This is a genomic window from Corynebacterium sp. HMSC063G05 (assembly GCF_001810555.1).
GTDB lineage: Bacteria > Actinomycetota > Actinomycetes > Mycobacteriales > Mycobacteriaceae > Corynebacterium > Corynebacterium jeikeium_D.
In genome coordinates this window covers 105,062-162,732 of record NZ_KV801861.1, presented here as the reverse complement: position 1 = coordinate 162,732, position 57,671 = coordinate 105,062, and the positions used below count along the sequence as shown (strand labels likewise).

The window sequence follows — 57,671 nt, the reverse complement described above, 5'->3', positions numbered from 1 at the left end:
AAATTCCGCAAAACGCAGTGGCTCCAGTGCCAATGGCCCCAAATCGGCCAAGCCAAACTCCGGTGGCGCCAAGAAATCTTCCAAATCACCGAAGTCGGCACGACCCTCGAAGCAGTCGAACAACCGCGGTGGCCGTAAGAACGGCCAGGATAGGAACAATCGCCGTCGTCACGCACAGACGAAGCGCACGAACAATCGCCGTGCGCACTCGTCGCGCGCGCAAAATGCAGCGCCGATGCAGACCTCGATTGAGACTTCGGCGGGCGGACTGGTCGTCTCGGGTCTGGCCGAGGCGGTCGGCGAGGGCGGCAAGGTCGACCTGTCGCGGATTTATGTCGCGCTGATTGGTCGGCACGACCGCCGCGGGCGCCTGCTGTGGTCAATGCCCAAGGGCCATGTCGAGCCCGGCGAAGCTTTCGATTCCACCGCCGAACGTGAGGTGTGGGAAGAAACGGGCATTCGCGGCGAGGTCATCGAGGAGCTCGGTGTGATTGACTACTGGTTTGTCTCCGATGGCACGCGGATTCACAAGACCGTGCACCATCACCTTCTGCGCTACGTCGATGGCGATTTGAACGACGAAGATCCCGAGGTCACTCAGGTCATGTGGGTCCCGGTAGACACCCTGGTGGAGCGGTTGGCCTACGCTGACGAACGCAAACTGGCCCGGCGCGCGCACAATCTGCTGCCCGATCTCGCCCGCGCGGAAAAGCGAGCAGGCCGGCAGACGCCGAGGTGATTGCGCATGTTCAGGTTGCAGTTGCCAAGAAATGTTGTTCGTAAAGTCACGGCCGCCACCGCAGCGCTCATACTGTGCTTGCCGACGACCGTTGCGCCCCCAGCTTTTGCGCAAGATGAGCAGTTGTGGGGCAGTGGCACCAATCGTGTCGGTGAACAGGGCCCCCTTCGGCTTTCGATAACCAGCTTCACTCCGCATGTCGCGGCTCTACATTCGACGCTGACCATCAAGGTGCAGGTGCACAACACCTCCGATGCGGATATCAGCAATGTTGCGCTGCGCCCACAGCGGGCCGGCGCACTGGCTTCCTCTGCAGATGCGCGGACGATTCTCGCTGAGCCTGAATCGGTGTTTGATGTGGCTGGGACCTTCAGTGCCCCCATCGAGCTGAAAGCGGGGGAGAAGCGTGAGGTTACGCTAAGTGTTCCTATCTCCGCACCGGCTCCAGAAGGACTCGACATCACGGAAGCCGGCACGTTTCCGCTGCTCATCAATGCTAACGGGCAACCGGCAGATGACATCGACCGCCTGCTGGCGGAAACACGCGCACTGCTTCCGGTGACGGATCCGCAAGCGGAAGGTGATGAGCCGGAACCGCCTGCCGGTGATCAGAACGACAACGATGAGACCGACAATTCCGATGCGCCCACCCGCCGCGACCCAGTGCCGTTTTCGCTGATTTGGCCCATCAGCCAGCCAGTGCCACTGGTCGGCGGTGAGACCGGTGACGCACCCTCGTCGCCGAATCTCATCCTCACCGACAATTCTTTGGCCGAGTCTCTCGAACGCGGTGGCCGCCTCGACGGTTTGCTCACCTCGTTGGAAAAGGGCTTTGCCGGCCCGGATGGGCAGAGGTTGCGGGAATCAACCTGCATCGCCATCGACCCGGAGACCCTCGACGCAATCTCCAGGATGACCCGCGACTACTGGATTGGCACCAGCCGCCCAAGTCCTGTGGAGTCCTCTCCGCGACTGCGGGATTCCTGGGGAAACGCGGATGACACCAATCTCACGCATATGCCCGCCAGTGACAATGCTGCCGCCTGGCTCAATCGGCTGCACGATCTCACACAGGACACCTGCACACTGTCACTGCCGTGGGGCGGCACCGATGCCAGCGCCGTGGCTCGCGTGGGGGATCACGAGCTTTCGATGGAGGCACTCGCCGCTGGTCGGCAGACTATCGCCAAGCATTTGGACGTTCAGGCACTGCCGGGCCTCTATTTGCCGGCCGAGGGATACGTGACGTCGGAAAGCGCCCCGCTGTACTCGGCGGCGACGGCCCTGAGCGGGACCGCCCCGGAGCGCGCATTCGAAGACCGCGTAGATACCGGCGAGGCGATGCCACCGTCGCCCACTCCACCCGAAGCCGCGCACGACACCACCGTGTTAGTCGCAGACAACACCGCCGTCACCGCCGATGGTCAGACACTGCGCCCCGGCCATAGTGGCGTGCTTGCCGACGGTAGCCGCGCCTTCGCCCTCCCTGGGGCACTGACAACCTCTCTGGCTGCAACAGGACGGTCTCCCCAGACTGTGGCGTATTCGAATCTGCTCGGACGCTACGATTTCCGAATCGACTCCGAAGCTGCACGGATGCAGACAGCGATTGGCACTCTGTTCCAATCATTGACTGATTCGGATGACCCTCGCGCGGCTGTGGTGGCAGCACCGCCGTCCGGTTGGGATCCACGCGCTAGCGACGCTGAAGATTTCATGGCTGCGGTCAGGAAAGCCGTGGACGATAACCTGGCTGAGCTGACTCCGCTGATGGACTCCATCACCGCTTCAGCTCACGACCTGGATGCGGGCTCGGTTACTCCAATTGACAAGCTTGCCGATCCCGCGCCAGTGAGTGAGACGCTCGTGGAGAAGGCTCAGACGGCCTCCCGCGAGATCACCGACCTGACCACAATCATGTCCAACGATCCCAATGTCGCGCTGACGCGGTATGAATTCACCCGTCCCCTGCGGCACGACTTGCTGCGCTCGTTTACAACTCTCGGCCGGCGAAATCAGCTGCAGTCAACTGACGTGCAGCGGCGGAGCGAAGAACTCAGCGACCAGGCACTGATTATGAATCGACGCCTGCGCAATTCGGTGACGTTGGTAGCTCCCGGCGGTGTCTACACCCGCGCAACGCAGCTGTCGCCGATTGCGGTGCTGGCTCGTAATGGCCTGCCGCTGCCGGTTCCCGCGTTCGTGCGCGTCGGCGCTGGAGATTCGGTGTTGGAGGAGAAGTATGAGGCCGCCATCCCCGCCAAGGGGTCGGTGACTGTTCAGTTCACTCCGAAGTCGGGTGATGATGCAGAATCCACTCCGGCGACCAATGCTCCAGAGGGAGACCGGCCACGGGATAGTGGAGACAACTCCCACAACCTGTTGCTGTGGCTCGAATCACCTGGCGGCACGCCGATTTCTCGATCAGTGAGTATTTCCGTGCAATCGGGCGCTTCGGTTGGGGTTTTGGCTATCGTGACCCTCGTCATCGTCACTGTTGGTGGGTTTTTTGCCGCAAAACGGTCTCAGTACTTTCGGAAATAGACCCCCTTTTAAGCAACAATAGGACATGTGACTGACTCAGACGCGCATAAATCTGGACTTCGAGGCCGCATTCGTCGCCCCGCGCCACCGGCCCCAGTTCCGGCGGCGCGGCCAACGGCTGAATCTCAGCCGGCCGAAGCGGCCCCGGACCTAACTCGCGTATCCGGCCATAAGGCAAATGCCGATACCGCCGCTGACGCGATGACGGAATCGGCATCACCATCGCCAGCAAAGGCGGCAACTGCGACAGCAACCGCTTCCAGCGATTCCTCCGCAGGCTCGACGGCGGACGCAAATCAGGGACAGTCGAACTCGGACATCGTCGCCTCCACGGGCTCGATGGCAATCGCTACCCTGATTTCGCGCATTACGGGTTTTTTGCGAAACCTGCTCATCGGCGCGACGCTGGGTCCGGCTGTGGCTTCAGCCTTCAACGTCGCCAACACACTGCCGAACCTGATTACGGAAATCGTCCTCGGCGCAGTGCTGACTTCTCTGGTGGTGCCAGTGTTGGTGCGCGCGGAGAAGGAGGATCCAGATCACGGTGCCGCCTTCATTAGACGTCTCTTGACTGTCTCTATGACGCTGTTGGCAGTGGTGACGGTGCTGGCGGTGATAGGTGCGCCACTGTTGACCAGATTGAGCCTTAACGAGGCCGGTAAGGTCAACGTTCCGCTGGCAACGTCATTTGCGTTCTTACTATTGCCGCAGATTATCTTCTACGGCATATTTGCGCTGCTCATGGCGGTGCTAAACACCAAGGGAATCTTTAAACCCGGTGCGTGGGCACCTGTCGCTAACAACGTCGTGGCCATTGCCACGCTCTTGCTATATCTGTTCCTGCCCGGCCAGTTGAGTCCGGATTCGGACGGTTCACTCTCCGATCCGCACATCCTGCTTTTGGGTCTTGGTACCACCCTGGGTGTCGTCATTCAGGCAGCCATCATGATTCCCTACCTCAAGCGCGCGGGCATTGATTTGCGTCCGCTGTGGGGTATCGACGACCGCATCAAACAGTTCACCGGCATGGGTGTCGCGATTATCACCTACGTGGCAATTTCCCAGGCTGGTTACTTCATCACCACCAATATTGCCTCGACTGCCTCCAAGGCAGCGCCGACGATTTACCAGCAGGCTTGGCTGCTGTTGCAGGTGCCCTACGGCATCATCGGCGTTACCTTGCTGACCGCCATCATGCCGCGACTGTCCCGCAATGCAGCCGACGGCAACGATGGGGCAGTGGTCCGAGATCTGTCCATCGGTACCCGCCTGACCATGATTGCGCTGGTGCCGATCGTTGCCTTCTTCACCGCATTCGGCCGCCCCATCGCCGTCGGTCTTTTCGCGTATCTGGAGTTCCCCCGCGAAACCGCAGAGATTCTCGGCTGGACGCTGTCCTTCTCGGCGTTCTCGCTTATTCCATACGCCATTGTGCTTTTGCACTTGCGTGTTTTCTACGCCCGTGAAGAGGCCTGGACCCCGACTTTCATCATCCTCGGCATTACCACCGTCAAGGTGATTCTGTCGTTCTTCGCTCCTCGTCTGGCTTCTGACGATGAGACCGTCGTCGTGTTGCTCGGTGCCGCCAACGGTTTCGGTTTCGTCGCCGGCGCAATAATTGGCTTCTTGCTCTTGCGCCGCACTCTCGGACACTTGGACAGTAAGGCGACCGTCCACACCGTGCTGTGGGCACTGGGGGCGTCGCTTGTCGGTGTCGCCGTTGCTTGGGGCGCATTCGCATTGACCGACCTTGTGCTGTTCGATTTCTTCGGTTCCTTCGGTGTGCTACTGCAGACCATCGTCACCGGCGTGGTCTTCCTCATCGGTACCGGCCTGGTGCTCGCTCAGGCTCCATTGGAAGAGGTCCGCGTTCTGGGTGGCTTCCTCGGCCGCATTCCGGGTCTACGTCGCTTTGCTCCGCAGCCTCATGCAGCCGACAATGCCGTCGCCGACCGTGAGGATATGGAGCGCGAACGTGGCTTCGCCGCTGATGCTTTCTCGATTGCCCCGTCGAACCTGATTGGCGAGGCCACGGGTCTGGCAAACGAGGGCTTCACCGCTTCGCCGCTGTTGCCGCCGATGCCGACGCAGGGTTCTCGCCCGACCCGCTATGTACCCGGCGAGATGGTCTCAGGTGGTCGTTTCCGTCTGCGTTCTGAAGTCGCGACCTACCCAGGTCTGCGCCTGTGGCGCGCCATGGATATGGGAGATCCCGACAACTCAGATGTCGCACTTGTCTTCGTCGACACGATTGCACTGCCGTACTACGACACTTCGCCATCGGTTGCCGCCCAGAAGATTGCCACGACGACCAATGAGCTGCGTGACCTGGCTGGCACCGGGATGTCCCGCATTCATAGTGTGGCGAAGACACGCACCGAGGTGCTCATCGTCGCCGACTGGACCAGCAGTATCGGTATTGAGCGGTTCGATCAGGCCGCCCACCCGGATGCCCTGGCACTCGCAATAGCATCACTTGCCGAGACAATCGCCGACGCCCACGAATCTGGGCGCTGCCTTGGCCTGACAAACAAGCCTGGACAATTGCGCATCAGCAGCGACGGCCACATCTACGACGCTTTCCCCGTCGTTTTGCCCGATAGCTCGCAACGTTCGGACTACAGCGCGTTGCTTTCTGTCATCGACGAGCTGTTCTACAGCGTGACGAACATCCCCTCCGATATTTCTGCTGCTATCGACCGCGCGAAGCAAACACGCCCGGAGGACTTCAATGGGCAGGAGTCGCCAGCTCGCACGCTCGCCGAGGACTTGCGCGCCGCAGCGCTGGGCCCCGATTCTTCGGAGTTTCTCGCAATCGACCCCGACACCGGTGCGCGCGAATCCGTCGATGCCGGCGGTGCAGCCCAATCAAACGCTCATCACACCAAGAATCGCACCCGCGCATTCAGCACCGGCGCAGTCGTTGTCGGCGTAGTCATTGTCGGTGCACTCGTCGCCGCGGGCATCTTTGGTCTGGTTAACCGTTCCTCGGACGCACCGATTAACTCCGAGTCCGTACGACGCGGTCCGGCTCCGGTCACGACGCTCTCGCTTGCCGACGCTAGCGAGTGGCAAGCCGACACCGACAACCCTGCAGCAGGTCCGGACAATCCGGACATGGCTGAGCTGACCATCGATAATGACGAGGAAAGCTTCTGGGTAACTTCTACTTACCTCAGCCAGTTCGGCAATCGCCCAGAGGACTTCAAACCTGGCGTTGGTATTCGGGTCACTCTCGATGAACCGGCAACCATTCGAGAGCTTAAGGTCGCGGCGACCCCGGGCGCACACATTGAAGTTCGCGGCCTACGAGATGCTGACTCGACGAACTTGGATGACACAACGGTTCTCGGAAGCGCTACTGCCACCTCAGGTACGACGACCATCGAAATCGATAGCCGCGACACTGAGTGGAAGAACCTTGTTGTCTGGATCTCCGGCTTGCCGACGGCTGCGGAAGCGGTAGCCGACAGCGACTCAGACACTGACGCTGATACAGATGCTGATACAGATGCTGAGTCGCAGAATTCCGATGCGGACAACCCACTTGTCGGCGACCGCAATCTGGCTGAGCAATCTCCGGATTCGTTGCTGCCAGTTGCTATTGGCGACATTCAGGTGCGTGGTACGGAATAACGCTCTGAGCTTGCCTTAGGTGGCAACAGTTCAAGTTGTCCCAAGTTATCCACAGCTACTGGGACGTTTTGAAATTCATCCACAGCCCGCGGTCTCCACGGCAGTTTTGCCAAGCGGAGAGCGCGGGTTTCGTGTTTGCATAGGAGCCATGAACTTTGGGGGAAGAAATCGAATTGGGGACAGTCACCGTAAGGCCCGCATGGGTCGGCGACTGGGGGATTGTGGCGTCGTCGGTATGCAAAAGCATGCATCTGCGGACGAGGTCGATCGTGAATTATTGAAGGCGCACCTGGCGGGGGATCGTCGCGCGTTCGCGGTGTTGGCACGGCGTTATTATCCGCAGTTGGTAGCGATGGCGCGGCGCTATCGTCGGGATGATTTCGATCCCTTGGATGGGGTACAGGAGGGGCTGGCGCGGGCAATTGCGGGGGCGGCGAATTTTCGCGGGCGTTCGACGGTGGCGACGTGGCTGACGTGCATCGTGAAGAATGCGTGTATTGACCACAACCGCGGTCGTTTCGGGGAGATCCCTCTCTGCGATAAGGAGGAGGATTTTGAGACGTTTATGAGTTCACAGCCGATTCCCTGCCCGGATGTTCCGCTACGTGTGACTATGGCCGCCGCATTGGAGCAGCTGCCAACGGATCAACGGGATGCCCTGCTGTACTTGGACATCTTTGGATATTCGCTGCAGGAGACCTCTCGCAGTATTGGGCAGCCGAGCGGGACGTTGAAGTCTCGGCGGGCGCGGGCGCGTCGTACGCTTCGGCGACAATTGGAAGAAGTGCAGGTGGCCTAACAACTGCGGAGCAGGGGAGAGGCTGGGGGAATAGAGATGGCTAACCTCACGTTGGTTGAGGTGGCTGGTTCCGGTAATTTCTTTCCCGGAGCTGAAAAATTTGCTTACTACTGAGCATCACTGTGCGCCATGTGATGTGAGAGATAAAAATTATAGGAGTCTTCATGAGCGATATCGTTCACGACCTGATCATCGTCGGTTCCGGTCCCGCCGGTTACACGGCTGCCACCTACGCAGCCCGTGCCGACCTGAAGCCTGTGGTGTTCGAGGGCATCGAGTTTGGCGGCCTGCTTATGACGACTACCGATGTGGAGAACTACCCAGGTTTCTCCGAGGGCATCATGGGCCCAGAGCTGATGGATCAGATGCGCGCACAGGCAGAGCGCTTCGGCGCTGACCTGCGCATGGAGATTGTCGATCGCATGGATCTCACCGGCGATATCAAGTCTGTCTGGGTTGGCGAAGAAGAGCACAAGGCTCACGCTGTCATCCTGGCAACCGGTGCCGCTCCGCGTTATGTCGGTGCTCCGGGTGAGCAGGCGCTGCTTGGTCATGGTGTCAGCGCCTGTGCCACCTGTGATGGTTTCTTCTTCCGCGACCACGATATCGCCGTCATCGGCGGCGGTGACTCCGCAATGGAAGAGGCAACCTTCCTTACCAAGTTCGCCCGCTCGGTGACGATTGTCCATCGCCGCGATGAGTTCCGTGCGTCGAAGATCATGGTCGAGCGCGCGCAGAACAATGACAAGATTCGCTTTGCGACGAACAAGGTTGTGTCCCAGGTTCTTGGTGAGGACAAGGGTTCGGTTACCGGTCTCGAGCTGGAAGACACCGTCACTGGTGAGAAGTCCGTCCTGGATGTGACTGCCATGTTCGTAGCAATTGGCCACGAGCCACGTTCGCAGATGGTTCGCAATCAGCTGGATTGCGATGAGAATGGCTACATTCAGGTAGCCGCTCCGAGCACCCAGACCTCTCTCAAGGGCGTCTTTGCGGCGGGCGATGTTGTTGACTCGCATTACCAGCAGGCAATTACCGCCGCTGGTTCTGGCTGCAAGGCTGCGCTGGATGCTGAGCACTACTTGGAAACTGTTACTCGGTAGATGACAGCAGGGCAGTCGCACTAGCTGGATAAACACCTAATAGTTGGGGTATCGCAATTGTTGGATAAGCCCTACGATTGCAGATATCCAACTATGGGGAATATCCGATAGTCGGTAAGCCCAATTGTTGTTAGCTGTAGCTCAATCAGGGTGCAGCGGGACGTGTTATAGCCCGGTACGCCCCGTACTCATCGAGCACTTGCAGCGTTCTCAAGAACACCATTAATTAACAATTTAGTACTTCACTCGCACCACCGGAAGCCCTAATTTTTGACGCCTTGAGCGCCAAATCCGTACGCGAGGCTGAAGAAGCTAGGTTGAAAAATTAGAATCAAGACCACAAAACAAAACCACTAAGAACTCAAACGAGCTCATTCTAAGGAGAAGAATTTCATGGCTCCGGTAACCGTCACCGCCAACACCTTTAAGTCCGATGTCCTCGAATCCGATAAGCCGGTGCTTGTTGATTTCTGGGCAGAGTGGTGTGGCCCGTGTAAGAAGATTGCTCCCGTTTTGGACGAGGTTGCGACCGAGCTCGATGGCAAGGCCGTCATCGCCAAGGTCAACGTCGATGAGGAGCGTGCACTGGCTGGCATGTTCCAGATTATGTCCATCCCAAGCCTGCTCCTATTCAAGGACGGCAAGAAGGTCGAAGAGATTCGCGGAGTCCGCCCGAAGGGCGAAATCACGTCGCTCATCGAAAAGCACCTTTAAAAGAACTTGGGGTTGCTCCTTATCCGATACGAGGTTACGACTGCCCACCCGTCACTTCGCCACTGCCACCTTCGTTGGACACACCCCATTATGATGTGACTGAAGTTGTGGTTGTGATTTAGAGTTAGTCCTGGGGTTCTGCCGTCGGGCTAGCCGACGCGCCCTCGTAACAATCAATTCGCGCCTGCGACCTGGTAATCTTGCTGGAAATGGCGGTTTACGTCTTCCTTAATACCGTGAAGGAACCAGGTTGCCGCCAACTTGAGAGGTATTGCTGACCATATCCTCTGAGAGTGCGCGGGATTTCTTAACTGAAGTTTCGTTTAGCTCACTGGCCAGTAATACTGATTAAGTGTTGTGAGGACCCACAACGGCCTAAACATAATTGTGGAGTTCGGAAGGGAGTTTTCGTGCCAGAGTTTCTGAAGGTGGGCGATAGGTCACCTCGTGTAGCCGAGGTACGTTCTACCCTGGCTCGTCTTGGGCTTCTGCCCAATTGGGAGGGCTCAGCCGCGGAGGAGAACTCGCCTCAGTGGTCTGGTGACGATGACCTCTTTGATGAGGACATGCGCAACGCTCTTCTGGCGTTCCAACAGTCCCGCGGTGTCTATGCCGACGGGATTATCCGCGACAGCACCCTGCGCCTACTGCGAGAAGCCTCGTACACTCTGGGCACCCGCGTACTGTCCTACGATCCACTGTCACAAATGACCGGTGAGGACGTAGGCGTTCTCCAAGCTACCTTGCAGGAACTCGGCTTCCACGATGCCCGAGTAGACGGCCACTTTGGCCCGAAGACCGATGCCTCTGTACGTGAATACCAGCTCAATTACGGGCTGGAGCCCGACGGTATCTGTGGTCCCGTTACTCTCCGGGCGCTCAGCTACTTGGGCAGGAGGGTTACTGGTGGCTCTGTAAACGCCTTCCACGAGAAGGAAATACTGCGCACGATGGGGCCGAAGCTCTCTGGAAAGCGCATTGTCATTGATCCAGGTCTTGGGGCAGGGGAGCCCGGCATTGTGGTCGACGGCCCTTACGGTCAGATTTCTGAAGAAGAGATTCTTTGGGATTTGGCCTCTCGCATTGAGGGTCGCCTTGTCGCGGCAGGTGCAGAGACTATTCTGTCTCGTCCTCGTACCGACAATCCGTCCATCGAGGATCGCGCTGAGATGGCCAACGCATTTGGCGCTGACGTCTTCATCTCCCTGCAGGCTGACCACTATCACAACAACCGCGCCAGCGGTATTGCGACCTTTTACTTTGGCTCGATGAAGGGCTCCAACTCCATTCTGGGCGAACAGCTCTCTGGCCTTATCCAGCGAGAGATTGTTGCCCGTACGAGCCTGGTAGACTGCCGCTCGCACGCCCGTACCTGGGATCTCCTCCGTCTGACCAGGATGCCCACGGTGGAAGTCGCCGTTGGTTACCTGACCAACGAGGATGACGTCGCAATTCTTTCTTCCCCAGATCAGCGGGACGTAATTGCCGAATCTATCGTTGTCGCTGTAAAGCGTCTGTACCTGGGCGATGAAGAGCAGCAGCCAATGACCGGCGCTTACAGCTTTGCGCAGCTGATTGAAGAGGAAAAAGCCTAAACACGGCTGACCAATGAAACCCAGCGCTAAAGACTGAACAGCTTTGAGCGCATAAAGGGTTCTTTCGCACTTAGATCCAACGCATGGCCGATTTCTTCGTCCCAGTCCAATTCCGCATCCAACTCGATACGGAGTTTCGGATGAATCGGATGTGGAGTCACCACCCGAAACCCGGAGTCAAGAAGGGTTCGCGTACGAATCAAATCACCGGCGTTATGGTTAATCGCCGCCAACGAATCTGAAATACACGGCTTTGGATTCAGCTTTTCTTCGAGTTGCGCTTCGAAATCAGCGATTAGATTCTCCGTACCGTCGTCAGGCGTTGGCGACGACGGCGTGGATGCCGACATAGAATCCGCCGTGCCACTGCAACCAAACGCTTCTACCGCTGAAATCCCGCGCAGCGCGAGCTTGTGCAGAGCGGTCACAATGAGCACGCGGAGCATGTCATCGTCAACCTCTAAAGCGTTGTAATGCAGACTCGTCAGCGCAATCGCATCCGGCGATATTGGTCCGGAAGGCATGGAAAATGTCGTCGGGCAGAAGCGTGGCGGAGCAAAGAGCAGCGTGCCGACGGTCTCAAGTTTCCCATCGATAAGTGATGCCGGTGGCTTTCGTCGTAGTGAATATCCGCACGGTCCCCAGGAAAGGTAGACGGTATTGAGCCATGCTTCCTTCTCCAAGCGCACCTGGGCGGCTAAATCAGGGCTTAAATCGCCATTTAAGAGGCTTTCACTAGCTCCGCCTGGCCGAGTAGGGGGTTGGCCGTCCGAATGCTTTAAATCACCGTTGAGCGCTTCATCCTCTTCTGGCGTGCTGGGGTCCAAATTAGGTTCGCGCGGCTCAGTCGAGAACTGGGGTAGGGCAGTTGCTGTACGGATATGCTCCATGCCCTGTTCCCAAAACAGGCTTAACATCGTCTCTGGATAGATTCCTTCGATGTCGGCCAGCGAAATTTTCTCGATGAATACTTCAGTCACAGTAACCGGGTTTACTCTTCGTCGAGATGCATCAGTGACATGATGCGATCAAAGTCCTCGAGGTTGCCGAATTCGATAACGATTTTGCCCTTACGCTTGCCCATCTGGGCAGTCACCTTCGTATCAAAAGAATTGGACAGGCGGTCAGCCCAATTGTGAAGGACCTCCGGCTGCGGAGTGGGCTCGCGGTGCTGCTTTTTCGGTCGCTCGCCGGCATTGAGTAATGTCACTGCTTCTTCGGTCGCACGGACGGATAGTCCTTCAGCAACAATTCGCTCGGCGAGGCGCTGCTGTTCTTCCTTACCTGCCTTAACTCCAAGCAAGGCACGTGCGTGACCAGCCGACAGAACACCGACCGCTACTCGTCGCTGTACCTCCACCGGCAACTGCAAGAGTCGAATCATGTTGGTAATAACGGGCCGCGAGCGACCGATTCGATCCGCCAGCTCTGCCTGAGTTACACCAAACTCTTCGAGTAGCTGCTGGTACGCAGCGGCCTCTTCGAGTGGGTTCAGCTGAACGCGATGGATGTTCTCTAGTAGGGCATCGCGAAGCATGTCCTGGTTTGGAGTATCGCGAACGATGGCGGGAATCGTGTCGACCCCAGCTCGCTGAGAAGCACGCCAGCGCCGTTCACCCATGATGATTTCAAACTCGGGTTGCGGCGCGTTCGGATCTTCCTTGCGCGCTGCCTCGAGTGCGGCCGCACGACTATCCTCAGAGATTGGTCGTACGATAATCGGCTGCAATAGACCGAACTCACGAATAGAGTGAGCGAGCTCATTTAGGGGCTCCTCATCGAAGACCTCTCGTGGCTGCTTCGGGTTCGGCGTGATCAGCTTCAAGTTGATTTCGCGATAGGTCGCGCCAAACTCGTTTGCGGCCGAAGTGTCAACATCGGTCGGCTTGGCGCCGCTATGGTCCGCTACTCCCGATGTCGTCGAGGGCGATGTTTCACGTGAAACATCGCTACACTTACCAATAGTCTTATTGTCACTGTGACGTTTCTGCGCCTCATTGGTATGAGGTTTGCTCTGGCCGGATTTTGCAGATTTTCCGGCGTTTTTCCCTTCAGTCAACGAGGTGCCGGATCCCGTCGCGGCTGCCCCCAGTACGTCGGCAACTCCGCTACTTCCAGGCTGCTTCGTCCCCTGGGTACGGCGGGGACCGAAGATAATATCCGCGGCACTCTCACCTACCGAGGGGTTAGCCGCCGGAGCAGTTGGGATCAGCGCGGCGATACCGCGACCGAGCCCTCCCTTGCGGTTCTCCTTTTTTTGATTCGACATCGGTAACTACTCCTAGTGGCTTTAATTTGTCTCAGTGGAATTGGACGGGGTAGGGGAGGAAGCTGGTTTTTGCCCAATCGCACTTCCACCCGAAACTGCTGAATAGTCGCCACGCGTTGCCAATTCCTTCGCGGCGTCAAGATAAGCAACTGCGCCCCGAGACCCTGGATCGTAGGAAATTACGGTCTGCGAATATCCCGGCGCCTCCGATACCTTCACAGATCGAGGGATGAGATTACGTAGCACAACCTCACCGAAGTAGTTACGAACCTCATTGGCAACTTCTTCCGAAAGCTTGGTGCGGCCATCGAACATAGTGAGCAGCACAGCAGAAATATGTAGCTCCGGATTGAGATGCTGACGAATCATCTGCACGTTATTCATCAGCTGAGTCACACCCTCCAAGGCGTAAAACTCACACTGAATCGGGATCAAAACCTCGTTGGCGGCAGTCATCGAATTCAGAGTCAACAGACCGAGCGAAGGAGGGCAGTCAATAATGAGAAAGTCAAAGCCGTTGTCAATCAGGTACTGATCTGACACTGCATCGAGAAGTCGGCGCTCACGGTTCAGGAGCGAGACCAGCTCAATCTCGGAGCCCGCCAAGTCCAATGTCGCTGGCACACAAAAGAGATTCTCAGATTCAGGGGAACGCTGGATGACATCGTCAATCTGTAGTTCGCCAATTAGAAGCTCATACGTCGACGGGGTCCCGGAAACATGCTCAATCCCCAGGGCCGTAGAAGCATTTCCCTGCGGGTCATTATCGATGACTAGCACCTTGAGACCATGCCGCGCGAGCGCCGACGCGATGTTGACTGCCGAAGTGGTCTTGCCCACGCCACCCTTCTGGTTGGCGATAGTAATACGGCGCGGGCGTTCGGGGCGTGGAAGCGATAAACGGTTCGGGGCCTTAACTTGCGCTGCCCGTTGAGCTGCCGCAGCGATGGGTGTGTCTTGCCAGGACTTCCGGCTCATTAACTATTCCCCTTACAAGCACAGCAATCACCAATCATGGCCACTGGAGTGCGAATAAAAACTTAGTAACTATCTGCAAAAGCGTAATCATCAAGCCCCAACAAGCGTTAGACGCCGACGATTGTGGAAATGTTTCACGTGAAACATCCACCTTGGCCGGTAGGACTTTGCCATACCGCGATACTTATCCCACTCTAGCCCGACGGCACTACGCGCCTCAATGTCGAAACCAAAACACAAGCGAACCGGCAGTGGAGTAGGGGAGGGGGACTTACAACCTACTTCTTCTGAATAATCACGGCGTACGTCGAAGTTCCCAACACGGAACCGCCAACCTCTACAACGCGGGGATTAGTTCCCTTCGCCTTGGCAATAAGCTTTGCGTCCCGATCAATCTCCTCTTGCGCAGTTCCACCCTTCAGTGCAACCATCGCGCCTCCGGATTTAACTAAAGGAAGCGACCAGCCCGCCAATTTCCCAAGAGGGGCAACAGCGCGAGAAGTGACGACATCTACTTGGCCAACCTCAGCGCGAACCACTTTCTCCTCAGCGCGGCCGCGAACCACGGTCACATTGTCCAGCTCGAGATCTTCCACAACCTCGTTCAAGAAAGTCGTACGGCGCAGCAATGGTTCCACAAGAACCACCTTCAAATCTGGTCGTGCAAGAGCAAGCGGAATCCCGGGCAAGCCTGCCCCCGAACCAATGTCCGCAACTAGAAGCCCTTTGCCTATCGCTTCTCCAACTACCGCAGAATTGATAATGTGCCGATCCCACAGCTTTGGAGTTTCACGTGGCCCAATCAAACCTCGGACTGTAGCCTCCTCAGCCAACCATGAATGGTAGCGGTATGCTCGATCGGCATTCCCTCCAAACACGGTATCTATCACCGAACGCAGATCCGGATCGACCAAACCTGCGGAGGCTTCTTGATTATCGACGTCTTTCGCGGAGTTACTCAACAGTTCCACTAACCTTTCCAATGGGGCAGCTGTGCCGTCACCCGTCGAGCTTTTCATTACCCCTAGTGTACGACAGTGCAACAGCCATGTTTCACGTGAAACATTGACCGGAGTTGGATGCCAAACTCCAGGCCCCACAGAAAATTACATGCCTGTAATAACAGCGACGTTGTCTGCGCGATAGAGTACCAAGGCAAGCAAAAACGCCCCGCATCAACTGCGGGGCGTTTCGATTAATTAACTTATGTAGACGAAGGGCGATTCCACTTCAGCTATTTCTTTTTCCGCTTCCGGTTCTTCCGATTTGCGGGTTTCTGTCCTGGCGCTGGCTTCGAGACTGGGCCCTGCTGTCCCTTCCCCGAATTACCATCCGGAAGATGGCTAGAAGCCTTGTTCGCTGCAGAGGCCTGACCGGACTGCGCCTGCTGCGCATTCTGCGCTGCCTGACGCTTGCCACCCTTCTTCGGATTGATTGGCTTCTGGCCAACCTTCGGAGCGAGCTTCTCCTGTGCCTCGCGCTTGGCAGCCTTCTTAGCTGCGACAGCTTCCTTCTCTTCCTCATCCAGCTTGCCGAAGATGTAGCGCTGCTGGAAGTAGGTCCAGACGTTGTTAGTCACCATGTAGACAAGAAGGCCGATGTGCCAGAAAGCACCGGTAACAAGAATCATGATTGGGAAGAACCAAAGCATCATCTTGTTCATCATGTCCATCTGCTGACCCATAACGCCTTCCTGGCGCTTCACCAGACCGGCTTCCTGGCGGGCACGCGTGCGGTCAACAGACATGCGAGCGTTGAAGTGCGTTGCAAGTGCCGCGATAACAATCAGCGGAATGGCAACGATCATGATGTCCATGCGGGTGAAGTCCGCAGGCGTACCAGGCACAGTAAAGGCTGCGTATTGATCCTCACCCATACCAACCGAACTGGACAGTGGAGCATTGAGCACACGAGCCAGCAGGAAGGACCGCACCTCATCTACACCGAAGACGTAGTTAGGCGTATTCCAGTTCTGCTCCACCGACATGCCGAGCGCATTGCCCGTCGTACCCGTTCGGTTGAACGAACGCAGCACGTGGAAAAGGCCAATGAACACAGGCATCTGAACCAGAATCGGCAAACAGCCGCCGAGCGGGTTGACACCCATTTCCTTCTGTAGCTGGCGCATAGCAAGAGCCTGAGCCTGCTGATCGTTCTTGTACTTCTCCTTGATGGCCTGCATCTCAGGAGCGAGCTGCTGCATCTTGATGGCAGAACGCTGCTGGTTCAGCATCGGCTTAAACAGGAGGATACGGATGGTGACCACAAGCAAAATAATGGCCAGCACCCAGGAGATACCCGAGGAGGGATCGAATAGGAAACCTGAGGCCTTATGCCAGAACCACAGGATGGCCGAAATCGGCACATACACGAAATTGAGCACGGTCTAAGATCACTCCGTTCTTTAGGGGACAGCGCACTCGCGCCTTCGTCTACAAAGCCCCGTCAAAGGCTAAGCATTACTAGAGGTTACCTGTGCATTCGCCTCAACCACGAACCCAGGCCGGGGAATGTGGCAGGAACTGGATCCCAGCCACCCGGATGCCAGGGTGCGCAACGGAAGATGCGCAAGAAAGTCAGCCACAGGCCACGAATAGCTCCGAAACGGCGCACAGCCTCAAGACCATATGCGGAGCACGTCGGTTCAAAACGACATGTGCTCGTGGGCTTCAGATTAGAGATACGACGGCGGTAGAAGAGAATCGCCCTCTCAGCCACACGTGCGCCGGGGGTCTGAGCGAGGGGGCCGTCGTCAAGCGAATTAGCGCCGACGTTCGTATGTGGCGAGTGCCGATTGCACATCGTGGGACAGCTCCTGGCTGGTGGCTGTGGCAGATGCAGGCAGCGCGCGAACGACAATGTCCATGGTGGACGGAAGATTCTGCGCGGCCGCGGCCATAACATGGCGGAGCCTGCGGGATACAGCGTGACGAGTCACGGCGTTGCCCACAGCTTTAGATACGACAAGACCGACACGCGGACCACCAAACCTGGCAATCTGCGTATCGGTCTTATCTTCACCGCCAGAAGCGGCGGTGTCACGAATATGCAAGACCAAGGTCTTGCGTCCGATTCGGCGTCCACGTCGTACGGTGACCGTGAAGTCACGCGAAGAACGCAGCTTATTGCTCTGAGGGAGCACCGAAATCGGTGTCCTCTTGCTTAAGCGGACAGGCGGGCACGGCCCTTGCTGCGGCGTGCTGCCACAACGGCGCGACCGGAACGGGTACGCATACGGGTACGGAAGCCGTGCACGCGTGCACGACGGCGGTTATTCGGCTGGAACGTCCGCTTCGACACGGTTGACACTCCTTGAAACTCAAACGACCACGAGTCCACGCTGAACACACCGCAGTAAACTCCTCGCTTCGAGTGCGAGGCAGCGATGCGTCTGACGCATTCCCGTGATGCACGGAAAAATTACTTACCGACAGATTGAAAGCTACATGCGTTCTGTCGGGTCCAAGCACAAGCTCGGACTCATATCTCAATGGATATGAAACACCCAGATAGGTTACGTCGAATCGAGCGAGAAATTCAAATCAACACGCCGGATTTACCTGGAGAATCATTTTCCAAGTTTTCCGACGGTACCGATGTTGACCTGTGGAAATACTAACCTATGCACTGCAATCCACAGGGCGTTTATCCCATCAGCTGTGGATAACTTCCACACCATGAATCACAGCGAGCAGGGGAAATAACGTGTTTACCTAGGTAAACGCAGACTAGGGGGCTATTTTTCATTGTGGGCAAACTGTGGATAAACTGTTAGTCAATTAGCGACAAGGTTTATCCACAGGTGTGGACAAACATGTGGAAGTCCTGCTCGGGGCGTATAGCACCTTGTGTAGAAACACCCCACAGGGCGAATTACAAGAAATAGCCCCCAAATGGGCAGATATGGCGCTCTCGCCATGCCAAAAACACTCCACAAAAACAGGTCGCCTCGATAAATTTGATGAACGTAAACATGTAAAAGGACATTCACACAGTGAGCGAACAACCAGAATTGCCAGGTGGACTCTGGGAGCAGGTCGTTTCTATCCTGACTTCACCAGAAGGTGCGCCGGAGTTGGGCATTGCACCACTACGCCCGCCACACAAGGCACTGCTGCGGTCAGTGACGCACACTGGTGACTTTCCAGGTTTTTTCCTGCTCAGCACTCAATCGCCAGTGGTGCAGGCACTGGTAAAAGAAGAGCTCAAGGGCATTATCGAGGCCGTCTTAGCCTCGCTGACCGGCGAGGAGTTGGAAACGGTCATCACCGTTGCCGATCCTGCTGACGACGCTGAAGATAGCCAGGCAGCAGAGACCACTCAACCATCTGCACAGCACTCGGGGCAGATGCCATCTGCAGCTTCGCGTCCGCAGCAGGCTCAGCGTCAACAGCCAAACCAGCAGCACCAACAGCAATCTGGCCGCAACTACCCGTTCCCCAGTGCAGATGCGAATGACTTCAATCGCCACGAGCAGCACCAGGGATCGACGCAGACGCCACAGGTGCCGCAGACACACCAGCAGAATGTCCATAATCAGCAGAGTGCCCAGTCACAGCACCGATCGATGGACGCAGTGGATTCAATGGCGCAGGGGCTTTCGCACTCATCTGCCGAGAATCCGATGACTATTGCTGATCAGCGCCAGGTCACAAGTCCTTTCCGTTCCGAGAGCCACGGCACTCCAACCGAGATGAGCATGCCTTTCGAGGAGCCCACCCTCAACCCGAACTACACCTTCGAGACCTTCGTTATTGGTCCGCAGAATAAGTTCGCCGCTGCAGCCGCCGTCGCTGTTGCGGAGTCTCCGGGGCGCACCTACAATCCGCTGTTTATCTCCGGCGGTTCGGGTCTTGGCAAGACGCACCTGCTCCACGGCATTGGTCACTACGCCAAGCATTTGTACCCTAACCTGCGGGTTCGTTACGTTTCCTCGGAAGAGTTCACCAACGACTTCATTAATTCCGTGCGTGACGACGCCCAGGAATCCTTCAAGCGTCGCTACCGCGATTTGGACATGCTCATCATCGATGACATCCAGTTCTTGGAGGGCAAGGAAGGTACACAGGAAGAGTTCTTCCATACGTTCAATGCCCTGCACCAGTCCAATCACCAGATTGTGCTGTCGTCGGACCGCCCACCGCGGGAGCTTAAGACTCTGGAGGATCGCCTTCGTACCCGCTTCCAGTGGGGGCTCAATCCGGATCTGCAATACCCGGACTTGGAGACGCGAATCGCAATTCTGTCGAAGAAGGCACAGCTGTCTGATCTGGTCGTTCCGCATGATGTACTCCAGTACATCGCGGAGAACACCTCATCTTCTATTCGTGAGCTCGAGGGGCGTCTACTGCAGATTAGCGCTCACGCGTCCATGATTCATGAGCCTGTGACCTTGAAGTTTGCACAGGAGATCCTCGGTGCCGACGAAATCGAGGTGCAGATTACTCCGGAGATCATCATCTCCACCACGGCTGAGTACTTCGACCTAACGGTTGCAGATTTGGTGGGCCCGGGTAAGACTCGCCCGGTCGCTCATGCACGCCAGATTGCGATGTACCTGACGAGGTCCTTCACCGAGCTTTCGTTGCCGTCGATTGGCCGGGAGTTCGGAAATCGTGACCATTCGACGGTTTTGCACGCTGAACGCAAGATTGTTAAGGAAATTCAGGAGAAGAAGCCCTCAAAGGACCAGGTCAACGACCTGACCACACGCATTCGAGATCGAGCTCGTGGAACGGCTTAAAAACCTTGGGTTCGGCGTGCGGAATTCTTGTTATTAACTGCGGTTTTTCCGTGCACAGAGCTGTGGACAACTCGTAAATTTTGTGGATGAAAGATGAAGCCCGAACACTATCCACAGACACCCCAAGTTATCCACAGTTAGACGCACTGGTTATCCACAGCGCGAAACCAGCGAAGACCAGCGGGAATCATGTAATTTCACAATGTGCACACCCCCTATTACTACTCCCGACTTTAAAAATCTCTAGAAACTTCTAGATAAAAGGGGGCCTGCGCACAACCCCGAGCAAACAACCTCTGGCGCACAACTTTAAAAATGCCAAGAACGAGTAAGAACTACGATTAAGCACTAGACGGACTACAAGAATCCCAGTGAGGTCTTTGGCAGTCTGCAGTAGAGTTGTACGATGGAATCTTTGTAACTCCAGTCATGTGTGCTGACATAGCGCGCTGACAACACAAAAGACGGCTAATAAACGGCTAATAACAGACATCCAATACCGGTGGAGGAACGATGGAGCAGACCGAAGTCCGTATTCGCGCGGCTAAGGACGATCTCGCGGGTGCGGTGAGCTGGGTTGCTCGTAACCTGCCTGCACGCCCGACTCAGCCGATTCTGCGTGGCATGATTTTTCTCGCGGATGACAATGGTCTGCAGCTCGCTGGCTATGACTACGAGGTCTCGACTCAGATTCGTATTAGTGCAGAGGTCGATGAGCCCGGTCGCTTCGCCGTCAATGGCAAGTTGGTTTCTGACATTGTCTCTAAGTTGCCGAATAAGCAGGTAGAGATGCACTTTGATGGCACGAAGGTCATCGTTCGCTGTGGTTCTTCCCGCTTCGAGCTACCAAGCCTGACCTTGGAGGATTACCCTCAGCTACCAGAAGCTCCGGCTGCTACCGGTACTGTCGGTGCTGCTCTGCTGGCTGAGGCTATTGGTCAGGTCGCTATCGCTGCCGGCAAGGATGAGTCGCTGCCGATGCTGACCGGCATCCGGATGGAAACCGAAGGTAACGAGGTCACTCTCGCTGCCACCGACCGTTTCCGCCTGGCGGTTCGCAGTTTCGAGTGGGAGCAGATCCCGGAGGGGGAGACCAAGCTGCTCATCCCGGCAAAGACCTTCGCGGAGACTGCCCGCACTCTCGATACCACTTCCAGCGAGCCAGTGACCTTGGCATTCGGCGACGGATCTGATGATCGTGAGGTCGGCTCCGAAGGTCTGCTGGCTATCCTCGCCGATCCTCGTCGCACTACCACGCGACTGCTGGACGCCGAGTTCCCGAAGTTCCGTCCGCTGCTGCCGAAGCAGCATTCCTCCATGGCTGTTGCTCGTGTTGACCAGCTGCAGGATGCCATCCGTCGTGTGTCTCTGATGGCGGATCACGGTGCGCAGATTCGCATGGACTTCTCCGACGGCCAGGTTGTCCTTTCCGCTCATGGCGACGAGGTCGGTCACGCAGAAGAGACTGTGGCCTGCAACTTCTATGGGGAACCACTTCTGATCGCCTTCAACCCGCAGTACCTGCTCGAGGGGCTCAGCGCTGTTCGCTCCCACCGCGTTCTGCTGGGCTTTACGCAGCCGTCGCGTCCCGCGATTCTCATTCCAGAGCCGGAAGCTATCCCGGAGCTCGGTGAGGACGGCTTCTACCCAACGCCGGAGACCGACTTCACTTACCTGCTGATGCCTGTGCGCCTGCCGGGCTAGTTTGCGGCTATGCACATTCGGTATTTGTCCTTGCGGGACTTCCGCTCCTGGCCGGAGTTGGAAGTCGAGTTCACGCCTGGAATTACCGTATTTACCGGGCAAAATGGCTACGGCAAGACCAATATCGTCGAGGCCGTTGGGTATCTCTCCACGCTCGGCTCGCATCGAGTGTCTACGGATGCTCCGCTGGTTCGTTCGGGGACCCCGTCGGCACGCATTTCGGCGACGGCGGTCAATGATGGCCGCGAGCTGACGGCGCATCTGCTCATCAATCCGCATCGCGCGAATCAGGCGCAGATTAATCGCACGCGGCTGAAGTCTCCGCGGGAGCTGCTGGGGATCGTTAAGTCGGTCTTTTTCTCGCCCGAGGATCTCACGCTGGTCAAGGGCGAGCCCGCTTCCCGTCGCCGATACATCGATGATTTGCTCGCTTTACGACGGCCACTGTCCGCCGGTATCCGCATTCAATATGACAAGATTTTGCGTCAGAAGAATGCGCTGCTGAAGTCGGCGGGCTCGACGCTGCGCCGTGGCTATTCTTCCTCGGAGGGGCAGGCCGCACTGAGCACGCTGGATACCTGGGATGCGCAATTGGCGCAGGTGGGAGCGGCGTTAATGGCTGCGCGTATGGATTTGATCGCCGAGCTTTCCGAGCATGTCAGCGAGGCCTATGCCACGCTTGCCCCGCACTCGCGCCCAGCCACGATCGCCTATGCGCCGAAGGTCGACAGCCTGGATGGCGGGCCATTGCCCAGCGAACCGGAGCTGCTCGAGGCACTGCTGCTGACGAAGATGGCGGAGCGCCGCACCGCGGAGATTGAGCGCGGTTCCTGTCTCGTTGGTCCGCATCGCGATGATCTCGACCTCATTCTCGGCAATGACCCCGCCAAGGGCTTTGCTAGCCACGGCGAAACCTGGTCTTTTGCACTCGCGCTGCGTCTCGGCGCGTACTTTTTGCTCCGGGCCGATGGACCCGACCCGATTTTGGTGCTTGACGACGTGTTTGCGGAGCTCGACCGGCATCGTCGGGAAGCTCTCATGGAAATTGCGCAGCAGGCTGAGCAGGTGTTGATCACCTCGGCGGTGGGAGAGGAGTTGCCTCAGGCACTGGTCGAGGATTCTTCGGTGACCCATCACACGGTAACGGTGGCGCAGACTGAGCAGGGGCGAATCTCACTGCTGGATGAAAACCCAGTCGCGGAAGAGTGACGGGTATGGTCGAGAACATGGAGCCGGATAACTCACCGGAAGAGGAAAACGACCTGATCAGTGACGCTTTCTTCCGCATGCGCGATGCCGCTAAGGAGGGCGGTCACAAGTTACCGAATCTCCAGCGGCCACCGAAGAAGAAGGGCTCGTGGTCTGGCCTCGATAGCCGTGTGCCTGTGAAGGCCGCGGAGGGGATCGTTGCGGACGTCGATAAGCAGCGGGCAGCGCAAGCAGTGGTGCGAGATCGTGCCGGAACGGTGATTTCGCCGAGCCTATTGAAGGAGGCGGGGATTCGGCTGTACCGGAAATATGACCGTCGACCTGCGCCGATTGGTGCGGTGCTGAATAAGGCAGTAGTCGATCGCGGCTGGCAGATCCACATTGCCCACGGTGTGATTATGACGGAGTGGGATTCGATGGTCGGCAAGGTTGTCGCGGAACACTCCCAGGTCAAGGAGTTCAAGGACGGCACTTTGGTGGTCGAGTGCCAATCGACAGCATGGGCAACACAGCTGCGGCTGGCACAGCGACAGGTTTTGAAGTCGATCGCGGAACGCGTCGGGGATGGAGTGGTTGAGGAAATTAAGGTGCTGGGGCCGAAAGCGCCGAATTGGCGCAAGGGCAAATTGCACATCGAGGGCCGAGGACCGCGTGATACTTACGGGTAAAGGTCGGTAAACGGTCTACGATTAGCCGTCGGTATGCGTAAAACTGCGAAATTTGGTCCTTTGAGCGCATCGGCTATATCCACAGTAGGGGACTACGTTGGGGTAAGATGGGCAGGAGAAAACCGGCAGGCGGTTCTTGAGACGTTATCGACTTCCAAACTAGCCAGACCTATCTAGTAGTCCTATGTAGTTCTGGCTGGCGCTGATAGCGCTTGACCGCCGGCCTATTTTTCGCGCGCTGACGAATGTTGCGCGGGGAGAGAACCAAGAATAGGAGACGCGCCGAACCGTGGCTGCTACCGAACATCAATATGACGCCTCATCGATTACCATCCTCGAGGGCCTCGAGGCCGTGCGTAAGCGGCCGGGTATGTACATTGGCTCGACTGGTGAGCGTGGCTTGCACCACCTGGTGTGGGAGGTTGTAGACAACTCCGTCGACGAGGCGATGGCGGGTTACGCCACCGATGTTGAGGTCACTCTGCTGGAAGACGGCGGCGTTCAGGTCCGCGATAACGGCCGTGGTATTCCTGTCGAAATGCACCCGTCGGGTATGCCGACGGTGCAGGTGGTTATGACTCAGCTGCACGCCGGCGGCAAGTTTGACTCCGAGTCCTACGCTGTTTCCGGTGGTCTGCACGGTGTGGGTATTTCGGTGGTTAACGCGCTGTCGACCCGCATGGAAACCGAGGTCATCCGCGATGGCTACACCTGGTACCAGAACTTCGACCAGGCTGTTCCGGAAGAAATTATCCGAGGTAAGAAGACTCGCGGTTCGGGTACCACGCAGCGTTTCTGGCCGGATCCGGAGATTTTTGAGACCACCGATTTCAAGTTCGACACCATTTCTCGCCGCCTGCGCGAGATGGCGTTTTTGAACAAGGGCCTGACCATCACGTTGGTGGACAAGCGTGTCTCCGAGGAGGAGCTCGAGGCTGAGGCTCTGGCGGAGCAGGCGGAGACCGAATCCGCTGAAATCGCCAAGGATGCGGTTGAGGAGCAGAAGGAGAAGGCAGAGAAGACCACCAAGCCGAAGGAGCGCCGTAAGGTCTTCCACTACCCGAATGGTCTGCGGGATTATGTCGAGACTCTGAACAAGTCGAAGAACATCATCCACCCGACCATCATTTCCTTCGATGCTGCAGGTGACGGCCACGAGGTCGAGATTGCCATGCAGTGGAACTCGGGTTACTCCGAGTCGGTGCACACCTTCGCCAACACCATTAACACCATTGAGGGTGGCACGCACGAAGAGGGCTTCCGTTCTGCGTTGACATCGCTGATGAACCGCTATGCGCGTGAGCACCGCCTGTTGAAGGAGAAGGAAAACAACCTCTCCGGTGAGGATTGCCGTGAAGGTCTCGCTGCCGTGATTTCGGTGAAGGTCGCCGATCCGCAGTTTGAGGGCCAGACGAAGACGAAGCTCGGTAACACCGAGGTGCGTTCCTTCGTCCAGCGCATGACTAATGAGCACATCGGTCACTGGCTGGAGGCCAATCCGGCTGAGGCCAAGGCCATTGTTAACAAGGCCATTGCTTCGGCACATGCCCGTCAGGCGGCTCGTAAGGCCCGTGACCTGGTGCGTCGTAAGTCCGCGACCGATCTTGGCGGTCTTCCGGGTAAGTTGGCGGACTGCCGTTCGAAGGATCCGAAGCAGTCCGAGCTGTTCATCGTGGAGGGTGACTCCGCAGGTGGTTCTGCAAAGGCAGGCCGAAACTCGCTGTTCCAGGCCATTTTGCCGCTACGCGGTAAGATCTTGAACGTCGAGAAGGCGCGCCTGGATAAGACGCTGAAGAATAACGAGGTCCAGGCCATTATTACGGCGCTGGGCACCGGTATTCACGACGAATTCGACATCGAGAAGCTGCGCTACCACAAGATTGTGCTGATGGCCGACGCCGACGTCGATGGTCAGCACATTGCCACGCTGCTACTGACGCTGCTGTTCCGTCTGATGCGTCCGCTGATTGATGAAGGGCACGTCTACCTCGCCCAGCCGCCGCTGTACAAGCTCAAGTGGGCCAAGGGTGAGCCGGGCTACGCCTACTCCGATGCTGAGCGCGATCAGCTGCTGGAAGAGGGGCTGGCTGCCAACCGCAAGATCAACAAGGACGATGGTGTTCAGCGTTACAAGGGTCTCGGTGAGATGAACGCCGCTGAGCTGTGGGATACCACCATGGATCCGGATCACCGCGTGCTGCGTAAGGTCGCCCTCGAGGACGCGCAGAAGGCGGACGAACTGTTCACCATTCTGATGGGCGATGACGTCGCTTCACGACGTTCGTTCATTACCCGTAATGCGAAGGACGTTCGCTTCCTCGACGTCTAAGCCGATACCAAGTCTGGTTATCGGCTTGTCGGTTCCCCTGACAAAACCTCCGTTCAGCCATTAATGTTTATGAAATGGAAGATACTCGGGGAAGCATGGTCAACGGGGAACCGCCAGTCGTGCCACGTATTGTGCAGGAGACATTGCCAGATGGCTCCGTGACCCCGATGGCGCTTCGGTTTCCCGAAGGTTCGCCTCGGGGCATTGTCGTTATTTGGCCGGGCTTTGGCATGGGTGCTCGCTACTACCGGCCGATTGCCCAAGAGTTACAGCGTCGGGGTTTTTGCGTCCTGACCTCGGAGTTACGCGGCCAGGGTAACCAGACTGCGGTGGCCACCCGCCGTCACAATTGGGGCTACCAGGATCTCGCATCGGTGGATTACCCGCTGGCCGTGGCGCGGGCTCGCAAGGAGTTTGATCACCTCGCGGCAGGGGAGAGCACAGGGGAGAAGCTACCCGTCTACTTGCTGTGTCATTCCATGGGCGGTCAGATTGCCTCGCTGTATCTGGCCCGACCGGAAGCGGACGTGGCCGGCGTAGTGATGGTCGGCTCCGGTACTCCGCACTACAACTGTTTTACTGGCAACGAGTACAAGCGGCTTCGCTACGGTGCACCGTTTATGCAGGTGGTGTCCCAGATCCTGGGCTATTGGCCAGCGGGCAGGCTTGATTTGGCCGGCTATGGCCGCCAGGCTCGTAACCATGTGGTGGAGTGGGCGCGGTTCTCGCGCACGGGTCTTCTGCGACCGCGCGGTGCGGATATCGACTACGCCGCTGAGATGCCGAAGGTGACCACCCCGGCGCTGCTGCTGAACTGTGGTGGTGACCGTGACTGCCCGGAGGCTTCCGCACAGGCGCTGGCACGGATGCTGCCGAATTCGGCAAAGTACGAGTTCATTGAGCAGCGGCTGGGCCACAATCGCTGGGCGCGTGAGCCACAGGCTGTGGTTGACCGTCTAGAGCAGTTTATTGAGGAAATTTAAACCGCAATTTTCCAGCTGGTAATCTGCGCTTCTTAACGTAGATGCCTATGGCAACTTCACCTAAAAATATATCTGAATTTTCCCGTCGGCACTTCCTGCAGACCGCCGCAGGAGTCGGTGCTGTCACCGCTGCGAGCACGCTGCTGCCGCCATCATTGCGCCATGCACTCGCGCAGCCCCGACCGGCTGGCTCCCTCGACCAGGTTGAGCACGTTGTCGTGTTGATGCAGGAAAACCGCTCTTTTGATCACTACTTCGGCACTCTCCGAGGTGTGCGGGGGTACAACGACAATTCCGCTTTGCCGGGCGTTTTCAACCAGAGTGGGGTCAGTCCATACCTGATTCGCAACGCCGCTAATCGCGGTGATCTCTCGGTGGAGTACATTGCAAGTTTGCCGCACGGTTGGGAAGACGGGCAGGTTGCACTAAACGGCGGCCGCTGTAACGGCTGGATCGAGGCTAAGGGCAAAGGCACGATGGCCTGCTATGACCGTCAGGACATCGCGTTCCAATTCGCACTCGCAGAGACATTCACTATCTGTGATGGCTACTTTTCTTCAATGCCTACGTCGACAAGCCCGAACCGCAACTACCTGTTTTCGGGTGATACCCGAAAGGAACCGTGGGGGACTGGAGCGGTTGGCAATGCGGCGTACGAGCCGACGCACCCGGGGTACAGGTGGCGCACGTATGCCGAGGATCTCTCGGCGGCTGGGGTGCCATGGCGCGTCTACCAGGAGTGGGATAACTACACGGACAACAACCTGGATTTCTTCGCCGCGTTTCGAAATATTGGCCGCAAGGTCATTCGTGAGGCCGGGCTGCCTGGTCTCGACATGACGGGCTTCCACGAGGAGCTGCTGGAACTGGGCGATGGGATGCCGCCAACTGCAGAGCAGCAGGAGATGGTCGACCGCCTGAATGCCGCTGTGGAGAAGCTGCCTGAGGCGGAACGGAATCTCTACGATCGTGCACTTTACCGTCGCCAGCCGGGCACGCTCGCTGATGCTTTCCGACGGGACGTTGAATCCGGACAGCTGCCAAAGGTGTCCTGGATTGTGCCGTCGGCCGCGGAAAGCGAGCACCCGGGAGCGTCCTCGCCGATTCAGTCGGCGAATATCACTTACCGCCTGTTGGATGCGTTGGCCTCCAACCCGGAGGTGTGGGCCAAGACCGTCTTCCTGATTAACTTTGACGAGTTTGATGGTTACTTCGACCATGTGGTGCCGCCGCTGCCGCCGAAGAATGAGCCGGGGGAGTGGTACCTGGGCAAGCCGAAGGGGCTCGGTTTCCGCGTCCCGATGACTGTCATTTCACCGTGGTCGGTGGGTGGTTTGGTGTCCTCAGAGGTCTTCGATCACACTTCGGTGATCCGTTTCCTGGAGCAAGTCACCGGCGTGAGCTGCGGAAATATCACTGATTGGCGTCGTCGGGTATGTGGTGATTTGGTATCCACACTGGACTTCTCGGCGTCTACGGGAATGCAGCTTCCAGAGCAGCCGGGACCAGCGCCGGAGTTTGTGAAGCGCTGGGAGGCGGAGCCGGCCGGTGACTATCCTGTGCAGGAGTCCGAGCAGGCGACCGCGCTGCCGACACCGTACCGGCTGCACGCCTACCTCAAAGACGGCAATCTTGTACTGGTCAATGACGGTTCCCGTGAGGCTGTTTTTGCTGTTTACAGTGGCAATAGGGTGGAGCATCACACGGTGCTCGGTACGTTAGAGCTGCGAATTGGACTCCTGGAGCGCGAACTTACCGTGTGCGGCCCGGACCGCTTCCTGCGTGTATTCAGCAAGACGGCGAAGGCGTTGCCGGAAGTCACTTTGGAGCACGCGGCGGGACGTGTTCTGGTTGGCGGGCAAGACCGGACGGCTGATTATGTCCGTGATGGCTGGTACGAGGTCGAGCTGACTGAAGGTGAGGCCACGGCGTATTACACGGGCCGGCTGGAGTCCGGCAATCGCATTCCGACGAGCCCGTTTACCCGAAAGGGTGACTAGGCCCTGTCCCCGGCTAAGTGCCACCTTTGACTAGCTCCCACGTCTCTGCGAATGACAGCTCTTCGCCGTTGGTGGTGAGGAGTATGTGTGCAAGTAGTGCGCCCAGTGCGGTGTTGCCAAAACTTAGTGGTTTCACGTGAAACGTTGCGTAAGCGACCGCCTGCGCTGCCGCAGAAATCGCGGGAAAGCTACGGTGACCAGCAATGACTCCTGAGCTGGCGGCGACAATAGCGCTGATTGTCCACGGCCTCGCAAGTGTAGCGTCGGCCAATTCCGGCACTGTGGCCACCAGTTCATCGGTAGCCGCCAGGATAGCGGCCTCGCTGAGAGGCTGAATCTGGGGCGCGCTCATTCTTGTACTCCGCGGGGCCTTGGGGAGCTCAACTTTCGCAGCAGCGCCATGTCGGTATCAATTACGCTTGCCGTAATTTCCCGGGCCTGACCTTGTTGAAGGGCTCTCGTGGCGGCGGATTCGATGGCGCGAATGACGGCCTCGTGTTTAGACACGCCCTCCATGTGCGCCAGCAGAGCCAAGGCGGTGTCCTGTTCTTTCGTGAGCCTCAAGGTCATCGCCATCGCATTTGCTCCCTGCTATCTAACTGCGCTTCTTAACTGCGCTAGTTTGTTTCTCGCTATCAGGCCTAAAACCCAGATTTGATACCACAATGGTATCGAAAAGTTGCACACGGCGTCGTAAAGCGGGCTCTAAAGCCCTGTAGAATGGATGCGAACCTCTTTTAAGTAAAGGAAGCAGTCATTGAGCGACGATAACAACAACGACGGCTCATCTTTCGGAAGTGGAGTATTGGGCCACCAGGTTCGCCCGATCGACATCAATGAAGAGATGCAGTCGAGCTATATCGACTACGCCATGAGCGTGATTGTTGGCCGTGCGCTGCCGGAGATCCGTGATGGTCTCAAGCCGGTGCACCGCCGCATTCTCTACGCCATGTTCGACAACGGCTACCGCCCGGAGCGCGGCTATGTGAAGTCCGCAAAGCCGGTTTCGGACACGATGGGTAACTACCACCCGCACGGCGACATCGCTATTTACGGCACCATGGTGCGCATGGCGCAGCCGTGGTCCATGCGCTATCCGCTTGTCGACGGTCAGGGTAACTTCGGCTCCCGCGGTGACGACGGCCCCGCAGCTATGCGTTACACCGAGGCCCGTCTGACGCCGTTGGCCATGGAAATGGTGCGCGACATTCGCGAAAACACCGTCGATTTCCAGCCGAACTACGACGGTCGTACGACAGAGCCGGTTATTCTGCCGTCGCGTGTCCCGCAGCTGTTGATGAACGGCTCTGGCGGTATTGCCGTCGGTATGGCCACCAATATCCCACCGCACAACCTGCGTGAGGTCGCGGATGCCATCAACTGGTGCCTGGACAACCCGGAAGCGGATGAAAAGACCACGCTGGATGCGGTCATGGAGCGCATCAAGGGCCCGGATTTCCCAACTGCCGCCCAAATTGTCGGCGACAAGGGCATCAAGGAGGCCTACACCACCGGCCGTGGTTCGATTCGCATGCGCGGTGTGACCTCGATTGAGCAGGAGGGCACCCGTCAGTCGATTGTCATCACTGAGCTGCCGTACCAGGTCAACCCGGACCGCATGATTGCCAACATCGCGGATCAGGTCAAGGATGGTCGTCTGCAGGGCATTGCCTCGATTGATGATGAATCCGACCTGAAGTGGGGCATGCGTATCGTCGTCAAGCTCAAGCGCGACGCCGTACCGCGTGTGGTGCTGAACAACCTGTACAAGCACTCCCAGCTGCAGACCAGATTCGGTGCGAACATGCTCGCCATCGTCGACGGTGTGCCGCGTACGCTGCGCATTGACCAGATGGTGACGCTGTATGTCGCCCACCAGATTGAGGTCATCGTTCGACGGACCCAGTTCCGCCTGGACGAGAAGGAAAAGCGCGCCCATATCCTGCGTGGCCTGGTCAAGGCCCTGGATATGTTGGACGAGGTCATCGCCCTGATTCGCCGGTCTGCCACGGTTGATACCGCGCGCACGGGCCTGATGGGTCTGCTCGAAATCGACGAGATTCAGGCTGACGCCATTTTGGCGATGCAGCTGCGTCGCCTGGCTGCTCTGGAGCGCCAGAAGATTATTGACGAGTTGGCTGAGATCGAGCTCGAGATCGCCGACCTGAAGGACATCCTGGCCAAGCCGGAGCGTCAGCGCGCCATCGTTAAGGAAGAGCTGGGCGAGGTCGTGGAGAAGTACGGCGATGACCGTCGTACCCAGATCGTGGCCGCTGAGGGCGACGTCACCGAAGAGGACCTCATCGCCCGCGAAAACGTGGTCGTGACCATTACCTCCACGGGCTACGCCAAGCGCACCAAGGTCGATGCCTACAAGGCACAGCGCCGTGGTGGCAAGGGCGTACGCGGCGCGGACCTGAAGCAGGACGACATCGTCCGCCACTTCTTCGTCTGCTCCACGCACGACTGGATTCTGTTCTTCACCAACAAGGGGCGCGTCTACCGTCTCAAAGCCTACGAACTGCCGGAGGCCACTCGCGCCGCCCGCGGTCAGCATGTCGCCAACCTGCTGGAATTCCAGCCGGAAGAGCGCATCGCCGAGGTGCTGCAGATTCAGAGCTACCAGGACAGCCCGTACCTGGTGCTGGCCACCAGCGAAGGCAAGGTCAAGAAGTCCCGCCTGGAGGACTACGAGTCTGCTCGCTCCGCTGGCCTGATTGCCATCAACCTGCGCGAAGGCGACTCCCTCATCGGTGCTCGTCTGTGCTCTGCTGACGATGACCTGCTGCTCGTCTCTGAGCGTGGCCAGGCCATCCGCTTTACGGCTTCCGACGACGCGCTGCGCCCGATGGGCCGCGCCACCGCCGGTGTCCAGGGCATGCGCTTCAAGGGCGACGACAAGCTGCTCAGCATGGTCGTGGTCGAGGAAGAGCACAACCTGCTGGTCGCCACGACCGGCGGCTTCGGCAAGAAGACCAAGCTCAGCGAGTACACCCCGCAGAACCGCGGCGGTATGGGCGTGCTGACGCTCAAGTACGACCCGAAGCGTGGACCGCTGATGGGTGCCCTGGTGGTCGACAACGACGACGAAATCTTCGCTGTCACCTCCGCCGGCGACATCATCCGCACCAACGTCAACGAGATTCGCGCCACCTCGCGTGCCACTAAGGGCGTGCGCCTGGTCAACCTCGCTGACGGCGTGGAACTGCTGGCTATCGACCGCAACGTCGAGGATGAGGGCGAAGAGACCGCTTCTAAGGTCTCTGAGGCCGGAACCTTGGACGTAGTCCCGAAGCGCACCGGCGCGACCAAGAGCACCGGTGCCGCTGAGTCCGGTGACTCGGAGGCGGAGAAGGAGTAAGCGTATGGCCGAAACTAACTTGGTAGTCGACAAGGTGAGCCCCTGGTCCGCCATGCGCATTACGGCGGCCACTGGTTTCATTGGCTTCCTCGTCTGGCTTGCCGCGGTTGGCCTGCTCTACCTCTTGCTCTCCGGGATGGGATTGCTCGCTCCGATTAGTGAAATGGTCGGCGGGGAGGATTCCATCAGCGCGGGTCTCGTCCTTGGCCTGGCGGCCGCTGTAGGAGCGCTGTGGTGGGTGCTGTCGATTGGGCTCATGGCCCTCGGCGCGGTCATCTACAACGCTTGCGGCGGTCTCGTCGGAGGTCTCAAGATTTCGCTTGCCGACGACGACTAGGCTGCCTAGCCTCCCGCTGGCCCCGGTGTCACCCCCGTTCGGTGGCCCCGGGGCCGCGTTGGTTCAGAGGTGTTTTCAGTGATCTGGTTATGGAGTAGCCGTAATGACTACTTAATGACTGCTTTTTAACTCAATATTTAGGCCTCTGACCAGGCGATTTGTGAAGTGTCATGGTTACGGGTTAAGTTATATCTCGTTCCACGGGGCCTATAGCTCAGGCGGTTAGAGCACTTCGCTGATAACGAAGGGGTCGGAGGTTCAAGTCCTCCTAGGCCCACTGCCGAACAAGGTATAATTGCTCGGTGTACGGGGCTTTAGCTCAATTGGTAGAGCACCTGCTTTGCAAGCAGGAGGTCAGGGGTTCGATTCCCCTAAGCTCCACAAGGAACAAAATCCCCCGGTCGTAAGGCCGGGGGATTTTTGCGTTTTGGGGATGTAGAAGGGGAGGGGGCAAGAACGCCGAGTTACTGACTGCGTTTATGACAAAAATGGCGTGAAAAATGGCTTGAAACTGTCATAAACTTGCACAGTTTCACATTTGCAGCCCGTCTTTCTGAAGTTGTCAGGTTTGCTGCTTAACCAAAAACGCCCGACCGCCTGCGCATCAACTGCACAGAACAATCGGGCGTGAAAAGGCTTTTGGCTATCTAGCTGTACTGACCGGGGACGTTAGTTGACTTGCGTGGCATCGCCCGGGCTCTGTATCCTCGGCCGCATGTACTCAGGCATCGCCTCGATGAAGCTGCGTTCCGTCCGCTGACGGCGGCGGGACCCCTTATGACCTCTCGTCTGCCGTCCTGGCCATCTGCCGGGCGGCCGCTTCGTGGTGCCCGGCTCCATGACGAGCTGAAAGTACGCAATGCCAACCACAGAACCTTTACGATCATGTGCCTGGATCGGGACATCCCAAGGGCCCGCTGCACACATCCGCGCTGAATCACTCCACCTGACACTCGGCGACAGGCCGCTGCTGAGTGGGACTGACGTCACCGTCTCCACCGGGTCGCGACTGGCGATCGTCGGCGACAACGGCCGGGGCAAGACCACCTTGCTCCATATACTGGCGGGGATCTTGAAACCCGACTCGGGAGTGGTGACCCGGGTGGGTTCCCTCGTCCTGGTCAAGCAGGACATGGCCACCGAGGGCGATCGCACGGTCGGTGACCTCATTGCCGAGGCGACCGCCCCATCCAGGGCCGCTCTGCAGGCCCTCGACGTGGCTACCGCGGCGCTGGCCGCGGGCGATGACGCGGCCGACGCTTATTCCGCCGCACTCGAGGCGGCCACGCGGCTGGACGCCTGGGATGCAGACCGCCGTGTTGACATCGCCCTGGCGGGCCTGAACGCCTGTAGCGACCGCGATCGGGTCCTGTCGACCTTGTCGGTCGGCCAGCGGTACCGGGTACGGCTGGCGGTCGCCCTCGGATCGACCCCTGACCTGTTGCTGCTGGACGAGCCCACCAACCACCTGGACGCTGCAGGGCTGTCCTTCCTGACTGAGCGCCTGCGGGACCACCCCGGTGGCCTGGCCTTAGTCAGCCACGACCGCGCCCTGCTGCGCGACGTGGCGACCAGCTTCCTGGACCTCGACCCGACCCGCGATGGCCTTCCGCGCACCTACGCGGGCGGTTACGAGGGCTGGATCGAAGGGCGGCAACGAGAACGGGCCGCCTGGGAGCAAGACCATGCCGCCCAGGTCGCCCGGCATCAGGAACTGACCCGCGCCGCCGCCGACGCACGCTCCCGCCTGTCCCAGGGTGGATGGAGACCTGAAAAGGGCACAGGCAAGCACCAACGTGCCACACGCGCTGCTGGAGTGGTCCAAGCCTTCAACCGACGTATCGAAGACCTGAAAAGTCATGAAATCGGCGTCCCGGCGCCGCCACTGCGTCTTGCGTGGCCCGCCTCGGCAACCCGTGCCGGACAGAGCATCATGAACGCCACCCAGGTTACTGTGAAGGGCCGATTGGACGCTCCGGTTTCGGTCGACGTGAACGGCGGTGACCGGTTGGTGGTCACCGGACCGAACGGCGCGGGAAAATCCACCCTGTTGGCACTTCTCGCAGGGCGGCTGGCCCCCACCACGGGACATGTGCGAGTTAATCCGAGAGCGCGCATCGCTCTGCTGTCCCAAGAGGTCCCCGACTGGGACCGCTCCAGCCCCGCACACGAGGTCTATGAGGCCTACCTGGCGAAGCTAGGCCGTCGAGCTCAGGCGCCGTCCCTCGGCTCGCTCGGGCTGCTCGAAGCCTCCGCAACCGGCACGCCGGTGGGGCGCTTGTCGCAAGGACAGCAACGCCGTCTCCACCTGGCCATGTGTCTGGCCCAGGATCCAGACCTGCTGCTCCTGGACGAGCCCACCAACCATCTGTCATCGAGCCTCGTCGACGACATCACCACCGAGCTGCTGCAGACCTCCTGCGCGGTGATCGTTGCCACGCATGACCGTCAGATGCTCCACGACCTGGCCGACTGGCCCCACCTGAACCTTGACCTGAAGGACATGCCATGAACCCGCTTCACCCCTTGACCATCCCCACGTACCGTCAGCTGTTCGCAGCGATGGTGCTGACCATCTTCGCCCAGGGTGCCTGGGCCCTCTACCTTGCCATGCAGACCCTCGACCTGGGCGCCACGCCAGCCGCCCTGTCGGGTGTCGTAGTCTGGAGCGGCATTGGCCTGCTTGCAGGATCCCTCCCAGCTGGCGTAATCGCAGACCGGTTCCCCAATAAGTCCGTCATCGTGAGCGTGCTCACCCTGAACCTCACCATCGCGACCGCGACGTCCACGGCAGCAATCCTCGACATTGTCACCTTCTGGATGCTCGCGGTCTCCGCGTTCATCATTGGCACTTCAACCGCATTCTTCTTCCCCGCCTACACGGCGCTGGTGCCAGTCCTGGTGGACGGCGACGACTTAATGGCCGTCAACGGCCTCGAAGGCGCCGCCCGCCCGTTGGTCGGACAGGCAATTGCGCCCGCCGCCGTCGGAGCGGTCATCGGTGCCAGCATGCCCGCCGCGGGCGGGTACCTCATCGCCGGCGCGCTCGGACTCGCCCTGATCGCCGCCCTGCGGCTTCCTGCCCCTTGCTCAGCCGAGACCGACGCCGAAGCTCCGGCCACCTCTGCGCTGCGGGACCTGCTCGACGGGTTCGGCTACGTCGCCCGCACGCGCTGGGTTCGCTCCAGCGTGCTGTTGGCGGCCGCCATGGGCCTGGCCGTGACCGGTCCGCTGGAAGTTCTCCTGCCCGCGGTCATACGCTCGACCCATGACAACGGTCCGGCTGTGTACGGAGTCGTCCTCGGAGTTCTGGGCGTCGGCGGCCTGGTGGGTTCCCTCGTCGCCGGCTCATGGCCCACCCCCTCACACTTCCTGCCCGTAATGGTCGGCGCATGGGTACTCGGCTGCCTTCCACTGGCCATCCCCGCACTCACCAACAATCCGTGGATCATCAGCGCCGGACTGGCGGTCTACGGTGCGTCGATCGGAGTCGGGATGGTCATCTGGGGCACGGTCCTGCAGGAACACGTACCGCTGGAGATGCTCGGCCGAGTCGCCAGCCTCGACTTCTTCATCTCCATCGCCTTCATGCCACTGTCCATCGCACTCACCGGACTCCTCAGCCGACACATCGCCGCTGCCAGCTTGTTCATCGCCGCCGGACTCGTGCCGCTCGCCACGACGATCCTCCTTGCAGTCCTGGGGCAACTCCGAACGCCGCGGACGACGCCCGTCGCAGCAGGTGAGGAGTGATGCACGCCAACGCCACCCTGACACCTCGCCACCGGCTCAAGGTGGCCCAGCTCGTCGTCGACGACGGTTGGCCCATCAGCGAAGTCGCCGCCCGCTTCCAGGTCTCCTGGCCGACCGTGAAGAGGTGGGTCGACCGCTATCGCGCCGGCGAGTCGATGCAGGATCGCTCGTCCCGGCCGAAGACCTCACCGAACAAGACGGACAAGGCGACGACGAAGCGGTGCGTCAGCCTGCGGATACGGCTGCGTGAGGGCCCCGTGCAGCTCGCCGCCCGACTCGGCATCGCGCCCTCGACCGTCCACCGCATCTTGGCCGGTGCCCGACTGAACCGGCTCTCCTACATGGACCGCGAGACTGGCGAACCGATCCGCCGGTACGAACACCCCCACCCCGGCTCCCTGGTCCACGTGGACGTGAAGAAGCTCGGGAACATCCCCGACGGCGGCGGCTGGCGCTACGTCGGCCGCCGCCAGGGCGACCACAACCGAACGGCGACACCGGGTAAGCCGAAGAGCAAGTGGCACAACCCCAGGCTCGGGTACGCGTTCGTGCACACCGTCATTGACGACCACTCCCGCGTCGCGTACACCGAGGTCCACGACGACGAGACCGCCGTCACCGCGGTCGGGGTCCTGCATCGGGCTGTGGCGTGGTTTGCCGATCGCGGCGTCGCCGTGGAGCGGGTGCTGTCCGACAACGGTGGCGCCTATCGCTCGCACCTGTGGCGGGACACCTGCGAGGCCCTCTCGATCACCCCGAAGCGGACGCGTCCGTACCGGCCGCAGACCAACGGCAAGGTAGAGCGCTTCCACCGGACCATGGCCGACGGGTGGGCCTACGCCCGCTGCTACACCAGCGAGCAAGAACGACGCGACGCCCTGCCGGATTGGCTGCACCAGTACAACCAGCACCGCCCGCACACGGCCTGCGACAACCAGCCGCCGTTCTCACGATTGATCAACGTCCCCGAGCAGTACATCTAGCCGCCTATTTACTTCTTGCGAGCCTGACCCGGCTTCGGAGCCGGCTTGGACGGCTTGGAAGAGATCTTCTTAGCGTCGTCAGCGTTCTTCTTCTCGGTCTTGACCTCGTCGACCTTGATTTGAGCCTGCTTGGAAGCCTCTGCGGCCTTCTCCTCAGTGGTCTCCTTGGCCTCAGCAGCCTTGTCCTTGGCCTCGTCGGCCTTGTCGGCTGCCTTGCCCTTTACCTCTTCAGCCTTTTCCTTAGCCTCGGAAGCCTTCTCTTCAACGGTCTCCTTGACCTCTGCGGCCTTCTCTTCGACCTTGTGCTTAACTTCCTGGGCCTTCTGCTGGTACGGAGCTGGGTCAACCGGGAGCTTGTCGTCCTTGCGCAGCTTCCAAACAATGACACCGACGATTGCTGCAACAACAGCGAAGACCAGGGAAGCGGTTGCGATGCGACCGTTCTTGGCGCGCTGCTCTTCCTTACCGGTTACCTTGTCGATAGCCTTCTGGGTACGCACCTCGAGGTCCTTGCGAGCCTTCTTGGCCTTCTTTTCAGCCTTCTTAGCCTCGCAGCGAGCCTTGCAACGGGTCTTCTTGCCCTTGCGCTTAGCGTCCTTCTCGGCCTGCTTCGCAGCCTTCTTAGCCTGCTTCTTGGTCTCCTTGGACTTCGTCTCAACCTTGCCGGTCAGTTCTTCGGCCTGCTCAGCGAGCTGATCGCGGGCGTCGGAAACCTTTTCCTTAACGTCTTCCGCCCAATTGGTTGCTGCGTCCTTTGCTGCCTCGTTCTGTGCAGCTGCCACCTTCTTAGCCTCCTGCATCGTGTCGTAGAGCTCTGCAGCCTTCTTGTCCCGGTAATCCGAGTAGCTGTCGTAAGCGGACTTCAGTCCCTTGACAGCCAGCGAGATTGCGTTGGGGTTCATGACTCTCCTTTATTAGTGCGTCGCCAACAGGCATCGCCTTTAATTCTCAATCAATGATTAATACTGCTGCGGCGCCAGTGCCTCTGAGACCAAGATGCTTCTAAGTCCAAGAGCTAGGGCCCAGATAGGCCTAGCGCCGAAATATTTGCAGCAGGCTCACATTCCAGCTTAGGCACTATTTGGCCTCCATGGGGGTCAACGAAGAACTCTTTTCCTTATCTTGAGAAACGTTTTCGCTGGTTTCTGCCACGGAGAAACTCACCAGTAGGAGCAATTGGCCACCAAGGTCGGTATCCTAAGGAATGTGACTATTAAGACTGCTACTGCAACTGTGCACACCAACCATGGCGATATCGTGATTGACCTGTTCGGCAACCACGCGCCGAATACCGTCGACAACTTCATCGGCCTGGCAGAAGGCACCAAGGAGTACAAGGGGCAGAACGCCTCTGGCACCGAGTCCGGCCCGTTCTACGATGAGGCCATCTTCCACCGCATCATCGCTGGATTCATGATTCAGGGTGGTGACCCGCTGGGCACCGGCACCGGCGGCCCGGGCTACATGTTCGACGATGAGATCCACCCGGAGCTCCAGTTCGATCGTCCGTACCTGCTCGCTATGGCAAACGCCGGCAAGCGCGGCGGTCGTGGCACCAACGGTTCCCAGTTCTTCATCACCGTTGTTCCGACCCCGCACCTCAATGGCGCTCACACCATCTTCGGTGAGGTCGCTGATGACGCCTCGAAGAAGGTTGTCGACGAGATCGCTCGTGTGGCTACGGATCACTGGGATCGCCCGCTGGAGCCGGTCGTGATTACCTCCATCGACATCGAGAAGTAATCCGCTAGCTTCTACGCTCTTTAACCCGTCCGGTTGTTCCGGGCGGGTTTTTTCATGCCCATTTTCGCTTTACGACGGCCCGTAACTTCAATGTTGTGTTTAGGGGTAGTGGGGGTAGTAGCACATCGTGTTAATTCTCCACATGTCCACAGCCCTGTGGACAAAATACTCCACTGTTCACCTAGGTGAACACGGGCCAAGAAGCACGTTACGGGTCCCAATTTTCACAAATTACAACAATTCACAGTTGTCCACAGACTTGTGCACATGTGTGGATAATTCCATTCTTGTAATTTACGAACCAGCGTTCGAAAGTGGTCGAACTCCGCAGAATATTGGAGTTACGCATAACTTGACTTGCAACTATGTTACTTGTTCACAGAGTTATCCACAGGCTGTGGATACTGTGGACACAGGGGATAGAACCAAAGTTGTCATGCTTTACGGTTTCTGTCACGTAACCCGTGAGAAATTTGGGACGAAATCTCTCCACAGTTATCCACAAATTACATGATTGTTACACAGGTTTCTGTGGATAACTTTTTTGCGTGATCAGTAGGAGGGAAATCCTCATTCGCCGAAAAACGTGTGGGAAACGGGGGTATTGACGGGGGTGAATTGACCTGGGTTTTTAGGCATGAAAAAGGCGCATCCAATAATGGATGCGCCTGAGGAGTGCGGTGTATTAGAGCTGACTAACGCCAACCCATAGTCATCAGCAGACCAACAATGAAAAGACCAAAGCCGATGACGTAGTTCCATGCGTTCAAAGTCACCATGAACGGAATATGCGGACCCGCGATGTAGTTGACCAGCAGCCAGCCCAAACCAATCAGCATGAACCCGAACATCAGCACCTTGTACCACACCGGTGTCTGAGTGCTATTGATTTTGACCGGGGTACGGCTGACAGAGGAGCCACCGGATTGTGGTGAATTAGTGCTTTCAATCTTTGCCTTAGGCATAGCGCTTTAAACTCCTTAGGTTGTGGTCAGCAGGTTGCGATCAGCGCGGTATCTACACTCCCGCGGTATATGCATAATTGTAAACTTTGCATCCGAACTTACCAGTGAAGTTCGCAGGCAGTAGAATTCCCAGTTATGCAGATTCTCGTCGTCGATAACTATGACAGCTTCGTATTCAATCTGGTCCAGTACATAGGCCAGCTCGGCGAAACGGTTACTGTCTGGCGCAATGATGATGCGCGTCTCCGCGATGTTGACGACGTCGTAAAGCAATTTGATGCAATCCTACTGTCGCCCGGTCCCGGTGAGCCGTCCAATGCGGGATGGACAGAGGACATTATTCGCGCGGTGAGCAGGCAGGACGAGCCGACACCGGTGTTGGGTGTGTGCTTGGGTCACCAGGCGATTGGTGAGGTCTTTGGTGCGCAGGTCGTGCGTGCCGACGAGCTGTTGCACGGCAAGACCTCCCCGGTCACTCATGACGGCACGGGTGTTCTGGCCGATGTGCCCAGTCCTTTTATTGCCACGCGCTACCACTCGTTGACGGTGGATCCGAAGACGTTGCCGGAGGAACTCATTGCCACGGCATTCACCGATTCGGGCATGCTGATGGCGATGCGCCACCGCGACCTGCCGATTCACGGCGTGCAGTACCACCCGGAGTCGGTACTCACCCAGTACGGGCACCGCATGCTGGTCAATTGGCTGCGACTGGCCGGCGGCGAGTACACCGAGGAACTCCTGGCGGAGTTGGAAGAGCAGCAGGCGGTGTACCAGCGCGCCTTCTCAGACGTGCTGGCACACTAGCCGCTAGTTAGGCAGCAGATCCGGCAGCCTTATGGGAGGTTCCGGAGCAGGCCGTTCCTCTGAAGAGCTCTCCGGGGCGACCCCCAGCCGGTAGACGCGCAGGGTGACCTCGCCGTCCTTGTTGAGCTTGGAGCCGGCTGACGGGTTGGCCTTCTCCACGTGGTCGACCTTGGACAGATCCAGCGTGGTGACTTCCTCGGTGCGGATAGTTCCCTCGAAGCCGGCATTGGTGAGTGCCTTCTCCGCATCACTGCGAGTCTGGCCCTCAACTCGTGGCATCTTAATTTGGTTGCCGCGCGAAACGTGCAGCTCGACAGTCGTTCCGACGGTGAGCTCCGTGCCCTTCTGGGGAACCTCAACAACGGTTCCCTGTTCCTCAGTGGAGTCAACCTCCACCACCTCGACAACGAAACCAGCGGATTCGAGGGTCGTGCGGGCGGAATCCAACCTCTGACCAGTGACATCCGGAACAGTCTTGGTCTCGATACCGGAGGAGACAGTCAAAGTTACGCGGGTTCCCTTCGACACCTGAGAACCGGCAGCTGGAGACTGCTCGATGACATTGCCGCGCGGAACGTCCTCACTCGGTTCCTCTTGCAGCTTCGGATTGACGACAAGCCCCGCCTCCTCGAGCAGGCGGCGAGCTTCCTCTGCCTGTTTGTCGCGTACATCCGGCACATTGGTCAACTCTGGGCCCGAAGATACGCGCAGCTTGATACGAGATCCCTGCGGCAACCCCGATCCGACACCCGGTTCGGTGGCAATCACCGTGTCTCGGGGCACATCTGGGTTCGGCTCGTCGACGCGGTTGACCACGAAACCAGCCTGCTCGAGAACCTGCGTTGCCTCATTGACATTTAGGCCCTCGACCTGCGGAATGGCGACGGTCTCGACCTCGGTGGACGAGTTGAAAAGCTGGTAGGCGCCGTAGCCGACACCGCCGAGAGCGACCAGCGCAGCAGCCGCCAGTGCGACAGTCTTTCCTGCGCCACCCTTCTTTTTCTCAGGCTCGTCAGTGTTAGCGATCTGAGCAGGGGCTTCCGGCTGGGCAGCCACTCTCTCCGGTTCCGGAGCCGGAGCCGGAGCAGGGACAGCGGCCGGAGTTGCCTGCTGCGCAGGGGTCACCCGGGTCTCAGCATCCGACGGAGTTGCCGGAAGGAATTCGGTGGTCTTCGCGTCGTCGTCATGCGCGCCGTGGTGCGCCAGCGCCAACGGATCCTCGCCGCGTGCAAGACGACGCAAATCCTGGGCGAAGTCCTCTGCAGAGTCGTAGCGCTCCATCGGATCCTTGGCCATCGCGGTCAGAAGCACCGCGTCGAGGGCCTGAGCCGTGTTCGGGTCGGTGTTGAGCTTCCCTGAAGGCCGCGGCGGCTGGTCCTGAACGTGCTGGTAAGCGACAGAAAGAGGGGTTTCACCGGTGAATGGCGGGGCGCCCGTGACGGCCTCGAAAAGTACGCAGCCGACAGCGTAGATATCGGAACGGGCGTCGGCGGTCTTACCGCGCGCCTGCTCCGGCGAGAGGTATTGCGCGGTACCCAGCACCGCCGCAGTCTGCGTCATCGTGGTGGAATCACCGAGCGCGCGAGCGATGCCGAAGTCCATCACCTTCACCTTGCCGGTGTTGGTCAGCATGATGTTCGCTGGCTTGATGTCGCGGTGAATAATGCCCGCATGGTGGGATGCCGTCAGCGCATCACACACCGATGCCATGATCGATGCGGCTTTCTTCGGGTCGAGCCGCCCCTCACGACGAACAAGATCACGCAGGGTCTCGCCCTGAATCAGCTCCATGACAATGAAAGGCACGCGCCCCATCGGGCTATCCGTCTCGCCGGTGTCGTACACCGACACGATCGACGGGTGATTCAGCAGCGCTGAGTTTTTCGCTTCACGACGGAACCTTGCGAGGAAGTTCTCATCCCTGGCAAGGTCGGCCCTCATCATCTTGACCGCGACAGAGCGACCGAGAACAGTATCTTCAGCGCGGTAGACATCGGACATGCCGCCAACGCCAATGAGCTCGCCGAGCCGATAACGGCCGGAGAGGAGATCGTCATTGCCAGACATTGTTCGTCAGTCCCTTCGGAAGGATTTCCACCAAAACATCTTGTACCTGAATATTACTGTGCATCTGGAGTCCCCAAGGTATTACCGGAGTCATTTCCCAAGGGCAATTGAATACCGGGTAGACCACCGCCACTGGAGTCGTCGCCACTGTCGTCGCCACTGTCGTTGCCCGAATCCTGAGTCGGTTCGGACGTATCCGGAGCGGTCTCGCTGGTGTCCTGCTCAGTGGAGCTGTCAGAGGCACCGTCATTGTTGCCGCCGTAGTTTTCACCAGAGTTGCCGCCGTCGTTATTTCCCCAGTTACCGGAATTGTCGCCCGACCAACCGTAACCAGAACCGTCGTTGGGGTCGGTGTTTTCCTCTGTGGTCTGCTGCTGTGACTGGTTCGGAATGTACTGCTCCAAGTTCGGAATGGTTGGCAGTGAACCGGTAGTCGACAGCGAATAGACGACCGCGATAGCACCGGCCAGCAACACTAGCAGCACCAACAGCACAATGCTGCCGCAGCCACAACCGCAGCCGCTGCGCTTCTTTGCCGGCTTACGCTGTCGGGCGGGTTGCTGCGGTGGCCGCTGCGGTTGCTGCGGTGGCTGCGACACCGGCATGGGCGGTCGCGTCATGGCACCGAGTTCGGTGGTCGCCGGGTTGGCAGCGTTGGATTGACGGTGCACCGTTGGGGTCACACCACGCGGCTGTGGTGGGCGGTGCCCCGCGCGCACTCGCAAAACAGCCTGTGCCAGCTCACGGCCATCGGCATAGCGACGCTGCGGATCCTTGCGCAGCATAATGCCGATAAGTTCGCGGATATGCGGATTGACCGTCGGCGCCAACGCAGGCGGAGCCTCGTTGATGTGTGCCACGGCAACCGCGACGGTGGAGTCGCCCTGGAAGGGCCGGGCGCCGGCCACCATTTCGTAGGCGACACAGCCAAGCGAGTAGATGTCAGTCGCCGGACTCACCTGTTTGCCCTGCGCCTGCTCCGGTGAGACATACTGCGCGGTACCGACGACCATGCCGGTACGCGTCAGAGGCACCGCTTCAGCGGCTTTGGCAATGCCAAAGTCGGTAATCTTCACGGTGCCCTCCGGCGTCACCAGGAGGTTGCCCGGCTTAATGTCGCGGTGGACAAGGTTCGCAGCGTGAATTGCCGACAGGCCGTGTGCAGTCTGCTCCAGCACGTCGAGCATCAGGTGCTCTGGCAGGGTGCGACGTCGCTGCAGCACCTGCGACAGAGATTCGCCACGGATGTACTCCATGACGATGTAACACGCGCCGTGGCTGCCGATGTCGCCTTCCTCGTAGGTGACAATCTTCACCACGTTTGGGCTGTTGACGCTGCGCGCAGCGGCGGCTTCGTTCTGGAAACGCTGCCGGAACTCGTAGTTGTCCGAGTACTCCTGGTTCAGAAGTTTGATTGCAACCAGTTCGCCGCTGGTGGCGTCGTCGGCAAGCCAGACGGTGGACATGCCGCCACGGCCGAGCAGACGGCGAACGTGATATCGGTCGCCAACGATGTCTTGAACTTGGTGGGCATCCATGCTTATCGACCCGCCTGTTCGACCGCGTCAATGAGTGCACGGCCAATCGGGGCAGCAACGGAGGCGCCGGTAGCGCCCTGGCCCTGGCCGCCACCGTTTTCCACGACGACAGCCACGGCGACATCGGAGTCCGGCGCGAAGGCGATGTACCAGACGTGCGGTGCGTACTCGCCGCGGACAGCACCGTGTTCCGCGGTACCGGTCTTGGAGGCAATACGCGAACCGTTACCGCCCGAGTGCGACTCGGAGCCGCGCATCAGCTCAGTTACGGTCTCCGCGACCTCCGGCGAAATCGCCTCGCCGGCTTCAATCGGCTTAAAGGACTTGATTTCGGAGAGGTCGGCACCGCGCACCGATTTGATGATCTGGGGTTCCATGCGCACGCCGCCGTTGGCAATCGTGGCGGCGATGATGGCGTTGTCCAGCGGCGTGAAAGACACGTCGCGCTGACCAATGGAGGTCTGACCCAGCGAGGACTGATCCGGAATATCACCGACAGCGGAGGGCTGAATCGGCAGGCCCGCGTCATCGTGGGTCTCACCGATGCCGAATCGCTTAGCGACGTCCTTGAGCGCATCGGCCCCGTACTGCATACCGAGCTCAGCGAATGCCGTATTACAGGACTGCGCGAAAGCCTGGCGGAGAGACGTAGTAGCCCCACCACAGGTCGAGCCACCGTAGTTCTCCAACGTAGTGGTGGTATCCGGAAGCGTAATCTGCGGTGCGCCAGTGACCGAGGTGTCCGGGGAAGCGCCTTGCTCCAGTGCCGTGACCGTGGTCAACACCTTGAAAGTGGAACCCGGCGGCAGCGGACGCTGAGTGGCGTGGTTGAGCAGCGGTGCGCCCTCATTGTTATTGAGGGACTGCCAGGTACTCTCGTCGCCGGCGGCGATGTCATTCGGGTTGAACGACGGTGTGGAGGCCATCGCGAGAATTTCACCCGTCGATGGGCGAATGGCGACGGCGGAGCCGACGTAGCCGCGTTCAGCGAGTTGTTGGTACGCAGTCCGCTGAGCGTTCGGCAACAGCGTCAGCTCCGTGGAGGCCCCAGAGGGTTCCTTGCCCGTGACCATGTCGAGGGCGCGGGAGGTAAACAGCGAAGGGTCGCTGCCGTTCAAGATCTCGTTCTGAGAGCGTTCGATACCGGCGGAGCCGTAGATGTCCGACAGGTATCCGACCACCGCGGCATATGCCTCCGGGTCGGTGTCGTAGCTGCGGTCATAGAAGCCGCTCTCGCCCTTGACCGAGTGGGCCAGAATGTCGCCGTCAGTGGTGATTTGGCCGCGAGGTTTGGACTTTTCCTCCAGGAACTGGCGGCTATTCAGCGGATTGTGGGCGTACTTATCCTGCTGGAAGCCCTGGATGTAGGTCAGGTTCGCCAGTAGAAGAACGAAGAGTCCGAGAACGACAACAAAGATTTGGCGAATGGTTTTATTCATCTACTGGTTCACCTCCTGAGATGCGGTGGCATTGTCGTTGAGGCCCGAAGGGTTGCTTGGAATACCCCAGGGGCGGTTGGCCTCGTCAGAGACGCGCAGCACGATGGCCAACATGATGTAGCTGGCCAGCAGTGAGGAACCACCGGCTGACATGAACGGAGTAGTCAGACCGGTCAGCGGCATCAGCTTGGAAACACCGGCTGCAACCACGAACAGCTGAATGGCCATCGAGAATGCGACACCGGCCGCCAGCAGCTTGCCAAAGGAATCACGTACCGCCAAGCTCGCCGAAATACCGCGGGAAATCAGAATCGCGAACAGCAGGATGATGGCACTCAGGCCGGTAAAACCGAGCTCCTCACCAAAGGCCGAGAGGATGAAGTCAGAGTGTGCCACCGGAATGTTCTGTGGGTAGCCCTGGCCCAGACCGGTGCCACCGATGCCACCCCAGCTCATGCCGAACAGACCCTGGGAGAGCTGGTAGCCACCCTCGTCGTAGGAGCCCAACGGATCCAGGAAATGCGTGACTCGCGCCTGAATCTTGTCCGAAACCATGTAGACACCGACAACGCCGACGGTCACCAGCACCATGCCGATGATCAGCCAGGAACCACGACCGGTGGCAGCGTAGAGCATTGCCAGCACAGTGCCGAAGAGCACCAGCGCCGGGCCAAAGTCATTCTGCAGAGCCATGATGACGGTAGCGATGCCCCAGATCAGCAGAATCGGACCCAGGTCGCGAACACGCGGGAAATCAATGCCCAGGAAACGCTTGCCCGCCACATTGAACAGCGAGCGCTTATTCACCAGCAGCTGAGCAAAGAAGATCAGCAGCATGACCTTGGCAAACTCACCCGGCTGCATGGAGAACGGGCCGATGGAAATCCAGATGCGGGCATCAGCATTAATCGACGACGGCCACACCAGCGGTAGCGCCAACAGAATCAAGCCGCCGAGACCCAGCAGATACGAGTACTGCGACAGCGAGTGATGGTTGCGCAGCAGGACGATCACGCCGATAAACAGTGCGACACTGAGTACGGTCCACATGATCTGGTTGCGCACCAACGAGGTGTCATTGGCCAGGTCGAGGCGGTGAATCATCACCAGCCCCAAGGCATTGAGCGTTGCTGCAACCGGCAGCATCACCTGATCGGCGTTGGGCGCCACAAAGGTCAGCGCGATATGCGCCACTGCAAAAATCACAAAGAATCCGCCAATGATGTAAAAGACATCTCCGGTCAGAGAGTTACCCTGAGCCAGTTCCAGCGAAATTAGTGCCAAAAGCAACAATCCTGCCGACAGCAGCAGCAGGAGCATTTCCTTCATCCGAAGCTGTCGCTTCGTGGTAGTTTCACTCATTTTCGCACCTGCCTACAGTTGACTCCTGGCTTCGAGCCCAGCTTTTCATCCTTCTTGTCATCGTCGGAAACGGACAGACACACCGGCAGCGCCGACTCCGCCAAACGTCCAATCTGGTCGCTGACACCGTTGTAGGAATCAGCTGGCAGACCTTCCAGCGAATTGCGTGCCGCCGGTGAGAGATCTTCCGGCGTCATGATGTGGCAGTCGACCTTCTCCTTCGCCGTCCCAGCCGGAGGAAGCTGAACTTTATTGTCATCGGTCAAACAGATGAACTGATGTGGCTCTTGCAGATCGAAGCCCAGCAAACTGCCGGGCACGCCGTGCATCAGCTGCACCTGCCCGTCGACCACCGCGAGATGGTACATCGACTCCTTCTTCTGCCAGCCCCAAATACCAAGGCCGACCAACCCGGCCACCAGCACCAGCACCACAGAAATAACTAGCCACTTGCCCTTGGAAGCTTTCTTCTCCGGCGCCGAAGTCACTGCAATTTCCTGTGACTTCCGCGGGCGGAGTGCCGCCGCGCGTCCCGCTGACGTATTGGGGCGGGGGAGTTCCTCCTCCGCACTCTGCAGGGCACCGGCCAGGGCGGGCTCGTAAGGCGTGCGTGCCGACGAATCGACAACATCGGCAACCACCACGGTGATGTTATCCGGACCACCGGACTTCAACGCGTAGTCAATGAGCTTGGTAGCGGCCTCGTCCGGAGTGCCCTCCGAGAGCACATCCTTGATGGTGTCCGCGGATACTGGATCGGATAGACCATCCGAGCACAGCAGGTAGCGATCGCCCTCGTGAACATCGCGATAAGACAAAGTAGGCTCCACCGGGCGACCGGTGAGAGCCTTCAAAATCAGTGAGCGCTGAGGGTGAATTGCCGCTTCTTCTTCGGTGAGATTGCCCTCATCCACCAGGGACTGCACATAGGTGTCATCCCGGGTAATGCGGATGAGCTCCCCGTCGCGCAGCAGATAGCCACGCGAGTCACCGACATGGCACATGCCCAGGCGGGTGCCGTCGAAAAGCAGAGCAGTCAGCGTAGTGCCCATGCCTTGCGTAGAGGGGTTCTGCTCAATTTCATCCGCAATGGAGTTATTGCCCTCCATGCAGGCGCTGCGCAGGGACTCGAGCAAATCGGGGCCGGGCTGATCATTGTCCAGCCGAGAGACGGCCGCAATCATCAGCTGAGATGCGATTTCTCCGGCGGCGTGGCCACCCATGCCGTCGGCAAGCGCGAGCAGACGCGAACCCGCATAGGCGGAGTCCTCGTTGTTCTGTCGGATGAGGCCGCGGTCAGAGCGGGCCGTGTAATTCAGAGCAAGACTCATGGTTGCAACCTCAAAGTTGTACGGCCAATACGAAATTCCATACCCGAAGCCAGGCGTTCCGGCTGTTCCACGCGCTGGCCATTGAGGAATGTGCCATTGCGGGAGTCCAGATCCTCCAAGTACCAGATGCCGTCGCGGTTGATGACGCGAGCGTGCTGGCCCGAGGCGAAGTCATCGTTGAGAACGAAGGCATTCGACTCTGAACGGCCAATAGTGATGTCGCGTTGGTTGTTTAGGTTCATGCGCGAACCCGCCAGCGGCCCGGAGGTGACAAGGAGCTGATGTGGAGTCTGCGAGCGCTGGAAACGCTTGGCCGGAGCACTGCTGGCCTGCCGAAGTGGGCGCAGCGGAGCCGAGCCTGTTGTTTCTGTACGCAGGGTGCGAAGCGTCATCCAAATGAAAAACCACAGGACGACCAGCACGCCGATGCGCGAAAGCAGAAAAACGATAGCTTCCACGTCCGAGGAACCTCCTTATGTAGAGCTGGTGGGTCCGCAAACCGAACACACGGACGTAATTATTCCAGGAATGTGTCGGCAAACCTAGGGCAGTGGCATGTGAACCTGGTGAACCTCACTACTTAGCGGATCTGAATCAGCGGATTTAACTAGCGGATCTGAACTTCGAGAACAGAATGCCCCAGCGAGATTTCGTCGCCGTCAGCCAGCAGCCAGTTCTCAATGGGTTCGCCATTGACAATGGTGCCGTTGGTCGAATGCAAATCGACGAGCACAGCGTCCTGGCCATCCCACGTGATCTCGGCATGCTGGCGGGAAACACCAGTATCCGGGAGACGGAAGTCGGAAGCGGTGCCGCGGCCGATGATGTTCGAACCATGGCGCACCTCAAATACGCGCGAGGAGCCGTCCTGCAACAGCAGGGTGACGGTCTTTTCCTGGGACTGGTCTTCGCCCACGGTCGCGCTGCTCAGCTCAGTTGCAGCCTCTGGGTCGACCGCGGGGATGGGGCGGGAAGCGGTGGGGAACTGCTCAGCTTCAGGCTGCGGGTGGTAGGCGGCAGAGGTCTCTGCAGCTTGGGGTTCATCATCGCTTTGCGACGGGGCTGCGTCAGTGTTGGCATCATCGGCACTGTCCTCGAATGGGGCGAACTCCGAGGTGCCCACGGTGTCCTCGGTGAAAGTGCTGGCCGTCTTCAACTGGCCGGTGTGGAGAGACTCCACTGCCTGCAGGTGGACGCTAATGGAACCGGTGAAGCCCCAGCCGTTGTTACGGCAGTAGCGTGTCATGCGGTCAGCCAACTGATTCGGCAGGTTGGGCTCGGACGCAGAAAGGTTCTTGTAGTCGGCAGCGCTGATGCCAATGCGGAAATCATTGGGTGCCAAGTACTGACCGTTGGCGTCCTGCATCAGGAAGTCTTCAATTTCCTGCTTCAGGCATTCTTCTAACTCATTCGGGACAACCTTGCCGCCGAACACGCGCGCAAAGCTGTTATCGAGCCCGCGCTGAAGCGAGCTATCGAGCTTGCGGATGCGTCCTAGGAAATCCATCTGACTAAAGAAATTCGCCTTCTCCCGCCAAACCGCGGCGGGTTACGTGAAAAAAATGTGCACAAAAATTATCGATACTTAAGCAACAGTATAGAGCCCTACACCTTCAGTTAAGGGCTAGGAACTACTGAGGTTTATCAAATAGTGACGACGGTTGTGGAGGAAGTTGCTATTGCTAAGTGCTGAAAAGTGGTGGAAAACGCGCGCTGGCCTGGGGATTTGGTGGTGTATTAGCGCGGGGTGTTATAGTTCTATTCGTTCCCACGGGCGAGTGGCGGAATGGCAGACGCGCTGGCTTCAGGTGCCAGTGTCCTTTACGGACGTGGGGGTTCAAGTCCCCCTTCGCCCACAGCGAAGATCCTCGGAAGTGTAAAAGCTTCCGAGGATTTTTTTGTTTGCGGTGGCGGTTGGAGTGGGGTTTGGGTTGAAGCAGAGGCAGATGCTGAGCTGAGATTGTTGGCTTGTCCTTTACCCCCCCTTTAACCCTGTCCGGCACTTATGGCCAGGTTTCGGGGACTTATCGATGTATTCTCGACTTATCGATGCTTTTTCGGCACTTATGCGCACGCTGTGGGCCAGGCTCTTTCACTTGTCGATGCGCTATTCACTTGTGGACACGCTGTAGCGCATCGATAGGTGAATAGCGTGGCCATAAGTCGTCGGATGCGTGGGCCAGCGAGCATTGCAGCCAGCTCGCGAGAAGAAATGTAGAAATCTCAAAACTCATTTTGTATTGAAAGTAGAAGAAAACTTGAATAGTTTTGAGATGAGCATGAGGGCGGTCGGCCCCCATCTGCGACATTGGTATAGCGGTGTTCAGTCATGAATTTGGCTCACGGCCATATTTTAACGATTGTTTGGTACCTGTTTATATCGTGAAAAATCAACTCAAGAATGTGTAAGAAATATTAAGAGAGAGCTTGCATGGTGAGGAATCTTCTTCCGAGGAAAGCCTGTCAATTCATAGTCGGAATGTAGGCATGAAAATTATATTTAGAGCAATTCTGGTTACCGCAATTATTCTTGAAGCAGTTCTTTTCCTTCTTATGAATGTGGTATCTGGTTTGCCGGGTTGGGTATTCCTGTTACCACTTGCCGTGGTGGTTGCGGCTTTTCTCTTACTGTTTGGAGGTATGTGGCAAGACTATCTCAGAAATGGCAGGTCATGGGCTTCTTCGCTGTCCGAGACGTCAAAGAAATTTGGCGTACCTCGAAAAATACTAGCGTTACTCGTTTCGGAAGTTGGTTCGCTGCTAGCTGCTTTCACCTTTTTTAAGCCTCAGAGAAATGTCGACAGTGAAGTCAGATCCTTCACAGCATATAGAAACCTTCGAACTGTTGTTTTTATGATACTGGCGCTGAGCGTTGCAGAAATAAGCATAGTGCATTTTGCTATTTCTAATGCGTTTTGGCGATATTTATTGCTGGTAATTAGTGTTTATGCCGTAGTTCTTTTATCTGGATTTTACGTAACTGTTCGGGATCATCCACATCTAATGACACCGCAAGGACTCGTACTGCGAAATGGGCGAAGGCTTATTTGTGAAATTCCGTGGTCACACTTACGTCATGCGAGCTCCGTAACGGCAGGTGAAGGAGGGGACGTAGCAATTGACGAGCACGGCAATCTCAGGGTGCCTGTTTTGAGTGAAGTGAACGTCAGGTTAGAAGTCGATTCGCAGGTCGTGGCAGAAGATCTTTACAAGGGACCAATGATGGTTTCCTCGATTGAGATTTACTGCGACGACAAAGACACATTCCTGCGCGATCTCGCTGAGAAAAGGAATGCTCATTAAGTGCTTGGTAGCTTCCAGGGCTGGTAATCGACCCCGACCTATCGCCAAAACTTGGTCATCCCGAGCTTGTCCTCCATGTTGAACTCGATCATCTTGGCCAGCAGGTCGAGCGGCATCGACTCGGCCTTGCCATCTTTTGGCCAGGGGAAACGGACCATCATTTTTCCGTAGGAGAGGCCGCGGGCATCGAAGTCGTCGGAGAACTTTTCAATACCAGCGCGTTCCGGGGCAATCGCCATGTGCTTCTTGGCGTAGGAGAAACCGATGATAAAAGTGCCATCGAGCGTGAACATCGGCTGATTCCAAGCGTTGCGAACGCCGAGTTCCGGGTACTTTTCGTGAACCCATTCCAACACTTCGAGAGCGACAGTGCGCTGCGTGTCATCATCTACCCGCGAGAGGTGATTGGCGAAGAACTCGGCGGTGGTTTCATCGGTCATATGCTGAACAGCCATGGCCTGGATTTTACTGTGCCATCAACTAACACCCGAGCCATCAACTAACATGACTCCGAGTGGCTACAGATTTGAATACTCAGTTTGATCCCAAAAAGGCGTGGCCAGCGCTATGGACCGTTTTGCTCGGCTTCTTCATGATTCTGGTCGACGCCACCATTGTCACTGTTGGCATCAACACCATCCAGCATGAACTGGGCGGTGAGCTCAACCAGGTCATGTGGGTGACCAGTGGTTATCTGCTGGCCTATGCTGTGCCGTTGCTTATTACCGGCAGGCTTGGTGACCTCTGGGGAGTCAAGCACACCTATGTAGCGGGCCTGGTTATCTTCGTGTTGGCGTCGCTGGCGTGTGGGTTGGCGCCGTCGTTAAGCATGCTGATCATTGCCCGTGTGGTGCAGGGACTGGGGGCCGCGCTGCTGACGCCGCAGACGATGGCGCTGATTACGCAGATGTTTCCGCCGGCGCATCGCGGTGCGGCGATGGGCCTGTGGGGTGCGGCGGCCGGAATTGCCTCGCTGACGGGGCCGCTGGCCGGTGGTGTGTTGATTGAGCTGCTGAGTTGGCGCTGGATTTTCCTCATTAATGTGCCGATTGGGCTGATCGGGCTCGTTTTTGCGTTCCGCTATCTGCCGACATTTGAGACACACCGCAACAAGATTGATTATCTCGGTGTTGTACTCAGCGCGATTGGTATGTTCCTGCTGGTCTTCGGCATTCAGGAGGGGGAGAGTGCCGGCTGGTCCGGTTGGATCTGGGCACTGATTGCCGGTGGCGTGGTGGTTCTTGGACTATTCACCGCGTGGGAGGCCAAGACCACGGCCGAACCGTTGATGCCATTGTCCCTTTTTAAGGATCGCAACTTCACCATCTCCTCGCTGGCGATTGCTGTGACGGGGGCGCTGGTGGTCGCGGTTGGTTTCCCAATCATCCTCTTCGCCCAGAATGCTCGCGACCTATCGACCATCCAGGCCTCACTACTGCTCGTGCCGCAGGCGGTCATTTCCGGTGTCATGGCACCGTGGACTGGGCGAATGCTGGACCGGCTGAAGTTCCGCGAGTTCGCGCTGATTGGTTTTGGGTCCTCGCTGGTGGGCATGCTCGGGTTCCACTACCTCATCCACGAGGACCTCTCCGTGCTGTGGCTGCTGCTGCCGGGCGCCGCATTCGGTGTGGCAAACGCGTTTATTTGGGGCACGCTGTCGACGGCTGCCACCCGCAACATCGACCCGTCCCTCGCCGGTGCCGCCTCCGGTGTGTACAACACCATCCGCCAGATTGGCAGTGTGCTGGGCAGCGCGCTGATTGCTACCGTCATGGCCGCAGCTCTCAGCAGCAACCGTGGCGACTTCACCACCGCCATGAGTGACGCGATGTGGTTGCCGGTGGCACTGTCGGCCCTGGGTGTCGTGGCGGCGCTGGGGCTTAAGAATCCGAAGTAAAACGCTCCACCATGTAGTCTGCGATGCCGACCGGATCGGCCAGGAAATCCCTGGTTGCCCGTACCGCGAGGGTGTCTTCGAAGTGGGTGGTGTCGGCGTCGTCAAGCGAAATAATCGTTGCTTCTGGCGTGGCGAGCAGGATGGGGGAATGCGTCGCCATGATGATTTGTGCGCCGGCTTCCGCGAGCGCGCCGAGGCGGCCGAGGAGCTCCAGTTGGCGTAGGACCGACAGTCCGGCCTCGGGTTCGTCAAGGAAAATCAGTGATTCGGGACTGAAGCGGCGTTCGGCCAGCGTCATGATGGATTGGCCGTGGCTCATCTGGGTGAGGTCTGCCATTTCTCTGCCACCTGGTAGCTGCCCAAGCGACTCGTAATAGCGCGCGAGGTTCAGGTGCGCGTCGCCGCGAAAGAAGAACGTGTCCGGGGGATTGCGCCTGGTCAGCGCCAGTGGGACCGGGGAGGTGCGCTCTTGCGTCTTGTATCGCGAGCCACCGTCCGTATCGACACCCATCGCCGACGCCAACGCCTCCAGCACCGTCGACTTTCCCTTGCCGTTTTCGCCGGTCAGAATGGTAATCGGCGTGGTGAAGGCCATGGGGAAGGGCAGGGCGAGCTTTACGACGTACGCCGGGAGCTCGGCATCATCGTGAATACGGGCATGGCGGAGGTAGATCATGGTTGCGGCAGTTGGTCGATCTGTTTGAGCAGTTCAAAGCCGTCTGCGCCCTCGATGAACGGGACCTCCTTGTTCTCCAGCTTTTCAATTGGCACTGCCGTGCCGTGAGAGAGCACGTGCTCGCTGGGAGTGAGGTTGCGGATTGCGATGGCCGCGACCTTGTCCGGATGCTCCGCCGCGGCCGTGCCGTAGATGAGCGGGTCGTACTGGCCATCATCGCCGACGAGGATCCAGTTGATTTCGGGGAAGTCAATAAACAGGTCGCGAAGTCGCACCTTCTTGTGTTCCTTGCCCGAGCGGAACAGGCCGGTGGGCGTTGGCCCCCAGTCGGTGAGCAGCAGTGGGCCCTTCGGCAGGTTGTTGCGGTGTAGGAATCTTTTTAGTGTGCTGAAGGTGTTCCACGCTCCGGTGGAAAGGTAGATGACGGGGACGTCCGTGTCCTCGTCCGTTTTGCTCGCGTAACGACGGCGAAGTTGCGCATAGAACTCGCCGAAGCCAGCGACGGCCTTGCGCTCATCTGTCTCCTTGACCCAGGAGTTGTAGGCGGCGATGAGGGCGCGCGGCAGCATAGTGACCAAAACGGTGTCATCAATATCGGAGACGATGCCGTATTTGGTCTCCGGGGAGAGGATGAGGACCTCTGCAGGAGTGTCGTTGATGGTGATTTCGTGCCAGCCGGGTTCCAGGCCGTGATTCCTGATTAGTACCTCGATATAGCCGTTGCTATCCGTGGTGGTTTCCACCGTGCGGTCGCCGGCAGTGATGGTGACGGGAAAGTCCGCGAGTTCGACGGTAAAGAACTGCCAAAATCCGCGTTTTTTGTTTCGTTCTTCGTCTCGTTTTTTGGCCGGATCCTTCAGGAGGACACGGCCGAATACGCGCACGCGCTCTGCATTTCCGTACCCGGTGAAACCGATGATTTCCGGTTCCCAACCAGCGTTTTTGGAACGCTTGGCGGCCAGCGCGTTGATCCTTCTCTCGGTCTTGCGGACGACATCTGCCACGGACATGCTTTCCAGGATACGGGTTGACAGGACGGGGGAGGGTGCGCGTAGGTTGGTCGCCCAAGAGAAAAGTCAACCCTTTAGGAGTGTTCTCTTTTTATGCGTTTTTCCGGTAAGTTCATCGCATCCGCCGCTGTGGCAGCAGGCATGATTGCTGCCCCGACCGCGGCCGCTAACGCTGCATCAGTTAGCGCCTGGGATCAGGTTGCGGCTTGTGAGTCCGGCGGAAATTGGCAGACCAATACCGGTAACGGCTACTACGGCGGACTGCAGTTCTCGCAGCAGACCTGGAGCGGCCACGGCGGTGACCAGTACGCACCGACGGCTGACCAGGCCACTAAGGAGCAGCAGATTGAGATTGGCGAGCGCGTGCTTGCCTCCCAGGGTGCTGGCGCATGGCCGAACTGCGGTGGTCCGCTGGGTTAATCCTCCCCATCATCAAAGACCAGATCTGGCACAGCCGCGAATGACAGCCACCACTTCATGTAGTGGTCATGGCGTGCTTTCGTCTTCTGGGTAGCGCGTTTGTCAAAAGTCTGTCGGCCGAACCCGGCTAATGGTCCGGCCGGGACGGTCGCCGCGGTAACGCCGTCGGCAGAGGACCACACCTCTGAGCCGTCCTCATAAGCGGTGATATCCCAGAGCTTGTGGGTTTTCAGGTTGTGGTGCTTCCTGCATAGGCAGTGCAGATTCTGCGTGTCGGTGGGACCACCGGCTTCGGGGTCTTCCTGGTTGTACGGCGCGATATGGTCAATATCGCACTTGTACGCTGGGACTTCGCAGCCGGGGAAGCGACATGTTCCATCGCGACCGTGGACGCGGGCGACCTGCGCTGGAGTTGGGCGGTAACCATTGGTGGCGCTGTCTGCTGAGAGGCGGACATGCGTCACCTTTTGCATCCACTCCTCCGTGACCAGCGCGCCTAGCCAGCCGGCACCGTCCAGCCAGGCGTCATCACTGTGGGGCTCGCGGAAAACATTGAGCACAACTTCCGCATTGGTGCGCTGGTGGATGAGTTCCACAAATGCATCCGCCTGCGTCATTTCCTCATTCGCGCGGAAGACCGTTTCAATTGCGCACATGGCGAAATAGGCGCGGTCCGGCCGCAGTGTGAGAATGATTTGGGAGTAGCTGTCGGGACGTTCCACCAGAGTCACCGATTCCGTGTCGGTGATGGTGGGAATTGTGCCGTCGGCGCGAGCACGGTCATCCAAGTCCGCAGCAATATCACCAATTTTGGTGGTGAGCGTGCGAGGACCAATCATTGCTTGACGACGCTTCCGTGGCGTAACCAATGCCAGAATCTTCTTCTCTGCATCGGGTATTTGATCAGGCTCGATGCCGACTACGCCATGTGCAATGATGCCGAGTTGCCGCATGGATAATGCGCAGCTTTCCCGGGCGTATTCCGCCAACTGTGGCATTTTCTCCAGCAACAGGCCAATGTCACAGATACGCAGTGCTTCACTGCGGGTGATTCCCAGCCGAATGCTGATGCGAGCGGCATGGTTTTCAACGTCATCATCACCTGCAGGGCAGCAGGCTTCAATCAACTCAAGTTGGGCGCGGTTGGTAGCCCGCGCGAGTGCTGAGAGCTCATCTTCAGGATTTTCGTGAGCCCAATATGGTTCGGGTACTTGTTCGGACTTCATTGGATCCCCCTGGTGCTCCAATGGTTGTCGGTTTTCTTTCGAACTTACTTGCTATCATACGGGCGCTTTTCTGGCTTGTAAAGAGGAATGAAAGAGAATTTTGAGGAGTTTTCAAAGGTGCTCGGTGGAGGCGGTAAAGCGCTATCTAGCTGCATATTTGAGGGAGTAGTGTGAGCTGTATGCGAGCTAGCGGACGGAAAACAAAACTAAAACACCCGTTCGAAAAACGAAAGCTTGGTAATCTCGCTTTCATAAAAGCGGAGCTGTAGAAAACAGGGAGCAAAACCATGATCATCCGGAAAGCAACGCGGGAGGACGTCGCGGCTGGCGGGCTTATGCCTCAATGAAAGGCTGCCACCGAAGTGGCAGCAACGTTACCGAACTGCAGAAACCCGCCCTGCGCGTCCATGCCTCAATGAAAGGCTGCCACCGAAGTGGCA

47 protein-coding genes and 3 tRNA genes (1 of these 50 cut by a window edge) are annotated in these 57,671 nt (G+C 58.4%); 27 read left to right on the top strand and 23 right to left on the bottom strand.

Going from position 1 to position 57,671, the window contains the following annotated elements; all coding sequences use genetic code 11:
* The 7 genes from HMPREF2751_RS08770 to HMPREF2751_RS08740 form a co-directional block, all read left to right on the top strand.
* Positions 1–739, top strand: partial view of an NUDIX hydrolase gene (locus HMPREF2751_RS08770; protein ID WP_191620910.1) — the 3' portion only. It extends 119 nt beyond the left edge of the window; the window shows 739 of its 858 coding nt (coding positions 120–858); its start codon lies off the left edge, out of view; the stop codon is at positions 737–739.
* Positions 740–745: 6 nt separating this feature from the next.
* Positions 746–3,283: a hypothetical protein gene (locus HMPREF2751_RS08765; RefSeq protein ID WP_049170095.1), complete on the top strand. Its 2,538-nt coding sequence runs from the start codon at positions 746–748 to the stop codon at positions 3,281–3,283.
* A gap of 27 nt (positions 3,284–3,310) precedes the next feature.
* Positions 3,311–6,919 (top strand): murein biosynthesis integral membrane protein MurJ, encoded by a 3,609-nt coding sequence (locus tag HMPREF2751_RS08760; RefSeq protein ID WP_049170098.1) that lies wholly within the window; start codon positions 3,311–3,313, stop codon positions 6,917–6,919.
* 235 nt (positions 6,920–7,154) lie between these two features.
* On the top strand, positions 7,155–7,718 hold the full coding sequence (locus HMPREF2751_RS08755; RefSeq protein WP_224783764.1) for a sigma-70 family RNA polymerase sigma factor: 564 nt from the start codon (positions 7,155–7,157) through the stop codon (positions 7,716–7,718).
* A gap of 164 nt (positions 7,719–7,882) precedes the next feature.
* Complete coding sequence (gene trxB / locus HMPREF2751_RS08750) at positions 7,883–8,821, top strand: thioredoxin-disulfide reductase (protein WP_049170102.1); 939 nt, start codon at positions 7,883–7,885, stop codon at positions 8,819–8,821.
* 393 nt (positions 8,822–9,214) lie between these two features.
* Positions 9,215–9,535 carry a thioredoxin gene (gene trxA / locus HMPREF2751_RS08745; RefSeq protein WP_016421730.1) on the top strand — a complete coding sequence of 107 codons (321 nt, stop codon included), beginning with the start codon at positions 9,215–9,217 and terminating at the stop codon, positions 9,533–9,535.
* 410 nt (positions 9,536–9,945) lie between these two features.
* On the top strand, positions 9,946–11,130 hold the full coding sequence (locus tag HMPREF2751_RS08740) for an N-acetylmuramoyl-L-alanine amidase (protein WP_048733139.1): 1,185 nt from the start codon (positions 9,946–9,948) through the stop codon (positions 11,128–11,130).
* Between the two features lie 26 nt (positions 11,131–11,156).
* On the opposite strand, the gene HMPREF2751_RS08735 is transcribed toward HMPREF2751_RS08740, so the two are convergent.
* From HMPREF2751_RS08735 to rpmH, 8 genes are all read right to left on the bottom strand, one after another.
* Entirely contained in the window at positions 11,157–12,110 is a 954-nt protein-coding gene (locus HMPREF2751_RS08735; RefSeq protein WP_049170104.1) for a hypothetical protein, read from the bottom strand.
* 11 nt (positions 12,111–12,121) lie between these two features.
* On the bottom strand, positions 12,122–13,399 hold the full coding sequence (locus HMPREF2751_RS08730; protein WP_049170106.1) for a ParB/RepB/Spo0J family partition protein: 1,278 nt from the start codon (positions 13,397–13,399) through the stop codon (positions 12,122–12,124).
* A 21-nt stretch (positions 13,400–13,420) separates the two neighbouring features.
* Positions 13,421–14,377 carry a ParA family protein gene (locus tag HMPREF2751_RS08725; RefSeq protein WP_048733133.1) on the bottom strand — a complete coding sequence of 319 codons (957 nt, stop codon included), beginning with the start codon at positions 14,375–14,377 and terminating at the stop codon, positions 13,421–13,423.
* 278 nt (positions 14,378–14,655) lie between these two features.
* Positions 14,656–15,291, bottom strand: a complete 636-nt coding sequence (gene rsmG, locus HMPREF2751_RS08720) for a 16S rRNA (guanine(527)-N(7))-methyltransferase RsmG (RefSeq protein WP_224783766.1) — start codon at positions 15,289–15,291, stop codon at positions 14,656–14,658.
* 320 nt (positions 15,292–15,611) lie between these two features.
* On the bottom strand, positions 15,612–16,760 hold the full coding sequence (gene yidC, locus HMPREF2751_RS08715; RefSeq protein WP_048731382.1) for a membrane protein insertase YidC: 1,149 nt from the start codon (positions 16,758–16,760) through the stop codon (positions 15,612–15,614).
* Between the two features lie 86 nt (positions 16,761–16,846).
* On the bottom strand, positions 16,847–17,179 hold the full coding sequence (gene yidD / locus HMPREF2751_RS10655; protein ID WP_080969543.1) for a membrane protein insertion efficiency factor YidD: 333 nt from the start codon (positions 17,177–17,179) through the stop codon (positions 16,847–16,849).
* On the bottom strand, positions 17,139–17,519 hold the full coding sequence (gene rnpA / locus HMPREF2751_RS08710) for a ribonuclease P protein component (RefSeq protein ID WP_049170110.1): 381 nt from the start codon (positions 17,517–17,519) through the stop codon (positions 17,139–17,141). The genes yidD and rnpA overlap by 41 nt, the downstream gene beginning before the upstream one ends.
* Before the next feature lie 20 nt (positions 17,520–17,539).
* Complete coding sequence (gene rpmH / locus HMPREF2751_RS08705; protein ID WP_005511646.1) at positions 17,540–17,677, bottom strand: 50S ribosomal protein L34; 138 nt, start codon at positions 17,675–17,677, stop codon at positions 17,540–17,542.
* 694 nt (positions 17,678–18,371) lie between these two features.
* Here rpmH and dnaA point away from each other — a divergent pair.
* The 7 genes from dnaA to HMPREF2751_RS08670 all read left to right on the top strand — a co-directional run bounded on the left by dnaA (position 18,372) and on the right by HMPREF2751_RS08670 (position 29,013).
* Positions 18,372–20,120, top strand: coding sequence for a chromosomal replication initiator protein DnaA (gene dnaA / locus HMPREF2751_RS08700; RefSeq protein WP_049170112.1), 1,749 nt, complete (start codon positions 18,372–18,374; stop codon positions 20,118–20,120).
* A 513-nt stretch (positions 20,121–20,633) separates the two neighbouring features.
* Complete coding sequence (gene dnaN / locus HMPREF2751_RS08695; protein WP_070595882.1) at positions 20,634–21,824, top strand: DNA polymerase III subunit beta; 1,191 nt, start codon at positions 20,634–20,636, stop codon at positions 21,822–21,824.
* A gap of 9 nt (positions 21,825–21,833) precedes the next feature.
* Positions 21,834–23,033, top strand: coding sequence for a DNA replication/repair protein RecF (recF, locus tag HMPREF2751_RS08690; RefSeq protein ID WP_049170115.1), 1,200 nt, complete (start codon positions 21,834–21,836; stop codon positions 23,031–23,033).
* Between the two features lie 5 nt (positions 23,034–23,038).
* Positions 23,039–23,701: a DciA family protein gene (locus HMPREF2751_RS08685; protein ID WP_005511606.1), complete on the top strand. Its 663-nt coding sequence runs from the start codon at positions 23,039–23,041 to the stop codon at positions 23,699–23,701.
* A gap of 289 nt (positions 23,702–23,990) precedes the next feature.
* A complete protein-coding gene (gene gyrB / locus HMPREF2751_RS08680; protein ID WP_016421743.1) occupies positions 23,991–26,030 on the top strand; it encodes a DNA topoisomerase (ATP-hydrolyzing) subunit B in 2,040 nt (679 codons plus the stop codon).
* A gap of 95 nt (positions 26,031–26,125) precedes the next feature.
* Positions 26,126–27,013: an alpha/beta fold hydrolase gene (locus HMPREF2751_RS08675; RefSeq protein ID WP_070429071.1), complete on the top strand. Its 888-nt coding sequence runs from the start codon at positions 26,126–26,128 to the stop codon at positions 27,011–27,013.
* A 47-nt stretch (positions 27,014–27,060) separates the two neighbouring features.
* Entirely contained in the window at positions 27,061–29,013 is a 1,953-nt protein-coding gene (locus HMPREF2751_RS08670; RefSeq protein ID WP_070595881.1) for an alkaline phosphatase family protein, read from the top strand.
* 13 nt (positions 29,014–29,026) lie between these two features.
* Here the strand turns inward: HMPREF2751_RS08670 and HMPREF2751_RS08665 are convergent, their stop codons facing one another.
* The gene (locus HMPREF2751_RS08665) at positions 29,027–29,365 is read right to left on the bottom strand and encodes a hypothetical protein (protein ID WP_070595880.1); all 339 of its coding nucleotides are present in this window, start codon (positions 29,363–29,365) and stop codon (positions 29,027–29,029) included.
* Positions 29,362–29,589, bottom strand: a complete 228-nt coding sequence (locus HMPREF2751_RS08660; protein ID WP_049170125.1) for a hypothetical protein — start codon at positions 29,587–29,589, stop codon at positions 29,362–29,364. Before HMPREF2751_RS08660 ends, HMPREF2751_RS08665 begins: the two co-directional genes overlap by 4 nt.
* A 268-nt stretch (positions 29,590–29,857) precedes the next feature.
* Here HMPREF2751_RS08660 and gyrA point away from each other — a divergent pair, with 268 nt between their 5' ends.
* From gyrA to HMPREF2751_RS08625, 7 genes are all read left to right on the top strand, one after another.
* Positions 29,858–32,374: a DNA gyrase subunit A gene (gyrA, locus tag HMPREF2751_RS08655; protein ID WP_246819622.1), complete on the top strand. Its 2,517-nt coding sequence runs from the start codon at positions 29,858–29,860 to the stop codon at positions 32,372–32,374.
* Positions 32,375–32,378: 4 nt separating this feature from the next.
* The gene (locus HMPREF2751_RS08650) at positions 32,379–32,711 is read left to right on the top strand and encodes a DUF3566 domain-containing protein (protein WP_049189406.1); all 333 of its coding nucleotides are present in this window, start codon (positions 32,379–32,381) and stop codon (positions 32,709–32,711) included.
* A gap of 203 nt (positions 32,712–32,914) precedes the next feature.
* Positions 32,915–32,988 (top strand) — tRNA-Ile (locus HMPREF2751_RS08645).
* A gap of 31 nt (positions 32,989–33,019) precedes the next feature.
* A tRNA-Ala gene (locus HMPREF2751_RS08640) sits at positions 33,020–33,092 on the top strand.
* 478 nt (positions 33,093–33,570) lie between these two features.
* Complete coding sequence (locus tag HMPREF2751_RS08635; protein WP_049193109.1) at positions 33,571–35,223, top strand: ABC-F family ATP-binding cassette domain-containing protein; 1,653 nt, start codon at positions 33,571–33,573, stop codon at positions 35,221–35,223.
* Positions 35,220–36,464, top strand: a complete 1,245-nt coding sequence (locus tag HMPREF2751_RS08630) for an MFS transporter (RefSeq protein WP_049193110.1) — start codon at positions 35,220–35,222, stop codon at positions 36,462–36,464. The genes HMPREF2751_RS08635 and HMPREF2751_RS08630 overlap by 4 nt, the downstream gene beginning before the upstream one ends.
* A complete protein-coding gene (locus HMPREF2751_RS08625) occupies positions 36,461–37,447 on the top strand; it encodes an IS481 family transposase (RefSeq protein WP_049193111.1) in 987 nt (328 codons plus the stop codon). The genes HMPREF2751_RS08630 and HMPREF2751_RS08625 overlap by 4 nt, the downstream gene beginning before the upstream one ends.
* Before the next feature lie 8 nt (positions 37,448–37,455).
* On the opposite strand, the gene HMPREF2751_RS08620 is transcribed toward HMPREF2751_RS08625, so the two are convergent.
* Positions 37,456–38,349: a hypothetical protein gene (locus HMPREF2751_RS08620; RefSeq protein ID WP_049193113.1), complete on the bottom strand. Its 894-nt coding sequence runs from the start codon at positions 38,347–38,349 to the stop codon at positions 37,456–37,458.
* 304 nt (positions 38,350–38,653) lie between these two features.
* On the opposite strand from HMPREF2751_RS08620, the gene HMPREF2751_RS08615 reads away from it, so the two are divergent.
* Complete coding sequence (locus tag HMPREF2751_RS08615; RefSeq protein ID WP_369707163.1) at positions 38,654–39,190, top strand: peptidylprolyl isomerase; 537 nt, start codon at positions 38,654–38,656, stop codon at positions 39,188–39,190.
* Between the two features lie 695 nt (positions 39,191–39,885).
* Here HMPREF2751_RS08615 and crgA read toward each other — a convergent pair.
* Positions 39,886–40,155: a cell division protein CrgA gene (gene crgA / locus HMPREF2751_RS08610; RefSeq protein WP_005511903.1), complete on the bottom strand. Its 270-nt coding sequence runs from the start codon at positions 40,153–40,155 to the stop codon at positions 39,886–39,888.
* 135 nt (positions 40,156–40,290) lie between these two features.
* Here crgA and HMPREF2751_RS08605 point away from each other — a divergent pair, with 135 nt between their 5' ends.
* Positions 40,291–40,962, top strand: coding sequence for an aminodeoxychorismate/anthranilate synthase component II (locus HMPREF2751_RS08605; protein ID WP_048731900.1), 672 nt, complete (start codon positions 40,291–40,293; stop codon positions 40,960–40,962).
* 3 nt (positions 40,963–40,965) lie between these two features.
* Here the strand turns inward: HMPREF2751_RS08605 and pknB are convergent, their stop codons facing one another.
* The 7 genes from pknB to HMPREF2751_RS08570 all read right to left on the bottom strand — a co-directional run bounded on the left by pknB (position 40,966) and on the right by HMPREF2751_RS08570 (position 50,206).
* Positions 40,966–43,029, bottom strand: coding sequence for a Stk1 family PASTA domain-containing Ser/Thr kinase (gene pknB / locus HMPREF2751_RS08600; protein WP_049172595.1), 2,064 nt, complete (start codon positions 43,027–43,029; stop codon positions 40,966–40,968).
* Positions 43,030–43,082: 53 nt separating this feature from the next.
* Complete coding sequence (locus HMPREF2751_RS08595; protein ID WP_070595878.1) at positions 43,083–44,567, bottom strand: serine/threonine-protein kinase; 1,485 nt, start codon at positions 44,565–44,567, stop codon at positions 43,083–43,085.
* A 2-nt stretch (positions 44,568–44,569) separates the two neighbouring features.
* On the bottom strand, positions 44,570–46,006 hold the full coding sequence (locus tag HMPREF2751_RS08590; protein WP_070595877.1) for a penicillin-binding transpeptidase domain-containing protein: 1,437 nt from the start codon (positions 46,004–46,006) through the stop codon (positions 44,570–44,572).
* Positions 46,007–47,368 carry an FtsW/RodA/SpoVE family cell cycle protein gene (locus HMPREF2751_RS08585; RefSeq protein WP_070595876.1) on the bottom strand — a complete coding sequence of 454 codons (1,362 nt, stop codon included), beginning with the start codon at positions 47,366–47,368 and terminating at the stop codon, positions 46,007–46,009.
* On the bottom strand, positions 47,365–48,699 hold the full coding sequence (locus HMPREF2751_RS08580) for a PP2C family protein-serine/threonine phosphatase (protein ID WP_049193413.1): 1,335 nt from the start codon (positions 48,697–48,699) through the stop codon (positions 47,365–47,367). The genes HMPREF2751_RS08585 and HMPREF2751_RS08580 overlap by 4 nt, the downstream gene beginning before the upstream one ends.
* The gene (locus HMPREF2751_RS08575; protein WP_016421758.1) at positions 48,696–49,157 is read right to left on the bottom strand and encodes an FHA domain-containing protein FhaB/FipA; all 462 of its coding nucleotides are present in this window, start codon (positions 49,155–49,157) and stop codon (positions 48,696–48,698) included. Before HMPREF2751_RS08575 ends, HMPREF2751_RS08580 begins: the two co-directional genes overlap by 4 nt.
* Positions 49,158–49,306: 149 nt before the next feature.
* Entirely contained in the window at positions 49,307–50,206 is a 900-nt protein-coding gene (locus HMPREF2751_RS08570; protein WP_070439233.1) for a DUF3662 and FHA domain-containing protein, read from the bottom strand.
* A 265-nt stretch (positions 50,207–50,471) separates the two neighbouring features.
* Between HMPREF2751_RS08570 and HMPREF2751_RS08565 the strand changes: the two genes are divergently transcribed.
* Positions 50,472–50,555, top strand: a tRNA-Leu gene (locus HMPREF2751_RS08565).
* Between the two features lie 631 nt (positions 50,556–51,186).
* Positions 51,187–52,002 carry a hypothetical protein gene (locus tag HMPREF2751_RS08560; RefSeq protein ID WP_070595875.1) on the top strand — a complete coding sequence of 272 codons (816 nt, stop codon included), beginning with the start codon at positions 51,187–51,189 and terminating at the stop codon, positions 52,000–52,002.
* Positions 52,003–52,040: 38 nt separating this feature from the next.
* Here the strand turns inward: HMPREF2751_RS08560 and HMPREF2751_RS08555 are convergent, their stop codons facing one another.
* Positions 52,041–52,457 (bottom strand): iron chaperone, encoded by a 417-nt coding sequence (locus tag HMPREF2751_RS08555; RefSeq protein ID WP_070566462.1) that lies wholly within the window; start codon positions 52,455–52,457, stop codon positions 52,041–52,043.
* Between the two features lie 59 nt (positions 52,458–52,516).
* Here HMPREF2751_RS08555 and HMPREF2751_RS08550 point away from each other — a divergent pair, with 59 nt between their 5' ends.
* Positions 52,517–53,899: a DHA2 family efflux MFS transporter permease subunit gene (locus HMPREF2751_RS08550; RefSeq protein ID WP_049193409.1), complete on the top strand. Its 1,383-nt coding sequence runs from the start codon at positions 52,517–52,519 to the stop codon at positions 53,897–53,899.
* Here the strand turns inward: HMPREF2751_RS08550 and HMPREF2751_RS08545 are convergent.
* Both HMPREF2751_RS08545 and HMPREF2751_RS08540 read right to left on the bottom strand, forming a co-directional pair.
* On the bottom strand, positions 53,883–54,575 hold the full coding sequence (locus HMPREF2751_RS08545) for an AAA family ATPase (RefSeq protein ID WP_070439245.1): 693 nt from the start codon (positions 54,573–54,575) through the stop codon (positions 53,883–53,885). The two genes, HMPREF2751_RS08550 and HMPREF2751_RS08545, sit on opposite strands and share 17 nt — an antisense overlap.
* Positions 54,572–55,585: an App1 family protein gene (locus tag HMPREF2751_RS08540; RefSeq protein WP_070595874.1), complete on the bottom strand. Its 1,014-nt coding sequence runs from the start codon at positions 55,583–55,585 to the stop codon at positions 54,572–54,574. The genes HMPREF2751_RS08545 and HMPREF2751_RS08540 overlap by 4 nt, the downstream gene beginning before the upstream one ends.
* A 93-nt stretch (positions 55,586–55,678) precedes the next feature.
* Here HMPREF2751_RS08540 and HMPREF2751_RS08535 point away from each other — a divergent pair, with 93 nt between their 5' ends.
* On the top strand, positions 55,679–56,005 hold the full coding sequence (locus HMPREF2751_RS08535; protein ID WP_005511827.1) for a transglycosylase family protein: 327 nt from the start codon (positions 55,679–55,681) through the stop codon (positions 56,003–56,005).
* Here HMPREF2751_RS08535 and HMPREF2751_RS08530 read toward each other — a convergent pair.
* Entirely contained in the window at positions 56,002–57,231 is a 1,230-nt protein-coding gene (locus HMPREF2751_RS08530) for an HNH endonuclease signature motif containing protein (RefSeq protein ID WP_070546993.1), read from the bottom strand. The two genes, HMPREF2751_RS08535 and HMPREF2751_RS08530, sit on opposite strands and share 4 nt — an antisense overlap.
* Positions 57,232–57,671 lie beyond the last annotated feature (440 nt).

Coding starts and splice junctions, on each gene's coding strand:
- HMPREF2751_RS08765 (WP_049170095.1), top strand. CDS start 746: ATGTTCAGGTTGCAGTTGCCAAGAAATGTTGTTCGTAAAGTCACGGCC.
- HMPREF2751_RS08755 (WP_224783764.1), top strand. CDS start 7,155: ATGCAAAAGCATGCATCTGCGGACGAGGTCGATCGTGAATTATTGAAG.
- trxB (WP_049170102.1), top strand. CDS start 7,883: ATGAGCGATATCGTTCACGACCTGATCATCGTCGGTTCCGGTCCCGCC.
- trxA (WP_016421730.1), top strand. CDS start 9,215: ATGGCTCCGGTAACCGTCACCGCCAACACCTTTAAGTCCGATGTCCTC.
- HMPREF2751_RS08730 (WP_049170106.1), bottom strand. CDS start 13,399: ATGTCGAATCAAAAAAAGGAGAACCGCAAGGGAGGGCTCGGTCGCGGT.
- HMPREF2751_RS08725 (WP_048733133.1), bottom strand. CDS start 14,377: ATGAGCCGGAAGTCCTGGCAAGACACACCCATCGCTGCGGCAGCTCAA.
- yidD (WP_080969543.1), bottom strand. CDS start 17,179: ATGTGCAATCGGCACTCGCCACATACGAACGTCGGCGCTAATTCGCTT.
- dnaN (WP_070595882.1), top strand. CDS start 20,634: ATGGAGCAGACCGAAGTCCGTATTCGCGCGGCTAAGGACGATCTCGCG.
- recF (WP_049170115.1), top strand. CDS start 21,834: ATGCACATTCGGTATTTGTCCTTGCGGGACTTCCGCTCCTGGCCGGAG.
- HMPREF2751_RS08685 (WP_005511606.1), top strand. CDS start 23,039: ATGGTCGAGAACATGGAGCCGGATAACTCACCGGAAGAGGAAAACGAC.
- HMPREF2751_RS08675 (WP_070429071.1), top strand. CDS start 26,126: ATGGTCAACGGGGAACCGCCAGTCGTGCCACGTATTGTGCAGGAGACA.
- HMPREF2751_RS08670 (WP_070595881.1), top strand. CDS start 27,061: ATGGCAACTTCACCTAAAAATATATCTGAATTTTCCCGTCGGCACTTC.
- HMPREF2751_RS08665 (WP_070595880.1), bottom strand. CDS start 29,365: ATGAGCGCGCCCCAGATTCAGCCTCTCAGCGAGGCCGCTATCCTGGCG.
- HMPREF2751_RS08660 (WP_049170125.1), bottom strand. CDS start 29,589: ATGGCGATGACCTTGAGGCTCACGAAAGAACAGGACACCGCCTTGGCT.
- gyrA (WP_246819622.1), top strand. CDS start 29,858: ATGCAGTCGAGCTATATCGACTACGCCATGAGCGTGATTGTTGGCCGT.
- HMPREF2751_RS08650 (WP_049189406.1), top strand. CDS start 32,379: ATGGCCGAAACTAACTTGGTAGTCGACAAGGTGAGCCCCTGGTCCGCC.
- HMPREF2751_RS08635 (WP_049193109.1), top strand. CDS start 33,571: ATGCCAACCACAGAACCTTTACGATCATGTGCCTGGATCGGGACATCC.
- HMPREF2751_RS08630 (WP_049193110.1), top strand. CDS start 35,220: ATGAACCCGCTTCACCCCTTGACCATCCCCACGTACCGTCAGCTGTTC.
- HMPREF2751_RS08620 (WP_049193113.1), bottom strand. CDS start 38,349: ATGAACCCCAACGCAATCTCGCTGGCTGTCAAGGGACTGAAGTCCGCT.
- crgA (WP_005511903.1), bottom strand. CDS start 40,155: ATGCCTAAGGCAAAGATTGAAAGCACTAATTCACCACAATCCGGTGGC.
- HMPREF2751_RS08605 (WP_048731900.1), top strand. CDS start 40,291: ATGCAGATTCTCGTCGTCGATAACTATGACAGCTTCGTATTCAATCTG.
- pknB (WP_049172595.1), bottom strand. CDS start 43,029: ATGTCTGGCAATGACGATCTCCTCTCCGGCCGTTATCGGCTCGGCGAG.
- HMPREF2751_RS08595 (WP_070595878.1), bottom strand. CDS start 44,567: ATGGATGCCCACCAAGTTCAAGACATCGTTGGCGACCGATATCACGTT.
- HMPREF2751_RS08590 (WP_070595877.1), bottom strand. CDS start 46,006: ATGAATAAAACCATTCGCCAAATCTTTGTTGTCGTTCTCGGACTCTTC.
- HMPREF2751_RS08585 (WP_070595876.1), bottom strand. CDS start 47,368: ATGAGTGAAACTACCACGAAGCGACAGCTTCGGATGAAGGAAATGCTC.
- HMPREF2751_RS08580 (WP_049193413.1), bottom strand. CDS start 48,699: ATGAGTCTTGCTCTGAATTACACGGCCCGCTCTGACCGCGGCCTCATC.
- HMPREF2751_RS08570 (WP_070439233.1), bottom strand. CDS start 50,206: ATGGATTTCCTAGGACGCATCCGCAAGCTCGATAGCTCGCTTCAGCGC.
- HMPREF2751_RS08560 (WP_070595875.1), top strand. CDS start 51,187: ATGAAAATTATATTTAGAGCAATTCTGGTTACCGCAATTATTCTTGAA.
- HMPREF2751_RS08555 (WP_070566462.1), bottom strand. CDS start 52,457: ATGGCTGTTCAGCATATGACCGATGAAACCACCGCCGAGTTCTTCGCC.
- HMPREF2751_RS08545 (WP_070439245.1), bottom strand. CDS start 54,575: ATGATCTACCTCCGCCATGCCCGTATTCACGATGATGCCGAGCTCCCG.
- HMPREF2751_RS08540 (WP_070595874.1), bottom strand. CDS start 55,585: ATGTCCGTGGCAGATGTCGTCCGCAAGACCGAGAGAAGGATCAACGCG.
- HMPREF2751_RS08535 (WP_005511827.1), top strand. CDS start 55,679: ATGCGTTTTTCCGGTAAGTTCATCGCATCCGCCGCTGTGGCAGCAGGC.
- HMPREF2751_RS08530 (WP_070546993.1), bottom strand. CDS start 57,231: ATGAAGTCCGAACAAGTACCCGAACCATATTGGGCTCACGAAAATCCT.